Source organism: Pseudomonas sp. Eth.TT006, from assembly GCF_054456575.1.
The window spans coordinates 113121-169298 of the sequence record NZ_JBTJEN010000006.1 but is presented as its reverse complement, the minus strand read 5'-3'; the positions used below and the strand labels follow the sequence as shown (position 1 = coordinate 169298).

Below are 56178 nucleotides of genomic sequence, written 5' to 3'. Positions count from 1 at the left end.
ATTCGACGGCGGACGCTTCAATCTTGTCCAGGCGCGGCGCCTTGCCATTGCAACGACGCTGATCCTGACGCTGGGCCACTTCCTGCACCTCACGGCGAGTTACGAGGTCGGCCAAGCTGATACCGCTGAGAAATTCGTGAATCTGCAGGCTCAGGTCGCACCACAGGTGATGGGTCAGACAGGTGTCGCCGGAATGGCAGTCGCCCTGGCCCTGGCACTTGGTGGCGTCGACCGATTCGTTGACCGCATCGATCACCTGAGCCACCTGGATGCCCTGCATGTCGCGCGACAGCTGATAACCACCGCCTGGGCCGCGAACACTGGAAACCAGGTTGCTGCGGCGCAGCTTGGCGAAAAGCTGTTCGAGATAGGACAGGGAGATGCCTTGGCGCTCGGAGATATCGGCCAGGGACACCGGCCCGTGCTGCGCGTGCAACGCCAGGTCAAGCATGGCGGTCACGGCGTATCGGCCTTTTGTAGTCAGTCGCATGGACAGTTACCACGGAGTTCGGAATGGGCGGGAGTATGCAATTCCCGAGCATTTAAGTCAACTATTAGACCTAGTGCTTTAGTCGGGTTTACCCGCAAAAGAGCGCGCGAATGATAGCAGGGTCTGCGGCCTAATGGCACACCGGCTGCCAAGTGCCTTTTGTAGGAGCTGCCGCAGGCTGCGATCTTTTGATTTTGCTGTTTATAAGATCAAAAGATCGTCCGATCGCGGCCCGAGCCTGCGGCAGCTCCTACACAAAGCTTTAGCCGACTTTGGATTCGTCCTTGCCCTTCACGCAGGCAAAGTCTTCTTCGCGCAGTTCAGGCAAATCTTTCGCACAGTAGTTACTGCCCAGATCCTTCAGCGCGCCGCACATCCCTTCCAGCCGCCCGTCCACCGCCTGCAGGTGATCGAGCAATTGACCAATGGCGCGCGCCACCGGGTCCGGCATGTCTTCGCTGACGCCGTAGGCATCGAAACCGATCTTCTCGGCCATCGCCTTGCGCTTGGCGTCCTGTTCATCATCGGATTTGACGATGATTCGCCCCGGAATCCCCACCACCGTGGCGCCCGGCGGCACTTCTTTGGTCACCACCGCATTGGAGCCGACCTTGGCGCCCGCCCCCACAGTGAAAGGCCCAAGCACCTTGGCGCCAGCACCGACCACCACACCATCACCCAGTGTCGGATGGCGCTTGCCCTTGTTCCAGCTGGTGCCACCGAGGGTCACACCCTGGTAAATGGTCACGTCATCACCGATTTCAGCAGTCTCGCCAATGACGATGCCCATGCCGTGATCGATGAAGAAGCGTCGACCGACCTTGGCTCCCGGATGTATCTCGATCCCGGTCAGCCAGCGACCGAAGTTCGATACCAGCCGCGCCAGCCATTTCAGCTCGTTGCGCCACAGCATCCCGGCCAAGCGATGAATCCAGATCGCATGCATGCCGGGGTAGCAGGTCAGGACTTCAAAAGCGTTACGCGCCGCCGGGTCTCGATGGAATACGCTCTGGATATCTTCACGCAAACGCTCAAACATCATTTAGTCCTTCCGCTTAAGAAGCTCACCACGGGCCGCTTTCTGGGTTTCCGTGAGGATGCCACGCAAAATATTCATTTCCGCCCGGCTGACCGAGCTGCGTCCGTACAACCGACGCAGGCGCGCCATCAAGTGCCGTGGTTTTTCCGGATCGAGAAATTCGATCGCGACCAGCGTCTGCTCCAGATGCTCATAAAAGCGCTCCAGCTCATCCATGGTCGCCAGCTCGGCGCTTTTCACCGAAGCCACTTCTTCTTTCTCGATCTTGGTCGGCTGCCCTTGAGCGGCCAGCCAGGCCATGCGCACTTCATAGCTCAACACCTGCACCGCCGCGCCGAGGTTCAGCGAGCTGAACTCAGGGTCGGAGGGGATGTGCACGTGAAAGTGACATCGCTGCAGCTCCTCATTGGTCAGGCCGGAGTCTTCACGGCCGAACACCAAGGCGATCTGCGCACCCTGCCCGGCTTCCTCGACCATTTTGCTCCCGCATTCGCGTGGATCGAGCAGCGGCCAGGGGATGCGTCGGTCGCGGGCGCTGGTGCCCAGCACCAGATTGCAGCCGACCAGCGCATCTTCCAGAGTGGCGACGACTTCTGCGTTTTCAAGGATGTCCCCGGCACCGGAAGCACGGGCGTCGGCTTCGTGGTGCGGAAACAGGCGCGGTTCGACCAGCACCAGCCGCGACAGACCCATGTTTTTCATGGCGCGCGCGGCCCCGCCGATGTTGCCGGGGTGGCTGGTATTGACCAGGACGACACGAATGTTCTGCAGCAAGGGAGGCGCTCTCGGACACAGGAAAGGGGAGCAAATCTTACAGAACAGCCTACCGTTAAGCTATGAAAGCGAACAGCGTCCTTCACCTGAAGAAAAGTTCTGATAGAATGCGCGGCTTTCTTTAACAACCTTAGGTGACACATCCATGCAGCCCATGCTGAATATCGCGCTGCGCGCCGCCCGCAGCGCCAGTGAACTGATCTTCCGCTCCATCGAGCGCCTGGATACCATCAAGGTCGACGAAAAAGACGCCAAGGATTATGTATCCGAGGTGGATCGTGCCGCTGAACAGAAAATCATCGACGCCCTGCGCAAGGCTTACCCGAATCACTCGATCCAGGGTGAAGAGACCGGTATGCACGTCGGTAACGGCATCGAAGGCGAAGAGTACCTGTGGATCATCGATCCACTGGACGGCACCACCAACTTCCTGCGCGGCATTCCGCACTTCGCGGTCAGCATTGCCTGCAAATACCGTGGCCGCCTGGAACACGCTGTGGTTCTGGATCCGGTTCGCCAGGAAGAATTCACCGCCAGCCGTGGTCGCGGCGCTCAACTGAACGGTCGTCGTCTGCGCGTCAGCGGTCGCACCAGCCTCGAAGGCGCCCTGCTGGGTACCGGCTTCCCGTTCCGTGACGACCAGATGGACAACCTCGACAACTACCTGGGCATGTTCCGCGCTCTGGTTGGCCAGACCGCCGGTATCCGCCGCGCCGGTTCCGCCAGCCTCGACCTGGCCTACGTGGCTGCCGGTCGTTTCGACGCATTCTGGGAGTCGGGCCTGTCCGAGTGGGACATGGCCGCCGGCGCCCTGCTGATTCAGGAAGCAGGCGGCTTGGTCAGCGACTTCACCGGCGGTCACGACTTCCTTGAAAAAGGCCACATCGTTGCCGGTAATACCAAATGCTTCAAGGCAGTGCTGACGGCGATCCAGCCGCACCTGCCGGCTTCGCTGAAACGCTAAGCGTCGCGCGAAAAGAAAAAGCACCCTTCGGGGTGCTTTTTTTATGCCTGAAAATCAACACCATTCCTGTAGGAGCTGCCGAAGGCTGCGATCTTTTGACTTTGATTTTTAAAAGCAAGATCAAAAGATCGCAGCCTTCGGCAGCTCCTACAAGGAAAGTCGTCGTATCAGATGAATCAGTTAGAAAATAGGACAGGCACAAAAAAGCACCCCGCAGGGTGCTTCTTCTTAAAACGTTCGAGCTTTACTGACCTGGCTGATTCTGCGACAGGATCAGCTTGCCTTCCTTGTCGACCGGAATCTGGTTGCCCGGATCGCGATCCATCCGCACCTTGCCTTCCTTGCCATCGAGCGAGTAACGCACGTCGTAACCGACGACCTTGTCGCTGATGTCATTCACGGTGTTGCAGCGAGTCTGAGTGGTGGTGTAGGTGTCGCGATTCTGCATGCCTTCCTGCACCTTGTTACCGGCATAACCGCCACCGACCGCACCGGCGACCGTGGCAATCTTCTTGCCGGTGCCGCCGCCGATCTGGTTACCCAGCAAACCGCCGGCTACTGCACCAATCGCGGTACCGAGGATCTGGTGTTGATCCTTGACCGGTGCCTGACGGGTCACCGCTACGTCCTTGCATACTTCACGTGGGGTCTTGATCTGTGTTTTTACCGGTTCGACGGCCAACACTTGCGCATACTCAGGGCCGCTTTTTACCAGGCTGTAGGTGGCAACAGCACCCCCGGCAGTCACACCGACAGCACCCAATACCGCACCAACCAGCAACGACTTGTTCACATGAACCTCCTGACCATGACATACGGGACGCGCCCGCGCTTCTCCCAGCCTTGGAGCATAAAAAAAGGCGCGAGTTCAACTCGCGCCTTTTTCGGGCTGACAGCCGGAAAAGCGATGGCCGTTATGGACGGTCGTCGACTTCCTTCTCGGTGTTGGCCGGAGGAATCAGATCCTCGGAGCTCAGGTTCAGCCAGATCAGCACCACGTTCGCAATGTAGATCGACGAGTAAGTACCCGCCAACACACCGATGAACAGGGCGATGGAGAAGCCGAACAGGTTGTCGCCACCAAAGAACAGCAGCGCAGCAATCGCCAGCAAGGTGGAGATCGACGTCGCCATGGTCCGCAGCAGGGTCTGGGTGGTCGAGATGTTGATGTTCTCGATCAGCGAAGCCTTGCGCAGGACACGGAAGTTCTCACGAACCCGGTCGAACACGACGATGGTGTCGTTCAGCGAGTAGCCAATGATCGCCAGCACCGCCGCCAGTACCGTCAGGTCGAAGGTGATCTGGAAGAACGACAGGATACCGATGGTCACGATCACGTCGTGAATCAGCGAAACGATGGCGCCGACCGCGAATTTCCACTGAAAGCGGAAAGCCAGGTAGATCAGGATGCCGCCGAGCGCCAGCAGCATGCCGAGGCCGCCCTGGTCGCGCAGCTCTTCACCGACCTGCGGCCCGACGAACTCGACACGCTTGACGGTCGCCGGGTTGTCGCCGCCGACTTTCTGCAGAGCGTCCGCTACCTGGTGACCCAGTTGCGGGTCTTCACCCGGCATGCGCACCAGCAGGTCGGTGGTTGCACCGAAGTTCTGCACGATGGCTTCGTGATAACCGGACGTCGCCAGTTGCTCACGCACCTTGGTGACGTCAGCCGGACGTTCGTAGGTCAGCTCGATGAGCGTACCGCCGGTGAAGTCCAGGCCCCAGTTCATGCCCTTGTGGAACACGCTGAAAATAGCCAGCAACGTGAGAAACACTGTGACGCCGAACGCGAAGTTGCGAACGCCCATGAAGTTGATTGTACGTAACATGGCAGCCCCTTAAATCCACAACTTCTTGAAGTCACGTCCGCCGAAGATCAGGTTGACCATTGCGCGGGTCACCATGATGGCCGTGAACATCGAGGTAAAGATCCCGAGGGACATGGTCACTGCGAAACCCTTCACCGGGCCGGTGCCCATGGCGAAGAGGATGCCGCCGACCAGCAGAGTGGTCAGGTTGGCGTCGAGAATCGCGGTGAATGCCCGGCCGAAGCCTTCGTTGATTGCACGCTGCACGGTCATGCCGGCGGCGATCTCTTCACGGATCCGCGAGAAGATCAGTACGTTGGCGTCGACCGCCATACCCATGGTCAAGACGATACCGGCGATACCCGGCAGGGTCAGCGTTGCCCCCAGCAGCGACATCAGCGCCAGCAGCAGCACCATGTTCACCGCCAGCGCGACGGTGGCGATCACACCGAAGAAGCGGTAGATGGCGATGATGAACAGCGAGACGAACAGCATGCCCCACAGCGACGCATCGATACCCTTGGTGATGTTGTCAGCACCCAGGCTCGGACCGATTGTGCGCTCTTCAGCGAAGTACATCGGCGCGGCCAGACCACCGGCACGCAGCAGCAGCGCCAGCTCGGACGACTCGCCCTGGCCGTTCAGACCGGTGATACGGAACTGCGCACCCAGCGGCGACTGAATGGTCGCCAGGCTGATGATCTTCTTCTCTTCCTTGAAGGTCTGCACCGGCACGTCTTTCTCGACGCCGTCCACAACCTGCTTGGTGTAAGTGGTCACCGGACGCTGTTCGATGAAGATCACCGCCATGCTGCGGCCCACGTTCGAACGGGTCGCGCGACTCATCAGCTCGCCACCGTGACCATCCAGACGAATGTTCACTTCTGGAGTGCCATGCTCGCCGAAACCGGCCTTGGCGTCAGTCACCTGGTCACCAGTGATGATCAGGCCACGCTCGATTTGCGCAGGTGGACGCTTGCCTTCACGGAACTCGAAAGTCTCGGAAGTGGCTTTCGAAGCACCCGGCTCAGCCGCCAGACGGAACTCGAGGTTGGCCGTCTTGCCGAGGATACGCTTGGCTTCGGCGGTGTCCTGCACGCCCGGCAGCTCAACCACGATGCGGTTGGCGCCCTGACGCTGAACGATCGGCTCGGCAACACCCAGCTCGTTGACCCGGTTACGTACCGTGGTCAGGTTCTGCTTGATCGAGTATTCACGGATTTCCGCCAGCTTGGCCGGGGTCATCGCCAGACGCAGCACCGGTTGACCGTTGAGATCGGCCGGAACAATGTCGAAATCGTTGAAGTTCTTGCGGATCAGCGCACGGGCCTGTTCGCGGGAGTCAGCATCGCTGAAGCCCAGCTGAATGGCGCCATTGAGCTGCGGCAGGCTGCGATAGCGCAGCTTCTCTTTACGCAGCAGGCTCTTGACGTCGCCTTCGTAGACTTTCAGGCGTGCGTCGAGGGCTTTGTCCATGTCCACTTCCAGCAGGAAGTGCACACCACCGGACAAGTCCAGACCCAGCTTCATCGGGTGCGCGCCGAGGTTGCGCAGCCATTGCGGAGTGGTCTGTGCCAGGTTCAATGCAACGACGTAGTCATCACCCAATGCCTTGCGCACAACGTCTTTGGCCGGCAGCTGGTCTTCAGCCTTGGTCAGACGGATCAGCCCGCCCTTGCCGTTGGCCGCCAGGCTCGATGCCTTGACGTTGATTCCGGACTCACGCAGCGCGGTGCTGACGCGATCCAGATCGGCCTGATTGACCTGCAGCGCCGTGCTGGCACCACTGATCTGAATGGCCGGGTCATCGGGGTATAGATTCGGAGCGGAATAAATCAGACCGATCGCCAGCACCGCCAGGATCAGAATGTATTTCCACAGAGGATATTTGTTCAGCATCACGCCGCCCGTTATGAACGCGGGGCGCCTTGCGCGCCCCGTCGATTGAGTAGAAGTTGGAACCTTAGATCGCTTTCAGCGTGCCTTTTGGCAGCGTGGCGGCAATGGCGCCCTTCTGGAACTTCATTTCCACGGTGTCGGAAACTTCCAGAACCACGAAGTCATCGGCCACTTTGGTGATCTTGCCGGCGATGCCGCCGGTGGTGACCACTTCGTCACCCTTGGCGAGGCTGCTCAGCAGGTTCTTCTGCTCTTTGGCGCGCTTGGCCTGTGGACGCCAGATCATCAGGTAGAAGATGACCAGGAAGCCGACCAGGAAAATCCACTCGAAGCCGCCGCCCATAGGCGCTGCAGCCGGTGCGGCCGCGTCAGCCATGGCGTTAGAGATAAAAAAGCTCATTTAGCACTCCAGTTGCAAATGTTGAATCTTGGGGTCAGAAAACTCAGTCCAAAGGCGGAACGGGGAGCCCGCGTTTGGCGTAGAAGGCATCGACAAAGGCGGCCAATGTACCCTGTTGAATAGCCTCGCGCAAACCAGCCATCAGCACCTGATAATGGCGCAAGTTATGGATGGTATTGAGCATGCTGCCGAGCATTTCGCCGCACTTGTCCAGGTGATGCAGATAAGCGCGCGAGAAGTTCTGGCAGGTATAGCAATCGCAGGTCGGATCCAGCGGCGAATCATCATGGCGATGGAACGCGTTACGGATCTTCAGCACGCCGGTATCAATGAACAGATGCCCATTGCGGGCATTACGGGTTGGCATCACGCAATCGAACATGTCCACACCGCGGCGCACACCCTCAACCAGATCTTCCGGTTTGCCAACGCCCATAAGGTAACGAGGTTTGTCAGCCGGCATCATGCCCGGCAGATAATCCAGCACCTTGATCATCTCGTGCTTCGGCTCGCCCACCGACAGGCCGCCGATGGCCAGGCCATCGAAGCCGATCTTGTCGAGGCCTTCCAGCGAGCGCATGCGCAGGTCCTGGTGCATGCCGCCCTGAACGATGCCGAACAGCGCCGCGGTGTTGTCACCGTGGGCATTTTTCGAACGCTGAGCCCAGCGCAGCGACAGCTCCATCGACACCCGCGCGACATCTTCGTCAGCCGGGTACGGTGTGCATTCGTCGAAGATCATCACGATGTCGGAGCCGAGATCGCGCTGCACCTGCATCGATTCTTCCGGCCCCATGAACACTTTCGAGCCGTCGACTGGAGAAGCGAAGGTCACGCCCTCCTCCTTGATCTTGCGCATCGCGCCCAGGCTGAACACCTGGAAGCCGCCGGAGTCGGTGAGGATCGGGCCTTTCCACTGCATGAAATCGTGCAGGTCGCCGTGCTCCTTGATCACTTCGGTGCCCGGGCGCAGCCACAGGTGGAAGGTGTTGCCCAGAATGATTTCCGCGCCGGTGGCGACGATGTCACGCGGCAACATGCCCTTGACCGTGCCGTAGGTGCCCACCGGCATGAAGGCCGGGGTCTCGACGGTGCCACGCGGAAAAGTCAGCCGACCACGACGGGCCTTGCCATCAGTGGCCAGGAGTTCAAAGGACATGCGACATTCGCGACTCATTCTGTTTCCTCTGGGCCTGTGTGTTCAGGGGCAGTCGGGGCGGGATTACGGGTGATGAACATCGCATCACCGTAGCTGAAAAAGCGGTAGCCGTTGTCGACGGCGGCTTTATAGGCGGCCATGGTCTCGGGATAACCGGCGAACGCCGAAACCAGCATCAACAGCGTGGATTCGGGCAAATGGAAGTTGGTGACCAGGGCATCGACCACATGAAACGGCCGGCCCGGGTAGATAAAGATGTCGGTGTCACCACTGAACGGCTTGAGCACGCCATCACGCGCAGCCGTTTCCAGCGAACGCACGCTGGTGGTACCGACGGCAATCACCCGCCCGCCACGCTCACGGCAGGCGGCAACGGCATCAACCACATCCTGGCCGACTTCCAGCCACTCGCTGTGCATGTGGTGATCTTCGATCTTGTCGACACGCACTGGCTGGAACGTGCCCGCACCAACGTGCAGGGTCACGAATGCGGTCTCGACGCCCTTGGCGGCAATCGCCTCCATCAGCGGCTGATCGAAGTGCAACCCCGCGGTCGGTGCCGCCACCGCACCGAGACGCTGGGCGTACACGGTCTGATAGCGCTCGCGATCCGAGCCTTCGTCCGGGCGATCTATATAAGGAGGCAACGGCATGTGCCCGACGCGATCGAGCAGCGGCAGCACGTCCTGATCGAAGCCCAGCTCGAACAGCGCATCGTGACGCGCGAGCATCTCGGCTTCGCCACCGCCATCGATGAGGATCTTCGAACCGGGCTTGGGCGACTTGCTGGAACGCACATGGGCCAGCACGCGGTGCGAATCGAGCACCCGCTCAATGAGGATTTCCAGCTTGCCGCCCGAGGCCTTCTGCCCGAACAGCCGCGCCGGAATCACCCGGGTATTGTTGAACACCATCAGATCACCCGGGCGCAAATGCTCAAGCAAATCAGTGAATTGACGGTGTGCGAGGGCGCCGCTGACCCCGTCCAGGGTCAACAGGCGACTACCGCGACGCTCGGCCAAAGGGTGGCGGGCGATCAGCGAATCAGGAAGCTCGAAGGTAAAGTCAGCAACGCGCATGATGGGGTTCGTCTAGCAGGGCCGGAAAGTCTAGCGGAAATAACGAAAATTGACCATGAAACGTGATTGACCAACGGTAATCACCTCTCTATACTTCGCCGCCATTGAGCCCTGATGGCGGAATTGGTAGACGCGGCGGATTCAAAATCCGTTTTCGAAAGGAGTGGGAGTTCGAGTCTCCCTCGGGGCACCAAAATTAAGAAAGGTCTTGCTTTGCAAGGCCTTTTTTTTCGTCTGTCGGAAAGTAGCTGCTGCTGTAGGAGCTGCCGAAGGCTGCGATCTTTTGATCTGCATCTGCGTTACCAACAGGACATCTCAAAGGACTCACCGCATGGAAACATCACTCGAAACCGTCGCCCTGTTTTCCCTCAAACTCGCTTACGAGGAAGAAGGCCTGAGCCCGATTTTGCGGGATGACATGGTCATGGGGGATTATCAGAAAGACGTGTTCGAGTTGCTGGTGAAACGTGGCGATATCCAGACCATTCAGTTCAAGATGAACGAATGCCTGGGTTTGGCGATGGACGCGTTGGGTGGTGTCGAGAAGCCACTGGGGCGGGAGTTGCACAAGCTGTCAGCCGATTTCAGCCAGGCGCAGACGCTGGAGCAGCTCGATCAGCCGCTCCTTGCGCTCAAGGGTTATCTGAAAGACATTCTCTGAGCTGTTGCGCCATGCGCGCTCAGCCTTTCAGCGCCGAGCCTTCAACACCCGAATATCCGTCGGAAAGCCGTCCGCCCCGACAAGCTTCTTCCAGCCCACGTACTGAAACTCGCCCTTCTCATCAATGTAATCACCCTTCGCCACCGAACGCCCACCGACAATCGCCACGCGTTTTTCTTCACCACAGCCGCCATCCGACGGGCGAACGCTGTAGATCACGTAGGGTTTCACGTATTGCGTGGCACGGAAGTATTGGCCGCAGACTTCGTCGACGGTGATCAGCATGGTTTTCAGGCGGGCTTCGCCGGCGGTGTCTTCGTGCAGTTTGAGGAAGGAGATTTCGCCGACGTCGCTGTAGCCGAGTGAGCGAGCACGTTGGTATTGCGGGGATTTCTGGTGGGCAGCGCGACCTTGCTCGGCGGCCTGGTTCATTCTGGCGGCGAACTCGGCGTTGCCTTGGGCAATCATGGCTTCACCTTGCGCGGCGACGTTTTCGCATTGGGCGAATTCTTGCGAGTTGAGGTATTGCGGCGGCAGGTTTGAGCGGCGTTCGGCCATGATCCGCAGGCTGCTATCCAGGTCGCCTATCACCTCAACGGCGCCAGGCACGCGACCGCTCTGGACATCGGCGATTTTGCTCTGGATTCGCTGGCAGTTGCCGAGGTAGTACTTCCAGCTGTTTTCCGGGTGTTCTTGCCACGCGGCGAATGCCGGAGTGATGGCGGTGACGAGGATGATTGCACTGAGCAGGCGCAGCGCAGAAGCGACTTTTGGCATGAGTAGTCCATTACCGGAAGCAAGAAAGTGGCGCGACGCTACTATTTTGTTATCTTGCCGTCCACTTGGCGTGTCGAGGGCTGGCAACTCGACTGATTTCGAAGGATGGACACCATGGACGTTTTGTTTTTCTTTATGGCCTGGTCCGGCATGTGAAGGTCTTCGTGGCGTCAGATCTCAATTTTGCTATCTTGCCGCCCCATCGTTGGAGCGCATCATTCACGGTGTGCTGAATTCAGGTTTTTGCAGATTTAAGGAAGGAATCGAATGGCGTTTCTGAGTTTTCTGGCCTTCATCGCCGCTTGGGGTTTGATGTGGCGCTGGGTAGTGAAAAATCGCGGCAGCTGGAACCTGTTTTACGGCAACGTCGTTGGCGCGGCGGGTGGGTTTATCGTTGGCATGGTGGTGCTGTCGATCATGCTTTCGTTGTTCCCGTCGGCGCGTATACCGGAAAAGGCGCCAGCCGAAGATGTCATTACGCAGAGCGATGTGACCACCAGCCTGTTGCCGGAAGCCGAGTCGGATTCGACGTCCACCATGCTGGAAACCGCACCGGTCTTTGCCGCGATCGAACCGGACAATCAGCCTTCTGCGCAGGATTCCGCACTGCTGCCGAACTACGCCAGCCGCGCACCGACATCGATGTCGGAAAAAGCCGTTCTGGACCAGAGCGACGCGCAGGGGCGCAAGGCATTCACTGCGCTGCGCAACAAGCTTGGGCAGAGCGCCGACAGCGATAAATCGATGCTCGCCTACGTCATGTGCAGCCCGCTGGTCACCAGCACTCTGCGCTTCCCGGCGTCGGCGCGCTTTGCCGACAGCTCCGCGATTGTCACCAAGCGCTTCAAGGATCAGGTCTACACCCTGAGCAACAAGATCACCGCGCGCAACATGAACGGCGATGACGTCACTTATCGCTTCGACTGCTCGGTGCAAGAGCAACCCGCGTCTGCCGAATGGCGCCTGCTGGCGTTGAAGCTGCAGAAGGTTGACGCTTAAGCCTGGTTTAAGGGTTCAAGGCGTCGGCTGCGCTATCATCGCCAGCCCGTGCGCCTTGAGCCTTGCCGCCGAATGTCCCTGATTCCTGCTGATGTGAACCCGCTGCCTCCGGTGTTGGCCGGCCCGCTGCTGCGCCGACTGGAACCGACGCGAGTGGTGCTATGGCTGGTCGGCAGCCGCGAGCTATCGCTGACCTTGCGCTTGCAGGGTGTAGGAGACATTCCGCTTGATGCCGGGAAATGTACGGTCATTCCTGTCGGCACTCGAGCGTTTATCCATCTCATCGACGTGTGCCTCGAAAGCGCCCTGCCCTGCGACACCTTTATTGATTACGACCTGCTGATCGATGGCCAGACGCCTATCGCGGAATGGGCGCCGCATCTGTTGTATGGCAACGCCCAAAGTCCGAATCTGGTTGTGCGCTCGCGGATCGATCAGTTGCTGCACGGCTCCTGCCGCAAACCTCATCATCTAGCGGCCGACGGCCTGCTCTGTGTCGATCAACTGTTGTCCGGCGAAACCGATCCGCGACAACGTCCCGCCCTGCTGATGATGAGCGGCGATCAGATCTATGCCGACGATGTTGCCGGACCGATGCTGCGAGCCATTCATGGTTTGATCGAGCGTCTCGGCCTGTTCGACGAACACCTCGAAGGCGCCGTGGTCAGCGACAGCACGAAGCTCTACGAACACCCGGCCAGTTACTACCACCGTGCGGATTTATTACCGGCGCTGGAGAGCAACGAGACATTGCGCAAGCGATTTTTCGGCGGCGCGCGTAAGCCGATTTTCACCAGCAGCAGCGCAGACAATCACCTGGTGACGTTCGCCGAAGTCATGGCGATGTATCTGCTGGTGTGGTCGCCGGTTGCGTGGACGCTGATCAATCCGACAGCACCAGCACTGACGCCTGAACGCCTGCAGCGCTACACCCTCGAACAAACCCGCATCGATAGCTTCAAGGCCGGTCTGGGCAAGGTCGCGCGGGCGTTGGCGCACCTGCCGAGTCTGATGATTTTCGACGACCACGACATCACCGATGACTGGAATCTGTCCGCGCAATGGGAGGAAACCGCCTACGGTCATCCGTTCTCCAAACGCATCATCGGCAACGCCTTGATCGCCTACATGCTGTGCCAGGGCTGGGGCAATAATCCGGATGCGTTCAAGGATCTGCTGCAGAACACTGAACGCCTGAGCGCCATCGCTGAGGATCGCTACCTCGACAGCCCGCTGCAGGATGCGCTGATCGATGAGTTGCTGCGTTTTCAGCATTGGCACTTCGTGCTGCCGATCAGCCCGGCACTGGTGGTACTCGACACCCGTACCCGACGCTGGCGCAGTGAAATGACGCTCAAGCAACCGTCGGGACTTCTGGATTGGGAGGCGCTGAGCGAACTGCAGCAGGAACTGCTCGATCACCCGTCGGCGATCATCGTTTCACCGGCACCGATCTTCGGCGTGAAGCTGATCGAAACCGTGCAGAAGGTTTTCAGCTGGTGCGGTTATCCGCTGCTGGTCGATGCGGAAAACTGGATGGCCCACCGTGGCGCCGCGCAGGTGATCCTGAACATTTTCCGACACAAACGTACACCCGGAAACTACGTGGTGCTGTCCGGCGATGTGCATTATTCCTTCGTCTACGAAGTGCTTATCCGACACCGCAAGGCCGGGCCGCGGATCTGGCAGATCACCAGCAGCGGGATCAAGAACGAGTTTCCGAAAACCCTGCTGGAATGGTTCGACCGCCTCAACCGCTGGCTCTATTCGCCACGCTCGCCACTGAACTGGTTCACCAAACGCCGGCGCATGCGCATCGTGCCGTACGCCCCGGAGCATGCCGAAGCGGGTGAGCGGTTGTGGAATTCGGCAGGGATCGGGCAGGTGTTTTTCAATCAGCAGGGGCAGCCGAGCGAGATTATTCAGCACAATTCGAATGGGGCGGTGAAGACGCGGATGCTGGCGCCGGATTCGGCCGCTTATCCGGATTAAACCGATGCCGCGACTTGCTGTAGGAACAAGCCTGCCGCACCAGCGTTACGACAATGGCGGCGAACCTGTCGAAATTGAAGTCGTCTGACCCGACGCCTTCGCGAGCAAGCCCGCTCCCACAAGTATTGGCGTCTAACGCAGGTCCTGTTAACAACACCAACTCTGTGGGAGCGAGCTTGCTCGCGAAGGCGATTGATCACTCAGTATAAATATCGACTGACCCACCGCTATCGCGAGCAAGCTCGCTCCCACAAGTATTGGCGTCTGACGCAGGTCCTGTTAACAACACCAACACTGTGGGAGCGGGCTTGCTCGCGAAGGCGATTGATCACTCAATATAAATATCGACTGACCCACCGCTATCGCGAGCAAGCTCGCACCTACAGGATTAGCGGCGACCTGTTAGTGCGCGCTCACAGCAAGCGCAACTCCTCTGACAATCATCCCCACCTCCCGCTCATCAATCGTCAGCGGCGGCAGCAGCCGTATCGTCTTGCCGCGCGTGACGTTGATCAGCAACCCATGATCCCGCGCTGCAATCAGCGTCAGGTCGCGGATCGGCTGTTTCAACTCGATCCCGATCATCAAGCCCTGGCCGCGTACTTCCAGCACGTTGGGGTTGTCCGCCAGCTCGGCGCGCAGACGGTTTAACAAGCGTTCGCCCTGCACCCGGACGTTCTCCAGCAAGCCCTGTTCTTCGATGATCTCCAATACCGTGCAGCCGACCCGGCAAGCCAGCGGATTGCCGCCAAACGTGCTGCCATGACTGCCGGGGGTGAACAGATCTGCCGCCCGGCCCCGCGCCAGGCAGGCACCGATCGGCACGCCGTTGCCGAGGCCTTTGGCCAGGGTCATGACATCCGGGACGATGCCTTCGTGCTGGAACGCAAACCACTGGCCGGTGCGGCCGATGCCGGTCTGGATTTCGTCGAGCATCAGCAGCCAGACGTGCCGATTGCACAGTTCACGCAGGGACTTGAGGTAACCGGGCGGCGCCAGTTGCACGCCGCTTTCGCCTTGAATCGGCTCGACCAGAATCGCCACGATCCGCTCGCCATGCTTTTGCTGGATCTGGTCCAGCGCGACCAGATCACCAAAGGGCACTTTGACGAAATCCCCCGGCAGCTCATTGAAACCCAGGCGCACCGCCGGCCCATCGCTGGCCGACAAGGTGCCCAAAGTGCGCCCATGAAACGCGTTGGCCATGACCACCACCAGCGGCTGTTCGATGCCTTTGCGCCAGCCGAACAAACGCGCCAGTTTCAGCGCAGTTTCATTGGCCTCGGCGCCGGAGTTATTGAAGAACGCCCGCTCCATCCCCGACAGCCGGGTGAGTTTCTGCGCCAGCTGTTGCTGCCAGTCGATGCTGTACAGGTTGGAGGTGTGCAGCAGCATTCCGGCCTGCTCGCTGATGGCTGCAACGATACGCGGATGCGAGTGCCCGACATTGGTCACCGCGACGCCGGCAACGGCATCCAGGTATTCACGACCAGCCTGATCCCAGAGGCGCGTGCCCAGACCTCTGGTGAAACTCAGGGCCAGCGGTTGGTAAGTGTTCATCAGGGCGGCGGTCATGACTTCAAACTCCAGTGAGGGTCGGTGTGTTTGCAGTATGGTTAGCCACCAGAACTGGATAAACTCGGCGAAACTTCAATCATTTAACAGCAGAGCTTGATAATGGACCTGTTGCAGGCGATGAGTGTGTACGTGAAGGTCGTGGAAGCCGGAAGCATGACGGCGGCTGCGCTGCAGTGCGAAATGTCCACGACCATGGTCGGCAATCACCTGCGCGCGCTGGAGCAACGGCTCGGCGTACAGCTGCTGCAACGCACCACTCGCCGCCAGCGGCTGACCGAATTCGGCAGCGTTTACTACCAGCGCTGTCTGGACGTTCTGGGATTGGTGGCTGACTCCGAGCGCTTGGCCGAACAAGCCCTCGACGAGCCGCGCGGTCTGCTGCGCATCACTGCGCCGCTAACCTTCGGGGTCGAACGTCTGGCCCCGGCACTCAGCGAGTTCTCCCTGCAGTACCCGCAAGTGAAAATGGACGTGGTGCTCACCAACAGTCGCCCGGATCTGCTGGAAAGCGGCCTCGACGTGGCGTTCCGGCTGGGACATTTCGAGCAGTCGAACCTGATCGCCCGGCCGTTGATCGACTACACCCTGACCGTGTGCGCCTCTCCCGCCTACGTCGCCCGGCGCGGCATGCCGATCACCCCGCAAGACCTGCTGCAACACGACTGTCTGTCGTTCGCCTATCCCGCCGGTGATGACTGGCAATCAGTGGAAAAACGCTGGCGTCTCAGCGGCCCGGACGGTGAGATTCTGGTGGATGTCAGTGGCCCGATGCTGATGAACACCTCCGCCGGTCTGCACCAGGCAGCGCTCACCGGCATGGGCATTGTGATGCTGCCGGATGCGCTGGTGGAACAGGATTTGCGCGACGGCAAACTGGTCAAGGTGATCCCCGATTACCAGGCCCCGAGCCGGCCACTGCATCTGTTGTATGCGCCGGATCGTTATCGATTGCCTAAGCTGCGGCGATTTGTTGAATTTGCGATGCGGACATGGGGCCGGTCCTGAAGCATCAACCCGCTCTTCACCAACACCGGCTTCTCCTGATACCGCTGCGTAAACAACTGCTTCAACTGCGCGACCTTAGGCATGTCGTTGATGACGATGTACGGATAACTCGGATGCTCGGTCAGGAAGTCCTGGTGATAGTCCTCCGCCGGGTAAAAGCCGTTGAAGCTTTCCAGTTTCGTCACGATGGGTTGGCGGTAGGCATGCGCCGCGTCGAGCTGGGCGATATAGGCCTCGGCTACCTTCTGCTGTTCGGCGTTGACCGGGAACAGTGCCGAGCGGTATTGCGTGCCGCTGTCCGGACCCTGACGGTTGAGTTCGGTCGGATTGTGGGCGACCGAGAAGTAGATCTGCAGCAAGCTGCCGTAGCTGACTTGTGTCGGGTCGAAGGTGACTTGCACCGACTCGGCGTGCCCGGTGTCGCCTTCACTGACCCGCTCGTATTGCGCCGTGTTCGCTGCGCCGCCGGCGTAACCGGAGACGGCGTTCTGCACGCCTTTGACGTGCTGAAAAACCCCTTGCACGCCCCAGAAGCAACCACCGGCAAACACTGCGGTTTCGCTGTGCGCCTGAGTGGTTTCATCGAGGGTCGGTGGCGGAATGACCACGGCGTCTTCGGCGCCGAAAGAAAACGCCGAGCATTGACCGATCATGCCGGCCATGGCGATGGCCAATAATCCGCGTCGCCAGTTGTTTTGATTGTTCATGTTGCGAACTCCCGATCAGCCGAAGGTGAAGGCGTAGGCCGATACGCCTGGGTCAAGAAATTCGATGCTGAAGGTGCGATCCTTCACCGCATCGGTTTGCCGAACCAACTGGTACAGACGTTGTTCGGTCACGCGACCGCTGCCGTCGGCGGCGACATCCACGCCGTGATCAGCACCCGGCGCCTGGCCATCGATGGACACTTTGAACCGTACCGGCTTGCCATCCACACCCGGGCCCAGCACCAAGTGCAAATCACGGGCGTGGAAGCGGTAGACGATGCGACTGGCTGGCGCGTCGGCGGTGGCGCGCTCGGCGCCGACGGCCCACTGGCCGCCGAGACTCCAGTCATTCAGCGTCAGCTTGGCCGGTGGGTTGTAGGTCGCAACCTTGTCAGGCACCAGTCCGGTTTGCGCCACAAAATGCTCCGCGCGCTGGTAGCCGACATAGGTTTCCGGCGACAGCACCTGAGTCATGTCTGGTGCCTGCTGCACACCTTGGGCATCGGCATTGATCAAACCCTCGGCGACGGTTTTTGCCCCGGCCTCACGCAACAACTGCTGAATCACGCGTTCCGACTCGGCGTAGTCGCCTTCGCCAAAGTGGTGGTAACGAATGCGTCCCTGGGCGTCGGCAAAGTAATGCGCCGGCCAGTATTCGTTGTTGAAAGCACGCCAGATCTTGTAGTCGTTATCGATCGCCACCGGGTAGTTGATGCCCAGTTCCTTCATGGCTTTGCTGACATTTCCCACATCGCGCTCGAAGGCGAATTCCGGGGCGTGCACACCAATCACCACCAGCCCCTGATCGCGGTACTTTTCGGCCCAGGCTTTGACGTACGGCAACGTGCGCAGGCAGTTGATGCAGGAGTAGGTCCAGAAATCCACCAGCACCACTTTGCCCTTCAATGCCTGGGCGTCCAGCGGTGGCGAATTGAGCCATTGCACCGCGCCATTGAGCGGCGGCAACTGGCCTTCGACCAGCAATGTCGCCGAAGCCTGATCGGCGACTTTCATCGCACCGCCTGCGGCAGGAATTTGCGCCATCATCGTTCCGCTGGCAGGCGCTGACTTACCGGAGAGTTGGCCGACCAACGCTTGCTCCAGCCCACCAGTCGAGGCCGTCGACACCCGCGCCAGAATCCCGGTGTCGAGACCCAGCGCGATCGCTGCCACCCCGGCCAGCATCGCCGCCCCGAGCCCGCGCCGAATCCATTCACCGGTGCCAAGCGAGCGTTTCATCAGCGCAAAAACCTTACCGCCCAGCAGCAAAGCCGCCGCCAGCGAAGTCGCGGCGCCTGCCGCGTAGGCGAGCAACAACAGCGTGGTGGCGATGCTTGCCCCTTGCAGCGCGGCGCCGGTCAGAATCAAACCGAGAATAGGCCCGGCGCAGGGTGCCCAGAGCAGCCCCGTGGCGACGCCGAGCAGAAACGACGCGCCGGGACGCGGACGACTGTCCTGGCCGGCGGCCTCGGACAAGCGGCTGCCGGCCGACACCAACGGCCGGGTCAGGCGCTCGGCGAGGCGCGGCAGCAGCAGCGTCAGCCCGAACAGTGCAACGAACAGCAACGCGAGCCAGCGACCGTACTGATTGACTTGCACCACCCAACCGCCGCCCACCGCCGCCAGCGTGGCGACGAGGGCGAAGGTCAGCGCCATCCCGGCCAAGAGCGGCAAGCCACTCTTGATAAACGGCTGCGCGCTGCGAGCGAAGACAAAAGGCAGAACAGGCAGGATGCACGGACTTACGATTGTCAGCACACCGCCCAGATAAGCGAGAACCAAGAGCCACATGATGTCGTCCTGCAGAAAGTGAAAATCGAAAAAGGCCCATGGCTCACGCCGCCACGGGTTTGAAGGTCATTGCCAGGCCATTCATGCAATAGCGCAGACCGGTGGGTTTCGGGCCGTCGTCGAACACATGCCCAAGGTGCCCGCCGCAGCGCCGACAGTGGACTTCATTGCGGGCCATGCCGAACGAGTGGTCCTGCCGCGTCGCCACCGCGTGCTCCAGCGGCGCCCAGAAACTCGGCCAACCGGTGTGGCTGTCGAACTTGGTCGCCGATGCAAACAGCGCCAGTTCGCAGCCCGCACAAGCGAACGTGCCGTTGCGATGCTCTTCGTTGAGCGGGCTGGTATAGGCGCGCTCGGTGCCTTCTTCACGCAGGATCGCGTACTGCTCGTCGGTGAGCCGCGCACGCCATTCACTGTCGCTGTGGGTAACTTCAAAAGCCTCATCGGCTTGCGCCTGATCGATCAGCGCAGCGCCCGGCGACAATTTTGGCAATACACCCGCCACCAGGGCTGCAAGCCCCAGCCCGCCGCTCGCTACGAGAATCTGTCGCCGTGAAAACATGGCCGTCTCCAAAATTCCAGGTGTCTGTTCCGGAACACAGCCTAGGCTTGGGTTGATCGCCAAATCCTCACGGGAAGTTAACGAATTCGTGATAACTCGCCCTGAGGAAAACCCGCACAATGCGCTCACTGCGCCGAAGGATTGAGCTTGATGGAACCGACCAGACGCATCCTCGTGGTCGAGGATGACCAACACATCGCCGACTTGATTTGCCTGCACCTGCGCGATGAACATTACGACGTCGTGCACTGCGCCGACGGCGACGCAGGCATGCGTCTGCTGCAACAAGGCCAGTGGGATGCGCTGATCCTCGACCTGATGCTGCCGGGGGTCGATGGCCTGGAAATCTGCCGCCGCGCCCGGGCGATGGCGCGCTACACACCGATCGTCATCACCAGCGCGCGTTCCAGCGAACTGCACCGCATCCTCGGTCTGGAACTGGGCGCTGACGACTACCTGGCCAAACCGTTTTCGATGCTGGAACTGGTAGCGCGGGTCAAAGCCCTGCTGCGCCGGGTCGACGCCATGGCGCGCAATCTGAAGATGGACGCCGGTAGCCTGAGTCTCGATGGTTTGAACATCGACCCGATTACCCGCGACGTCACTCTCAATGGCGAGCGGCTGGATCTCACGCCGCGGGAATTCGACCTGCTGTATTTTTTCGCCCGGCAGCCGGGCAAGGTCTTCTCACGCATGGACCTGCTCAACGCAGTGTGGGGTTACAGCCACGAAGGTTACGAGCACACAGTCAACACCCACATCAATCGCTTGCGGGCGAAGATCGAAAGCGATCCGGCGCAACCGACGCGTATCCTCACCGTGTGGGGCCGGGGCTATAAATTCGGCGCGGAACAAGCATGAAACTGACCCTGTCGCAGCGCCTGTCGCTGGTGTTCGCCGTGTTGTTGCTGGTGTGCTGCGGCACCTCGGCATGGCTGCAGGTGCGTTCGAGCAAGATGCATGAGCTGGAAGTGGTGCAAGGCCTGTCGCGGGACCTGGCGCAGCACATCGCCCATGACACGGTGCTGATGGACAGCAATGGCCTGATGCCCGGTGCCGTGCGCGAGCTGTTCGGCAAGCTGATGCTGGTCAACCCGAGCGTCGAGGTGTACCTGCTCGACCCCGACGGGCGGATTGTCGGTAACGCTGCCCCGGAAGGGCATCTGCGCCGGGAGACCGTCGATCTGGCACCGATCCGCCGTCTGCTCAATGACCAGCCGCTGCCGATCCTCGGCGATGACCCGCGCAGTGCCGATGGACGCAAGGTGTTCAGTGCCGCGCCGTTGCGGGTCAATGGCAAGCCGGCCGGCTATCTGTACGTGGTGCTGCTCAGCGAAGAACACGATCGCTTCGCCGAACGCGGTGCCACCAGCGCCGCGCTGAACACCGCTTTGCTGTCGATCGCCCTGGTTGCCTTGTTGTGCCTGATTGCCGGTCTCACCGCGTTCAACCTGATCACTCGACCATTACGCCGGCTGACCGAAACCGTCAGCCGCTTCGATATCGACGGCACGCCGCAAGCGCTGGCGGCCCCGTCGAACGCGGTGGATAAAAGCGCTGATCCGGACGAAATCGCCGTGCTCGACGCCACCTTCCGGCAGATGCAGAACCGCCTTGGTGAACAGTGGCGCTCGCTGACCCGCCAGGATCAGGAACGCCGTGAGCTGGTGGCGAATATCTCCCATGACCTGCGCACGCCCCTCGCCTCGCTGCACGGTTATCTGGAAACCCTGTCACTCAAGGATGCCACCCTCACTGCCGAAGAACGTCGGCGCTATCTGGGCATCGCCCTGGATCAAAGCCGCAAGGTGGGTGGACTGGCGCAGTCGCTGCTGGAGCTGGTGCGCCTGGAGCACGGTTTCGTGCAACCGGTGCTGGAGCGCTTCTCGCTGATCGATCTGCTGCAGGACATCTTCCAGAAATTCGAACTGGCCGCCGAAGCCCGCCATGTCGAACTCAAGGCCAGTTTCGTGCCGAACCTGCCGACGGTCTACGCCGACCTCGGGCTGATCGAGCGGGTGCTGACCAACCTGGTGGACAACGCCTTGCGCCATACCCCGCAGGGTGGCGAGATCGTGCTGGACTTGCAGGCCCACGGCGCCGTTGTCGAGGTGACGGTCAGCGATACCGGCCCCGGCATCGCCCCCGAGCTGCGTGAAAGTCTGTTCCTGCGACCGTTCAATATCGGCGGCGCACGACGCGACGGCGGGCTGGGGCTGCGCATCGTGCATCGCATTCTGCAGTTACATGGGCGCGAGATTCGCCTGCTGGATGTCGCGGGGCGTGGCGCGACGTTTCGCTTCTCGCTGCCGACCGATCAGCAGACTGCTGAACAGTGGATGATGCGCTCGATGAATTCGGACACACCGGACAAATAATCCGCACCGTCGGCCTGTTGTTCCGTGACAACACCGCCCCGCTCCCCTAAATTAACCGGCCTGAAAAAGACCTCGCGCTTTCTCATCTCCACTCAAGTTAAAAAAGTAGTGAAATTTCAATGTCCGATTTCAACACCGCTGAATCCGTAGTCACCGAGTCATCCAAAGCGGAATACGAAAACTCCATCAATCTTTCACAACACCTTCCACAAGCCAAAATCATCAGCGAGATGGTGCTGGACGCGTTCCAGTCGACCCGCGAAAGCGACCAGATCCGCGAGCTGCGCGCCGCGATCCGTCAGGCTCACGACAGCTTCGATGACGACAAGGCTTACGAGCTGATGGGCGAACTCAAGCGTCTGAAGGATGCCGAAGCCGCCGACCTCGCCGCCCTCGAAGACCTGAGCAGCAAATTCTCGATCGGCCGTATCCTGTCCAGCTTCAAAGACGATCCGGCGTTTCAGGAAATCGTCTACGGCCTGGCCCTCAAAGTGCTGAACCATACCCATCAGGCGATCAGCAACCCGAGCGGCGGCAAGGGCAAGGCGGCCAAGAAGAAAGAACTGGAAATCTTCACCATCAGCAAGGACGGCGCCAGCGTGACCCTGCCCCTGCGCACGCCACGTTCGCGCTTGAACGTTGACCGTGAAGCGCTGGAGTTCCTCGGTTTCACCTTCGTCGGTGAAGGCGAAGAAGCCGAGCTGGACGGCGAAACCTTCGTCGACAACAACGGCACCGAACACGCAATCAACCGCAAGAACATCATCACCGCCCTGCAACAGCAGACCGCGTTCGATGGCTACAGCATCGCGGCGCAGTAAGCCCGCAGCTGCTGTACGAAAAAGCCCCGCGCTGAGGACTCAGGCGGGGCTTTTTGTTGGGCGGTGCCGGCGATCAGACTTCCGGCTGCACCGCGACGATCATGTCGACCTCGATCGCCGCGTTCTTCGGCAACTGATAGACACCAACCGTGGTGCGAGTATGCCGACCGGCATCGCCGAGCACATGACTGAATACATCCGACGCGCCGTTGGCCACTTCGCTCAGGTCAACGAAATCCGGTGTCGACTTCACATACACCGTGACCCGCAACAGCGCCTTGATCTTGTCCAGCGAACCCACTGCATCGACGATCAGCGCCAGACAACGCATGGCACTGATGCTCGCAGCGGCTTGCGCATCCTTGAGTGTCAAATCCTGCCCAACCCGGCCGGGATACTGAATCTTGCCGTGAGTGCGCGGCACCATGCCACTGATGTACAACTCATCGCGATGGCGGATCAGCGGCGCGTAATTGCCGCCGGCGGTGTTCTCGCCATAGATGTCGTACTTCAGCTCTTGCGCCAGGGCAATGAAGCGTTCATCGCAGGTCATCCTCTCGGTCATTTCGCCCAGCCTTTTGGTCAATGCAGGAATATCGCGGATTGGAACAGTTGAGCGCCAAAGGAGTGGCATGGCGCTATCACTGGAGTGGCCCGATCCAAATCTAGGGGGTTTGCAGCGATACCGCAACCTGTCGTCCTGAAAGAAAAACCCCGAGATTCTTTCGAATCGCGGGGTTTGAGAAGCCTTATCAATGGCGTCTAGACGGCGCCTAATCGCTCAACCATATCAGGAAATTTTTCTACCAAACGGATCAGCAATGCCGCCTGAGCATTAGGTTTGGACTTTTCCTGTTCCCAATTTCTCAATGTGCTCGGACTGGTCCGGATTCGCTTTGCGAATACCGCTTGTGACATATGCAATTTTTCACGCAGTGCAACGATTTCCTGTGCACCAACTTCGGGAACCGGCTTGTCTTCGACAACCGTATTGCGCAAGGTAATTTTACCTTCGCGCTGGGCAGCCATTTCTTCGACGCCCTGCATCAATTCCGCAAACAGGTCGCGCTTTTTCATTGGGTACCTCGTTTTTTCAACTCTGTTTCAATGGCTTTTTTGAGCGCCTTTTCTTTCTCGGCGGACAAATTCTCAAGCTCATCTTTGTCATAAATCGCAAACATCCAAAACTGGCAATCATTCATAAGCCAATAGTAGATGACCCGCAAGCCACCTCGTCGGCCTTTGCCACGCCGGGCATCAGACCAACGTAATTTCCGGAAGCCACCAGTCCGCGGCATTACGTCGCCTGCCACTGAATTGCACTGCAGATAATTCTGCAACTCCCGATACTCATCGTCCGTCAGATAACGACCAACGCTCGCGGTAAATATTGTAGTTTCAAAAAATACGGTTCGCATGGGCGAACTATAGGCAACCTGCCCATAGACAGACTATCAACAAATTCGGAGCCGGATAAACATCCGATCAACAAAAAACCCCGCACGTCTCTCAATGTGCGGGGTTTTTCTTGAAGCCATCCGGCCTTACGGCGCGTACGTCAGCAGCAGCTCGCTCGGCACCTTGAAGTCCAGGGACATCATGACGCTCAGGGCGGTGATGGTGAAGATCGAGAACACGAACAGCTTGCGTGCCCAGACCGTGTCATCCACCGCCTTGTAGCCGGTCCAGGCCATGTACAGCCAGTACATGCCCATGGCCGCGGCAACGGCGAGGTAGCTCATGCCGGCGTAACCGCTGAAGGTCAGCATCAAGGTCGCCACGAGGAACGCCAGGATGTAGAGCAGGATGTGCTTCTTCGCCACTTCGATTCCGCGCTTAACTGGCAACACCGGAATCGATGCGGCCAGGTAATCGTTGAAGCGGAAGATCGCGATGGCGTAGGAATGCGGCATCTGCCACAGGCTGAACATCACCAGCAGGGTCAGTGCGGCCATGTCGAAGCTGTTGGTTACGGCAACGTAACCGATCACTGGCGGCATGGCGCCCGACAGACTGCCCACCAGCGTGCCGTGAACCGACTTGCGCTTGAGGTACAGGCTATAGAAGCCGACGTAGATGATGAAGCCGATTACCGCGAACAGAGCGGCCAACGGGTTGGCCACTTTGTACAACAAGGCAACGCCGAGAACACCCAGGATGGTCGCGTAGACCAGGGCCAGTTTCAGGGAAATCCAACCCTGCACCAGCACCCGGTTTTTGGTGCGTTCCATCTTCAGGTCGATGTCGCGGTCGATACAGTTGTTGAACACGCAACCGGAGGCCACAACCAGGGAAGTGCCGATCATGGCGGCCAGGAACACCGCCAGATCCACATGCCCTTTCGAGGCCAGGAAGAACCCGCCTGCCACAGAAAGCACGTTACCGAAAATGATCCCCGGTTTGGTGATTTGGATAAAGTGCTTGAGCGACATCGGGTCTACCTCACTTCGCCATCATGTACGTGTGGATGCTGAACATGATCCACAGCGACAGGCCAACCAGCAGCAGGATCACGATGGCCGTAAAGACAAACGCGATCACGTTGTTACGTTGTGCAATCGAACGGTCCAGGTGCAGGAAGTAGTACAGGTGAACGATCACCTGGATTACCGCGAACAGCAGGACGATTGCCAGCGTGGTCGACTTCGGCAATGTTGGAAACATCACCAGGCCGAACGGGATGGCCGTCAGGATCACCGACAGGATGAAGCCAATGGCGTACGACTTTACGCTGCCGTGGCCAGCATCATGGCTGTCATGGGAGTGTGCATTAGCCATTACAGAGTCCCCATCAGGTAAACAACGGTGAATACGCAGATCCACACCACGTCCAGGAAGTGCCAGAACAGGCTCAGGCAGCTCAGACGGGTCTTGTTGGTCGCCGTCAGGCCGTGCTTGTTGACCTGGTACATCATGATGCCCATCCAGATCAGACCCGCGGACACGTGCAGACCGTGGGTACCGACCAGGGTGAAGAACGCCGACAGGAAGCCCGAACGGCTAGGACCGAAGCCCTCGGAGATCAGCAGGTGGAACTCGTTGATCTCCATGGCGATGAAGCCTGCGCCGAGCAGGAAGGTCAGGGCCAGCCAGCCCAGGACCTGCTGCTTCTTGCCTTTGAACAACGCCAGCATGGCGAAGCCGTAGGTGATCGAACTGAACAACAGCAGAGCGGTTTCGCCCAGCACGTATGGCAGTTCGAAGATGTCGTGGCCCGACGGGCCACCGGCGACGTTGTTTACCAGTACTGCGTACACCGCGAAGATCGACGCGAACAGAATGCAGTCGGTCATCAGGTAGAGCCAGAAACCGTATACGGTCATCTCGCCCGAGTCGTGGTGATGGTCATCGTGCCCATGGTCACCATGGGCGTGTCCAACATTGGTCACTAAGTTCGACATGGTTTAAGCCTGTTCCAACGAGGTTACACGGGTGGCATTGGCCGGGATTTTCCCTGCCGCGACCAGACGCTTGTGCTGCTCGGCTTCGATGCGTTCGATCGTTTCAACCGGAACCATATAGCCCTGGTCGTCACGTGCCGCGTGGATCACGAAGTAGATGACAGTGCCGGCCAGGCTGGCGATCGCCAACCACCAGATGTGCCAGATCATCGCGAAACCGAAGACGGTCAGCAGTGCGCCCATCACCACGCCAGTGGCGGTGTTGTTCGGCATGTGGATCGGCTCGTACTTGGCCGGAGCCTGGTACGCGGTACCGTTTTCCTTGGCTTCGGTGAACGGGTCGATGCAGTCAGCCTTAGGCAGCACAGCGAAGTTGTAGAACGGAGGTGGCGACGAAGTCGACCATTCCAGGGTGTGGCCATTCCACGGGTCACCGTGATCGCACACGTTTTCCGGCTTGTTGCGGTCGCGCACACTGACGTACAGCTGGATCAGTTGGCAGGCGATACCGACAGCGATCATCACCGCACCGAACATGGCAACGTACAGGTACGGTACCCACTCAGGGTTGGTGGTGGCGTTCAGACGACGGGTCATGCCCATGAAGCCCAGTGCATAGAGCGGCATGAACGCGACGAAGAAGCCCGAGATCCAGAACCAGAATGCTGCTTTACCCCAGCCTTCGTGCAGCTTGAAGCCGAACGCTTTCGGGAAGTAGAAGCCGAAACCGGCGATGTAACCGAATACCGCACCGCCGATGATCACGTTATGGAAGTGCGCGATCACGAACAGGCTGTTGTGCAGCACGAAGTCAGCACCCGGGATGGCCAGCAGTACGCCGGTCATGCCGCCGATGGCGAAGGTCACCATGAAGCCCAGAGTCCACATCACCTGGCTGGTGAAGCGCAGACGGCCCTGGTAGATGGTGAACAGCCAGTTGAACAGCTTCACACCCGTCGGGATGGAAATCAGCATCGTCGCCAGACCGAAGAAGGCGTTGACGCTGGCACCCGAACCCATGGTGAAGAAGTGGTGCAGCCAAACCATGAAGCCCAGTACCGAGATCGCGCCCGAAGCGTAGATCATCGAGTGGTGGCCGAACAGTTTCTTGCCGGTGAACGCCGAGATCACTTCCGAGAAGATGCCGAATGCCGGCAGGATCAGGATGTAAACCTCAGGGTGGCCCCAGGCCCAGAACAGGTTGACGTACATCATTGGATTGCCACCAAGTTCATTGGTGAAAATGTGGAAATCCATGTAACGGTCGAGGGTCAGCAGTGCCAGGGTAGCGGTCAGGATCGGGAACGAAGCCACGATCAGAACGTTAGCCCAGGTGCAGGTCCAGGTGAAGATCGGCATGTCCATCAGCTTCATGCCTGGGGTACGCATTTTCAGCACGGTGGCGAGGAAGTTGACCCCCGTCAGCGTCGTACCTAACCCGGATAGCTGTAGCGCCCAGATGTAGTAGTCCATACCCACGCCAGGGCTGTATTGCAGACCCGACAGTGGCGGATAGGCAACCCAACCGGTCTTGGCGAATTCGCCGACGCCCAGCGACAGGTTGATCAGCACAACGCCGGACACCAGCAGCCAGAAGCTCAGGGAGTTCAGGAACGGGAAGGCAACGTCACGCGCGCCGATCTGCAGCGGCACTGCAAGGTTCATCAGGCCGGTGAAGAATGGCATCGCCATGAAGATGATCATGATCACACCGTGAGCGGTGAAGATCTGGTCATAGTGTTCAGGTGGCAGGTAGCCAGGCGAACCTTCGGTGGCCATGGCCAGCTGGGTACGCATCATGATCGCGTCGGCAAAGCCGCGCAGCAGCATGACCATGGCAACGACGATGTACATCACGCCGATTTTCTTGTGGTCGACCGACGTCAGCCACTCGGTCCACAAGTAGGTCCACTTCTTGAAGTAGGTGATTGCAGCGAACAACGCCAGACCACCAAGCGCGATCATCGAGATGGTGACCATCACGATCGGCTCGTGGAAAGGGATCGCTTCCCAACTTAATTTACCAAACATCGTTTACTCCTCTGCCCCGGCAGCTGAATGCGAATTCGAGTCCATGTCCGTTGCCGCCACTTCTTTCTCTTTCTTCTCGTGCTTCAGCGGCTTGCCCGGTTTCATGCCTTCGTACTTGTCGACGATGGTCTGGAACAGGTTCGGCGTGACCGAGGAGTAGAGCTCGACTGGATTGTTCTGGCTTGGCTTGGCAAGGGCTGCGTATTCAGCTGGTTCAAGCTGTTTAGGTGCCTTTTTGACTTCACTTACCCAGGCGTCGAAATCTTCCTGAGAAGTTGCGATCGCTTTGAATTTCATACCGGTGAAACCAGCGCCGCTGTAGTTGGCGGAGATACCGTCCATTTCAGCGTTGCGGTCAGCGATCAGGTGCAGCTTGGTGGTCATGCCCGCCATCGCGTAGATCTGGCCGCCCAGGCCCGGGATGAAGAACGAGTTCATCACCGCGTCGGAGGTGATGCGGAAGTTCACCGGGGTGTGCGCCGGGAACACGATCTTGTTGACCGTGGCAATGCCTTGTTCCGGGTAGATGAACAGCCACTTCCAGTCCAGCGCAACGACTTCGATGGTCACCGGCTTGACGTCGGATTCGATCGGACGATACGGGTCCAGCTTGTGGGTCGAAATGTAGGTGATGTAACCCAGGGCAATGATGATCAGGACCGGAATGGTCCAGACCGCCACTTCGATTTTGGTCGAGTGCGACCATTTCGGGGTGTACACGGCGTCCTTGTTGGAAGCGCGGTACTTCCAGGCGAACAGGAAGGTCATGACGATAACCGGCACAACGACCAACAGCATCAGCAGTGTGGCGGTGATGATCAGGTTGCGCTGTTCCAGGCCGACCTGGCCCGTTGGATTGAGCAGGGTCATGTTGCAGCCTCCCAGCAACAACGTGCCGAGCAGCGGCACTAGGCCTAGTAATCTGGGGTACCTGTTTTTACTCATCTCACGACCTCTAAAGCAGCTTGCGCAATGCAGTTGGGTTTTGATCGCCAACACTTCACCCTGCCAAGGGTTGGCATTTTCTTTGGATTGAATAAGGGCCGCCCGTCGCACGTCAGACGCTCGACAAAACCTTGGGACAGCGGTCAGTTCTTATTCGAATTCGTGGTCAAAGGCCTTGTTACAGACCAATTCCATTTGGTGCGGAAAGTTGGAAAGGCACCGACACCTGGGTGGCTCACAAGCCTTCCGGCTGGCTCGACACCCGACTTCCTGCTCGGTTCCTGTAAAGGCCGAACAGCGCCGGGAATTCAGTGCGGGCGATTGTAGATAGGTAGCGCCCTATACACCATGTCTTATCCCGAAATAATTTTTATCGCTCAGAGCAACAATCCCTCACCGATTTTGCAAAAGTGACGCATGTTATCGAAATCCGTTCTCAACAAAAACAGTAAAAACTGTGGGTCTTTTCACCCAAGTTCAGACAGCTCCGAAGGCTTTTTCCCAGTGCTGAATCAGCGTAAGGCCCGATATTCCAAGGCCTTTGGCCATCCCACGGCGCCTGTTAAAACTGCCTGTTCTGGAACCTGCGTGCAAAACCAGAGAATTGCCGGAAGAGGCCAATCCTTTTTTGTAACATTACGCCAATCCGGGTCACGGCCATGCCCTGCGGCGCGGCGTGTGTGACAACATGTCGCACACCTGTCGCACCCTTCATTGCCGTTCGTCACGCTGATTTCACAAACACTCTGAAATGCAAAACGCCCCGTGCGGCTGATCCGCAAATCGGGGCGTTTTCTGTATCGGCCTGTGCGCCGAAAAATTGATTCAGCGCAGGGCTTTTCGGTTACGCGTGGTCAGCAGCGGCACCAGGATCACCACCAGCACGAAGGCCAGCAGTGCCCATTGCGCCAGCGAAAGACCGAGGATCGGCGGGTACGGCGTCGAGCAGAAACCGTCGACCTGGAAGCCCAGCGGGAAGATCTTCGCCAGCGGCAGGTCGTCGACTATCGGCTGCAACACATCGATGCCGCAGCTTACTGCCGGAAAGAACTGGGTGTAGACGTGGTGCCCGGCGACGCCAGCGCCAGCAATCGCGCAGATCACCACCAGCACTTCGAAAACAGTGATGCTGCGTCGTGTGCGCATCGCCGCGCCAATGAAGGCGAACAGCGCGATCAGCAGCAATGCATAACGCTGCAGAATGCACAGCGGGCATGGCGCCTCGCCTAGCACGACCTGCATGTACAGCGCGCCACCAATCAACGCCAGGCAGATAATGCCCAGCAGCACCAGAAAGCGCCGCTCACGTCCCAGTCGAATCGTTTCCTCGCTCATCGCGTTTCCCTTGTGTGTTCATGGTTCAGCTGGCCGGCGGCTGCGCTTGCAGTTGCGCCATCAGGCTGATGTTGTCTTCGATATGCCAATTGGCCGCAATGCGACCGTTGTCGATCTGATAGATATCGGTTGCCCGGAAGTCTACACGCTGGCCCTGTCCTTTAAGAGCCTTGAACGTGCCAGTGAAGTGGCCGCGAAAATGCAGATGCACCACCACGCGATCACCTGCGATGATCATTTGCTCGATCTCGCAACTCAGGTCCGGCACTGCCGTACGAAAGAATTTCGACGCCAGCAACGGCCCGCTCGGCCCCTGCACCCGACCTTCGGGCGGGGTCTTGTCGACAAACTGCGGCGACAAGGCTGCCGTGGCCAAAGCTTCTTCCCCACTGTTCCAGAAACTGCCGTAACGCCGTGCCGCCAACTCCATCGCCTCGCGCTGAGCCTTGGGCAGACTCTGATCGACGATCAGGCTCTGCGGTGCAATCAAGGCTGATTCGGCAGACACAAACGGACTGGCCAGCAACGCGGCTGACAGGCCGAGAGTTACCAGGCTCAAACGAGAGGAAAAGATACTGTGCGACATGGCGGCGATCCTGATCAGTTAAACGAACGAGCGCCTATCATCAGCATCGGGGAATAAACGATAAACCGGTTAAGAAACGATTAACCTTTAAACAGAATTTAATAATCAGAGCCGTATAACGGCTTTCGCGAGCAAGCCCGCTCCCACAGGTTCAGCGTCGTCCACGCTACAAATCCTGTGGGAGCGGGCTTGCTCGCGAATGAAGGCAACCCGGTTTCAGATCATTCCAAAGCCGCCGCTGGCCCGAAGAACTCATACCGACTCTGCTGCTCCGGCACCCCCAGCGCTTTCAGATGCCGCTTGATCGCGCCCATGAAACCCTTCGGCCCAAGGAAGTACGCATCGACATCCCGCTCCGCCGGCAGCCATTCACCCAGCAACTCCTGACTCAACATCCCGACCTTGTCCGCCGCCGGGCTAACGCCGTCGTCCTCGGCATAGCAATAGAAGCGCTTGAGCTGCGGGTGACGCGCCGCCAGGCCGTCGATCCAGTCGCGGAAGGCATGCACGCTGCCGTTGCGCGCGCAGTGGATAAAGTGCACCGGACGCTCGGTTTGCAGCGCCGCTTCGAGCATCGCCAGAGTCGGCGTGATGCCGACGCCGCCGCTGATCAGCACCAGCGGTTTGTCGCTGGCGCTCAGGGTGAATTCGCCCGATGGCGGGAACAGCTGAATGCTCGCGCCGACGTGCAACTGATCGTGCAAATGGTTGGACGCGCGGCCACCCGGTTCGCGTTTGACGCTGATGCGGTACTGACCTTTGTTGGCCAGCGCCGACAGCGAGTAGTTGCGGCGAATTTCTTCGCCCTCGAGGATCAGCCTCATGCCGATGTACTGGCCCGGCTCGGCGGCGAGAATCGGTCCCTTGTCCGCCGGTTCGAAGTAGAACGAGGTGATCTCCGCACTCTCCTCGACCTTGGCCGCCACGATGAACGTCCGCGCCCCGCGCCAGCCGCCGGGCGCTTGCTCCTTCTGGTCGTAGATCGCGGTTTCGGCGCCGATCAGGATTTCCGCCAGTTGCCCGTAAGCGGCGCCCCACGCGCTCATCACTTCAGGCGTGGCGATTTCCTCGCCGAGCACTTCGGAGATGGCGCGCAGCAGGCAGGTGCCGACAATCGGGTAATGCTCCGGCAAGATCTGCAGGGCCACATGCTTGTTGATGATTTTCGCCACCAGATCGCCCAACTGATCCAGTTGTTCGATGTGCCGGGCGTACATCAACACACCGTTGGCCAAGGCACGTGGCTGGTCGCCGCTTGCCTGGTGCGCCTGATTGAACAGCGGGCGGACCTCAGGGTATTCAGAGAGCATCATGCGGTAGAAATGCGTGATCAGCGCTTCACCGCCGCTTTCCAGCAGCGGTACGGTGGATTTGACGATGGCACGATCCTGAACGCTAAGCATAAGAGTGACTCCTGAGCTTTTTGAGAATTACCTTAGGCTTATCAGTTTTTGTGCCAAGTTTATTATTCATATAAATCAATAGCTTATATTTTTAATGGTCATTTCGACACGCATCGCTTTATAGTCGTATTGACCACATCGAGTCTGTTTGACTACACGCCCATGATCGCCAAATCCCTGCTCACCACATTACTGCCACTGGTTTCCGACCTGTCCCGCGAACTGCCAGAAGGCGAGCGCTACCGGCGCCTGCTTGAAGCCATGCGCGCCCTGCTGCCGTGCGACGCTGCCGCGTTGCTGCGCCTTGACGGCGAATGGCTGGTGCCGCTGGCGGTGGACGGCCTGAGCACCGACACCCTCGGCCGGCGCTTCAAGGTCAACGAACATCCACGTTTCGAGATCCTGCTGGCGGGCGCCGGGCCGACACGGTTCGCCGCCGACAGCGACTTGCCTGACCCCTACGACGGTCTGGTCGACGGCCTTGACGATCATCTCGAAGTGCACGACTGTCTCGGCTGCCCGCTGTTTGTCGATGAACAACTCTGGGGCCTGATCACCCTCGACGCCCTCGACCCGCAGCGTTTCGAACCGATCGAACTCGATGCCCTGCAAGCCTTCGCCAGCCTCGCATCGGCCACGGTCAACGCTGCCGAACGCATCGAACGCCTGGCGCTGCGCGCCGAGGACGAGCACCAGCGCGCCGAGGTCTACCGCCAGGCCAGTGGTCAGCAGCAGCGCGAGATGATCGGCCAGAGCAAGGCGCACAAACGCCTGGTGGAAGAAATCAATCTGGTCGGCGGCAGCGACCTGACCGTGCTGATCACCGGTGAAACCGGGGTCGGCAAGGAGCTGGTGGCGCAGGCGATCCACGCCGCCTCCCCGCGCGCCGGCAAACCGATCATCAGCCTCAACTGCGCCGCGCTGCCCGACACCCTGGTCGAGAGTGAACTGTTCGGCCACGTACGCGGCGCCTTTACCGGTGCCACCAGCGACCGTCGCGGCAAGTTCGAACTGGCCAATGGCGGCACGCTGTTTCTCGATGAAGTCGGCGAACTGTCGCTGACCGTGCAGGCCAAGTTGCTGCGCGTGCTGCAGAGCGGCCAGTTGCAGCGGCTCGGTTCGGACAAGGAGCATCAGGTCGATGTGCGCCTGATCGCCGCCACCAACCGCGATCTGGCCGAAGAAGTGCGCAGCGGCCGCTACCGCGCCGACTTCTATCACCGCTTGAGCGTGTACCCGTTGCGCGTCCCGGCGCTGCGCGATCGCGGCCGCGATGTGTTGCTGCTCAGCGGCTTCTTTCTCGAACAGAACCGCTCGCGCATGGGCCTCAACAGCCTGCGCCTGAGCAGCGACGCCCAGGAGGCGTTGCTCGCCTACACTTGGCCGGGCAACGTGCGCGAGCTGGAACACTTGATCGGGCGCAGTGCCTTGAAGGCGCTGGGCAACTGCAAGGTGCGGCCGAAGATTCTCAGCTTGAGCGCGGCGGATCTGGATTTGCCGCGTGAGGTTGTGGATAACTCGGTTGAGGCGGTTGCGCAGGTGAATGCCGCGCCGTTACCGACCGGCGATCTGCGCAGCGCCACCGAGGCCTATCAGCGACAGTTGATCAGCGCGGCGCTGGAGCGGAATCAGGATAACTGGGCGAGCGCGGCGCGGGAGCTGGGGCTGGATCGGGCGAATCTGGGGCGGATGGCCAAGCGTTTGGGCATGAAGAGCTAAAAGCGCACCCTCACCCTAGCCCTCTCCCAGAGGGAGAGGGGACCGATCCGGGGATGCTTCGGAAATACGCCGACCTGAAAGATCTTACTGAATCCATAATCGACTCGGTCATTCAGGTCGATGTAGCACACCAGACAGCTCGGTCGGCCCCCTCTCCCTCCGGGAGAGGGCTGGGGTGAGGGGCTTTGGCTTTGGCTTTTGATCTGTACCTAGCCCGACAACTGACCTAAAGCCCACCCCTTTAACGCCGATAACCCGGCATCAATGGTTTCTGGCGATATCCACCCTCGCCCATCACCTTTTTCCACAGAAGGTTTATATGTCTTCCACCAAAGCCCGCGCAGACTCACTTTCGCTTCTGCTGTTTACCTTGCGCAGCGGCAAGCTGATGGCGATCAACCTGCTGAAAGTCAGTGAAATCATCCCCTGCCCGCCGCTGACCAAACTGCCGGAGTCGCACCCGCACGTCAAAGGCATCGCCACTCTGCGCGGCGCCTCGCTATCGGTCATCGACCTCAGCCGCGCCATCGGCGAACGCCCGCTGGAAGACCCGAACGGCGGCTGCCTGATCGTCACCGATGTCAGCCGTTCGAAACAGGGTCTGCACGTGCAGGCCGTGAGCAAGATCGTCCATTGCCTGACCACCGACATCAAGCCGCCGCCGTTTGGTTCCGGCGGCTCGCGCGCCTACATCACTGGCGTGACCTCGGTCGATGGCACGCTGGTGCAGGTGCTGGACATCGAAAAAGTCATCCACAGCATCGCCCCGGCGCAGATCGAAATGGCCCCGACCGACCTGACCATGGAGGACGCCGAAGTCCTCGGCAATGCGCGGATTCTGGTGGTCGATGACAGTCAGGTGGCTCTGCAGCAATCGGTGCACACCCTGCGCAATCTCGGTCTGCAGTGCCATACCGCCCGCAGCGCCAAGGAAGCCATCGACTGCCTGCTCGACCTGCAAGGCACCGCGCAGCAGATCAACTTGATCGTCTCCGACATCGAAATGTCCGAGATGGATGGCTACGCGCTCACCCGCACCCTGCGCGAAACCCCGGACTTCGCCCACCTCTACGTGCTGCTGCACACCTCGCTCGACAGCGCGATGAACGCCGAAAAAGCCCGACTGGCCGGCGCGAACGGCGTGCTGACCAAATTCTCCTCGCCGGAGTTGACCCAGCGCCTGATCGAAGCGGCCAAACACGTCGCGGCCAACGGTCACTGAGTCTTGGCCGAGACCTATTGCTGGCTGATGCGCCGCGACCTGCGCCAGGACGTGCCGCCGATCCGCTGGCCGGAAGGTGTCGAGCTGAGCACCTACCGACCGGAACTGGCGTTGGCCGTGCATCAGTTGATGCAACTCGGCTACCGCGAAGGTGGCGGTCGGGTGCCCGCGCTTGATGAGTGGCAACGACGCTTTGAGAGCGACCCCGAATACAATCCCGAATTGTGCTTTATCGCCTGCGATGCCGAAGGCGTGGTTGGCGTGGCGCAGTGCTGGACCAGTGCGTATATCAAGAATCTGGTGGTGCATCCGCGCATGCAGGGCCGTGGCCTGGGCCGGGCGTTGCTGTTGAATGCGTTCAAGGTGTTTCAGCAACGGCGCGAAGGCTTTATTGATCTGAAGGTGCTGGAAGACAACCTGCGGGCGCAGCGTCTGTATGAAAGTGCCGGGATGTATGTAGTCCGCCGGGAATTGGTGCCGGACTGAACTACCGCTTTCGCGAGCAAGCCCGCTCCCACATTTTGGAATGCATTTCAAATTGTGGGAGCGGGCTTGCTCGCGAAGAGGCCGGCACCGGCAACTTCCCTCTCTGGGCAGACTCCAACCTTGGCCCCCACAATCAAGGACGCCAATCATGAAAGCCCTTACCCTCAGCCTCCTCTGCTTCACCGCCCTTGCCTCCCAGGCCCAAGCCTCCAGCCCCGACGCCTGGGCAGCCTACGACAAGACCGTGCTCGCCAGTTGCATCAAGGCCAGCGGCCTGAAGGACGCCAAACCCGTCGGCACACCCGCGCAATTCGATGACCGCGTCGGCTACACCGCCGTGTTGCTGCAAGGCCAATACCCGCAAAAACACATGAAAGGCCAACAAGGCAGCGAGCTGTGCCTGTACAACAAAAAATCGAAAACCGCGTTCGTCACCGAATGGGACTCGATCCGCCCAGGCGCCAAGGCGCAGTGAATGGCGCATAACTTGCTTCGATCCGGTTCTGCACGGCGGTTTTAAGTCGCCGTTTCGCCCCCGGATTGAAGAATGATCGCTCGATGAATACGACGTTTTCCTGCGTCGGTTGCGGCAAATGCTGCACCGACCACCATGTGCCCCTGACCCTCGCCGAAGCCCGCATGTGGGCGGCGGATGGCGGGCAGGTGATCGTGCTGGTGGAGGCTTTTCTCGGCAACGGCCTGGGCTTGCCGACGCAGCAGCGTGAACACGCCGAACGGCGTTCACTGGTCGTGCGCAGCGGTACGACGCAAGCCCACGTGGCAATCACCTTCGCCGCCTACAACGTCGGTCGTTGCCGGAATCTTGACGAAGACAACCTGTGCCGCATCTATGAGCGCCGGCCGCTGGTGTGCAGGATCTATCCCGCCGAAATCAACCCACACATTCCGCTCAACCCGGCCGCCAAGGATTGCCCGCCTGAGTCGTGGCAACAGGGGCCGCTGTTGATCGCCGGCGGCGAGCTGGTCGATCAGGACTTGCTCGAACTGATCCAGCGCTCACGCCAGGCCGATCGGGATGACATCCGCCTCAAAGAAGCGATCTGCGCCGCGCTGGGCATTCACACCACCGCTCTCAAGGGCGATGGGTTTACCGCGTATTTGCCGGAGATGGGCGCGTTTGCTGCGGTGATTGACCAGGTTTCAGCGCAGCCGCTGGGCGAGACGTCCAGTGAATGGCTGTTCCATTTGTCCGGTGATGACGTGGCCGGGCAGTTGCTGGCAGCCGGGGCGCAGGTGGTGACGGAGCCGGCGCGGACGTATGCGTTTATCTCTCTGCGGGCGGTTTGATCGTTTTTTTGTAGAGATCGAACTGGCCCCATCGCTGGCAAGCCAGCTCCCACAGGATTCTGTGTGGTGCACACATCATGTGAACACTCGAGAAACATGTGGGAGCTGGCTTGCCAGCGATGAGGTCGGCTCAGGCAACCTCACATTCCCGTCAACTCCGACGCCGTACAGGAAATGAGAAAGTTGCAATGAACGCCGTCACCGCGCCCGAAAAACGCAGCCAATATCCAAGAACAACCTGAAACTCAGCGCTTACCCATCGAACGACGCGTGCCCGGCGGCGCCATGCCCGGGGTCTTGGTGTGGCCGTTCTTGGCGCCGTTCTTGTACCACGGCTGATTCGAACCCTTGGCCGCGGCCAGTTCACCCGGTTTGAACGGGAACTTGAAAGCCGGGATCTCGGGTTTGGTTTCGCTGGCGTCAGTCAGTTCGGCCGGGACATCGCTCACGGCGTCGTCAACCGGCGGTTGGATCGGGGAAGTCATAAAAGCTCCGCAAAGCAAAAAATCGGGCCCGAACAGTGAGCCGCGAAGCGCGCAGTATACCTGCGCGCCTCTCGACAGCACCTGAAGATTTGCAGCGCACGCCGAACGGTTTGCAGGTAGGTGATGGTGACGATGTCCTTGTCGCTGAAAGCCTTCAATGCTTGATAGCTCATGGACAGCGGCAGCGCCTTATGGCTGCAGGCATTGCGATAGGTGTCCACATCGACGTCCACCCCTGGCATGATTTCAACGAGCAAGCTTGCTCTCACAGGTGGAACACCTTCCCCTTTAGACCTTCGCCTGCTCGCAATGAACGACGGCGCTATCCGACCGACTAGGTACGGGGATCAACCCGATCCAGGGCCCGGTTTACCGCCAGCTCGGCGAGCATGACAATCTGCTGGATGGCCAGCGCCGTGCTGCGTTGCGGACGACTGAGCTGATCGGCGAAGTCGCTGGCCATCACATTGGCCGAGGCCAGGGATTCACACGCATGGGCGAGCAAGCTTTCGGTGTCGATGTTCGGGTCGACCAGAAACATCGAACTGGAAAGGCGTGGTTTGACGGGATTGGGACTGAGGTAGAAATCGAGCGCGCGTTTGATGGCTTCGCGGTTTTTCGCGAGGTCCTCTGCGTGGATGGCTTCGGCGAGTGGGGAATTGGTTTCTATTGGGGGATCGGGAACGAGTTTAGACATTGGATTGATCTCTAATCATCTGATTAAGGCCATCCTCTGTCGTTTCTCACGCGACGAAGAGGTGGCAGCTATGTACGGAGTGAGAAACCGGTAAGAGATCAACCCGGCCGGACCGAAGTCCGCCCGCACACAGCCGCCATATAAAATCGCGCGCAGCCAATTAGCTGGCGGCGATTATGGTGCGGCTGACGCTTGATTAAAACCTCTTATCGGGCTCTCACACCCGATCACCGATTTGCGGTGACAACCAAAGCCTAGAGACCGGGCTTCCGACGGACAACCTGAAAACCTTGTGGGAAGGTTCTGGTTTTTTCACACACGCTTAAACACCAACGCCCCCCCCTGTAGGAGCTGCCGAAGGCTGCGATCTTTTGATCTTGTTTTTGATTTTGAAAAGCCAAAGTCAAAAGATCGCAGCCTTCGGCAGCTCCTACAGGGGATGTGTTCAACCTGAAGAAACAGGTCGGCTGTCAGGCCGCCTTCGCGAGCAAGCCCGCTCCCACAGAACAGCCAAAGCAGACCGCATCCGCTTCTTACCACTCAACAGGATGAGCGTTAGCTCGGCTGCAGCTCTTGATCTTGATCCACCGGCCCCGTCGGCAGGCTGAGTGGAGGGATACATCCGGGGGTGGGAGCGCAGCGACCGTGCGGCGCAGCCACACACATCGAGAGGAGGTGCAGCGAAGCAAACCGTAGGCGATGCCCCCGGATGAATCCCGGAGCGAAGGAACCCGAGCCACGGCGAGGGCCGAACGTTGGGGCACAGACCTTTGGTTACTTTGGGGCGTTTGCCAAAGTGACTCGCCGTAAGGGCGAAACCGCCAGCCGCAACACCCGAAGCAACGGATAAACACTCAAAACCCCAAGAACATGGTCGGCCCAAAGGCCGCCAAGTTCACCCGAAACTGACAGCGCTGACAGCCAGCCGTCACCCTCCTGACCCCCAAACCAGTTTATAAAGACCCAACCTGCCCAAACTCCAGACTTCCGGCGCCCACCCCGCATGCGAATCCAAAAAAACAAAGCCCTGCTAGCCCTAGTGATCCTGCTGGCCGCCGCAGGCATATGGTGGGCCACAAAACCCGCCCCGACCAAACTGACCACCCCGACCGCCATCCCGGTGCGCGTCATAGCGGTCAGCGAAAAAGACGTCCCACGCTACACCAGCGGCATCGGCTCGGTACTCTCATTGCACAGCGTCGTCGTACGCCCCCAGGTCGACGGCATCCTCACCAAAATCCTCGTCAAGGAAGGCCAGCTCGTCAAAGCAGGCGACCTGCTCGCCACCATCGACGACCGCTCGATCCGCGCCAGCCTCGACCAGGCCCGCGCGCAACTGGGCGAGAGCCAGGCGCAACTGCAAGTCGCCCTGGTCAATCTCAAACGCTACAAACTGCTCAGCGTCGACGACGGGGTTTCCAGACAGACCTACGACCAGCAACAGGCACTGGTCAATCAACTGAAAGCCACCGCCCAAGGCAACCAGGCCGCAATTGATGCGGCACAGGTGCAGCTTTCCTACACACAGATTCGCTCCCCGGTCACCGGCCGCGTCGGGATTCGTACTGTCGATGAAGGCAACTTCCTGCGCATGGCTGATGCCCAGGGTCTGTTCACCGTGACCCAGATCGATCCGATTGCCGTGGAATTCTCCCTGCCCCAGCAAATGCTGCCGACCCTGCAAGGCCTGATCAACGATCCGCAGCACGCGCAGGTCAAGGCCTACATCGGCGCCGACAGCGACGGCGAAACCGCCAACCTGCTTGGCGAAGGTCACCTGACCCTGATCGACAACCAGATCAACGCCAACACCGGCACCATCCGCGCCAAGGCCGAGTTCGACAACGCCAGCCAGAAACTCTGGCCCGGCCTGCTGGTGACGGTAAAAATTCAGACGGCGCTGGACAAGGATGCGCTGGTGGTACCGCCCACCGTCGTACAACGTGGCCTCGACCAACACTTTGTTTATCGGGTCAATGGCGACAAGGTCGAAGCCGTACAAGTACAGATGGTTTATCAGGGCAGTGGCCAGGACATCATCAAAGGCGTGAAGGCCGGTGACGTGCTGGTGACCGATGGCCAGTCGCGGCTCAAACCCGGCGCCACCGTGCAGGTCATGAGCGAGCCGCCGCAAGTGGTGCAAACGGAGCCGAAACCATGACGACGCACAAAGGCGTGTCCGCCTGGTGCATCGATCACCCGGTGGCGACGATTCTGCTGACGTTTGCGCTGGTACTGGTCGGCGCGATTGCCTTCCCGCGCTTGCCCATTGCCCCACTGCCGGAGGCGGAATTTCCGACAATTCAGGTGTCGGCACAGCTGCCCGGTGCCAGTCCCGACACCATGGCCTCGTCCGTGGCCACGCCGCTGGAGGTGCAATTCAGCGCCATCCCCGGCATGACCCAGATGACCTCCAGCAGTGCGCTCGGCTCGACCCTGCTGACCCTGCAATTTACCCTCGACAAGAGCATCGACACCGCCGCCCAGGAAGTCCAGGCGGCAATCAACACCGCCGCCGGCAAACTGCCCAAGGACATGCCGACCCTGCCGACCTGGAAGAAGGTCAATCCGGCCGACAGCCCAGTGCTGATCCTCAGCGTTAGCTCGACGCAGATGCCCGGCACCGAACTCAGCGACCTGGTGGAAACCCTGCTCTCACGTCAGATCAGTCAGATCGACGGTGTAGGCCAGATCAATATCACCGGTCAGCAACGTCCGGCGATCCGCGTGCAAGCCTCGGCCGACAAACTGGCGGCGATCGGCCTGACCCTGGCCGACATTCGTCTGGCGATCCAGCAGACCAGCCTCAACCTCGCCAAAGGTGCGCTATATGGCGAGTCGAGCATTTCCACGCTGTCGACCAACGACCAGCTGTTCCACCCCGAGGACTACAGCCAGCTCATCGTTTCCTACAAGGACGGCGCGCCGGTTCATCTGCGCGATGTCGCTAAAGTGGTCAACGGCTCGGAAGATGCCTACGTGCAAGCCTGGGCCGGTGACCGGCCCGGGGTGAACCTGGTGATCTCGCGCCAGCCCGGCGCGAACATCGTGGAAACCGTGGACCGCATTCAAGCCGCCCTGCCCGGCCTCGAAGCCATGTTGCCGGCGTCGGTGCAGGTGAAAACCCTGATTGACCGCACCCAGACCATCCGCGCCTCGCTGCATGAAGTCGAGATCACCCTGTTGATCGCGATTCTGCTGGTGGTGGCGGTGATGGCGCTGTTCCTGCGGCAGTTGTCGGCGACCATGATTGTCTCCGCGGTACTCGGCGTGTCGCTGACCGCCAGTTTCGCCCTGATGTACCTCCTGGGCTTCAGCCTGAACAACCTGACGCTGGTGGCGATTGTCGTGGCGGTGGGCTTTGTGGTCGACGATGCGATTGTGGTGGTGGAGAACATCCACCGGCATCTGGAGGCCGGCGACAGCATGCGCGACGCGGCGATCAAGGGTGCCGGCGAGATCGGTTTCACCGTGGTATCGATCAGTTTCTCACTGGTGGCGGCGTTCATTCCGCTGCTGTTCATGGGCGGCGTGGTCGGGCGGCTGTTCAAGGAGTTCGCCTTGACCGCGACCTCGACCATCATGATTTCCGTGGTGGTGTCGCTGACCTTGGCGCCGACGCTGGCCGCGCTGTTCATGCGCAAACCGGTGCACCACGCTCACGCCAAACCGGGCTTCAGCGAACGCCTGCTCGGCTGGTACGAAAAAGGCCTGCGCCGCGCCCTCGCCCATCAGAAACTGATGATCGGCGTGTTCGGCCTGTCGCTGGCCATGGCGATTGGCGGTTACATCTTTATCCCCAAGGGCTTCTTCCCGGTGCAGGACACCGGTTTTGTGCTCGGCACCACCGAAGCCGCTGCGGATATTTCCTACGGCGACATGGTGAAAAAGCATCTGGCGATGGCCGAAATTGTCGCCGCCGATCCGGCCGTGCAGGCGTTTTCTCACTCGGTGGGCGTGTCCGGCAGTAACCAGACTATCGCCAACGGACGCTTCTGGATCGCCCTGAAAAAACGCGGCGAGCGTGATGTCAGCGCCAGCCAGTTCATCGACCGGATTCGTCCCAAACTGATGAAAGTCCCAGGCATCGTTCTCTACCTGCGCGCCGGCCAGGACATCAACCTCAGCTCCGGCCCGAGCCGCGCGCAATACCAATACGTGCTCAAGAGTAACGACGGCCCAACCCTTGCCACCTGGACCCAGCGCCTCACGGAAAAGCTGCGCAGCAACCCGGCGTTCCGCGATATTTCCAACGACCTGCAACTGGGCGGCAGTATCACTCACATCAGTATCGACCGCAGCGCCGCCGCACGTTTCGGCCTGACCGCCAGCGATGTCGACGAGGCGTTGTACGACGCTTTCGGCCAACGCCAGATCAACGAATTCCAGACTCAGGTCAACCAATACAACGTGATTCTGGAGCTGGACACCAAACAGCGCGGCAAGGCCGAAAGCCTCAACTATTTCTACCTGCGCTCGCCGCTGAGTGGCGAGATGGTGCCGCTGTCAGCGCTGGCCAGATTCGATGCGCCAACCATCGGCCCGCTGTCGATTGCCCACGACGGCATGTTCCCCGCTGCCAACCTGTCCTTCAACCTCGCGCCCGGTGTGGCGTTGGGCGATGCAGTGATTCTGCTCAATCAGGCCAAGGCCGAGATCGGCATGCCGACCGCGATCAGCGGCAATTTCCAGGGCGCGGCGCAGGCATTTCAGAGTTCGCTGGCCAGTCAGCCGTGGCTGATTCTCGCGGCGCTGGTGGCGGTGTACATCATTCTCGGCGTGCTTTACGAGAGCTTCGTGCACCCGCTGACGATCATCTCAACGCTGCCGGCCGCCGGTCTCGGTGCGGTGATCATGCTGTGGATCTGCGGCCAGGACTTTTCGATCATGGCCTTGATCGGCCTGGTATTGCTGATCGGTATCGTCAAGAAAAACGGCATCCTGATGATCGACTTTGCCCTTGAGGCGCAACGCCATCGCGGGTTGCCGCCGCAGGACGCAATTTACGAGGCGTGCATCACCCGGTTCCGGCCGATCATCATGACCACCCTCGCCGCCCTGCTCGGCGCTCTGCCGCTGATGCTCGGTTATGGCACCGGCGCCGAACTGCGCCAGCCGCTGGGGATCGCGGTGGTGGGTGGTCTGCTGGTTAGCCAGATGCTGACGCTGTTCACCACGCCGGTCATATACTTGTGGCTGGAGCGGTTGTTCCATCGGCGCAAGCCAGAACCTTTGCCGGCACTGGCAACCACGGACTGAGGCAGGGTCATGCGCGTTCTGATTATCGAAGACGAAGAAAAAACCGCGGACTATCTGCACCGCGGTCTGACGGAACAGGGTTACACCGTGGATCTGGCCCGCGACGGCGTCGAAGGCTTGCACCTGGCGCTGGAAGGCGACTACGCGGTGATCGTCCTCGACGTGATGTTGCCGGGGCTGGATGGTTTCGGTGTGCTACGCGCTTTGCGTGCACGCAAGCAGACCCCGGTGATCATGCTCACCGCCCGCGAGCGGGTCGAAGACCGGATCAAGGGCCTGCGCGACGGCGCCGACGATTACCTCGGCAAACCGTTTTCCTTCCTCGAACTGGTGGCCCGTCTGCAAGCGCTGACCCGGCGCAGCGGCGGCCATGAACCGGTGCAAGTGAGCATCGCCGACCTGTGGATCGATCTGATCAGCCGCAAGGCGACCCGCGCCGGCACGCGGCTGGATCTGACCGCGAAAGAGTTTTCGCTGCTCAGCGTTCTGGCGCGGCGGCAGGGTGAAATCCTCTCGAAAACCGCGATTGCCGAGATGGTCTGGGACATCAATTTCGACAGTGACGCGAACGTCGTCGAAGTCGCGATCAAACGCCTGCGGGCCAAGCTCGACGGGCCGTTCGACGAGAAACTGCTGCACACCATTCGCGGCATGGGTTATGTGCTGGAGAGCCGTGGTGTCCAGTAACTCGATCGCGCTGCGCCTGAGCGGGATGTTTACGCTGGTGGCGCTGCTGGTGTTTCTGTTGATCGGCGGCGCGCTGTATCAACAGGTCGACAAGGGCCTGGGCCTGCTGCCGGAAGCCGAGCTGGATGCGCGTTACAGCGTGCTGGAATCGGCGCTCAATCGTTATGGCACCCCCGAGCATTGGGTGAAGATCAATGCCAAGCTCAAGCTGCTTGGCGAAGAAGACAAGCGCATTCATTTCTGGGTGGTCAGCGGGAATTCCGGTTACGAGTACGGCGAGCCGGACGCGCGGATCCGCGCCTTCGCCAACGGCCCGACGGGCATGCAAGACCTGCAGTTGCCCGAGCATCGCTACCCGCTGAAAGTGCTGCTGACCGAACTGCCGGCCAAGGATCAGCGCCCGCCGCTGCGCTTCATGATCGGCATCGACACCGAGACCTTCCACGAGACCCAGCACCACCTGCTGATCGCCTTGATCAGCCTGGCAATTATCGGGGTGCTGCTGGCGTCGGCATTGGGTTATTGGGTGGCGCGGATCGGCCTCAAGCCGCTGATCAAACTGTCCCACGAAGCCCAGCGTCTGGCCCCGCCGCTGCGCGCCGGACGCCTGCGGATGTCGCCGTTGCCGCCGGAGCTTGAGCAGTTTGTCGAGTCGTTCAACTCAACCCTGGAGCGCGTTGAACAGGCCTATTCACGCCTGGAGTCGTTCAACGCCGATGTCGCCCATGAACTGCGCTCACCGCTGACCAACCTGATCGGCCAGACCCAGGTCGCCTTGACTCGCGGACGCTCCGCCGAACACTATTTCGAAGTGCTGCAATCGAACCTCGAAGAGCTGGAGCGCTTGCGTTCGATCATCAACGACATGCTGTTTCTCGCCAGCGCCGACCAGGGCAGCAAGGCGACCAAACTCACCGAAACATCGCTGGCCGATGAAGTCGCGACCACGCTGGAATACCTGGATTTCATCCTCGAAGACGCGCAAGTGCAGGTGCATGTGAGTGGCGATGCGCAGGTGCGCATCGAGATCGCCCATCTGCGGCGGGCGTTGATCAATCTGCTGAGCAACGCGGTGCAGCACACTGAACCGGGCCAGGTGATCGAGGTGCACATCGAGGTCGAGGAGCATCAGGTCAGCATCGGCGTGGCCAACCCCGGATCGCCGATTGCCAGCGAGCACTTGCCGCGCCTGTTCGAACGCTTCTACCGGGTCGATGCCTCGCGCAGCAACAGTGGCAACAACCATGGGCTGGGGCTGGCGATCGTCAAGGCGATTGCGCTGATGCATGGCGGGGATGTGTTTGTGCGCAGTGATCGCGGGATGAATACGTTCGGGATTCATTTGCCGGTCTGAGAAGCCCCTCACCCTAACCCTCTCCCAAAGGGAGAGGGGACTGACCGAGGTGTTTTTTCGAAGTACGCCGACCTGAAATATCCAGTCGAACTCAGGCTTTGATAAGCATGAAGATCTGCTCCCTTTCCCCCTCTCCCCCCTAGGGGAGAGGGTTGGGGTGAGGGGGTGATTTTTGCTTGTGCTGTAACAGTCATTTATGAAAATCACGCTGTTTCCCGGTGCCCGGCAACCTTATCTTTGCCCGCACCAAACAGCACTTGCCAAGCAAGAAGGTTTTCCAGATGTCCAACAGTATGGGTATTGCCAGCGCTTTCGTTTTGTCCTCGTTGATCCTGTCGCCCATGGCGATGGCTGAAGAATCGCAGTCGTTCGTAGCGCAGAATGCCGCTCGCGCTCACGCGTTCGAACAGTCTCAGGCAGAAGTGATGGTCAAGTCGCAAGACGCCTCGCAAGCCCCACAGGCCGCCAACTCCCAGGCTCAAGCGAGCGAAAAAGACAGCTGAGTCGCGCACCGCGAAAAATTTCCCTCGACGCGGTTGTTTGGCTCTTCCCGTTCAACCGTCGTCATTCCAGGCCGCTGCTGTTCAGCGGCCTTTTTTCGTTGTGGTCTGAAAGCCGTCTGGTTCGTCTGTAACAACAAGAAATCTCCCACACCTCAAGACACTGAGGTGTCAGTTGACCCAAGGAGCTCCATCGCAAGTGCGTTACCCAGTCAGTTTCACCCCGCTGTTCATTGCAATCGCCGCAACGATTGCCCCCGCCGCCCATGCCGACGAAGCCGCCAAGGAAGGTTTCGTCGAAGGTTCGAGCCTTAATCTCAACGCGCGCAACTACTACATGAATCGCAACCGTCTGCAGCAGGCGGACGACAACATCGAGTGGGGCCAGGGTTTTCTCGGAATCTTCCAGTCGGGTTACACCGAAGGTACGGTCGGTTTCGGTATCGATGCCCACGCCATGCTCGGGCTGAAGCTCGACGGCGGTGGCGGTACCGATGGCTCCAGCATCCTGCCGGTCAGCGATGGCAACGGCAAGGCACCGGGTTCGTTCTCGACGACGGGCGGCACCCTGAAAATGCGGGCCTTTGATACCGAGCTGAAGGCCGGCGACCTGTTCCTCACCAACCCGGTGATTGCCGGCGGTGACAGCCGCATGCTGCCGCAGACCTTTCGCGGTGTCAGCCTGACCAATCACAGCTTCGACGGCTGGATGTTCGAAGGTGGCCAGGCCAGTTTCACCAAGCCTTACAACCAGAGCGGTCGCCAGCGCATCGGCACCTCGTACGGCCAGCTCGCTGACGGCGAGCAAAGCCGGCACCTGAACTGGGCCGGGGTTTCCTGGAGCGGCGTCGAAGGCCTGACCAGCAACCTGTACGCCGCCGAGCTGAAGGACATCTGGAACCAGTACTACTACGACCTGGATTACACCTGGCAGTTGAACGAGCTGGTCAGCCTCAACCCGGGCCTGCACTTCTACCATACGCAAGACACCGGCGACGCGCTGCTGGGCAACATCGACAACAACACCTACAGCGTGCATTTCACCGTCGGCATCGGCAGCCACAGCGTCACGGCCGCGTACCAGCGGGTCAACGGCAACACGCCGTTCGACTACATCAGCCAGGGCGACAGCGTTTACCTCGACAACTCCCAGCAGTACTCGGACTTCAACGGCCCGAACGAGCGCTCGTGGAAACTCAAGTACGCCTATGACTTTGTCGGCCTCGGCCTGCCCGGCCTGACCTCGGCGGTCGCCTATTCGCGTGGCACCGTGGACCTGACCAAGGTCGATCCGGCCAGCAAAGGCTACGCTTCGTGGTACAGCGCCGACGGTCGCAACGCCAAACACTGGGAGCGCGACATCGACCTGAAATACGTGGTGCAAAGCGGCCAGGCGAAAGATCTCGCGGTACGCCTGCAATGGGCGAGCAACTGTGGCGGTAACGGCTACGGCGCAATCGACACTGACACCGATGAATACCGCGTGATTGTCGACTACCCGATCAACGTCTTCTAAGATCACTGCGGCACCACGGTCTCGAGTAGAGTGATGTCCCCCTGTGGGAGCGGGCTTGCTCGCGAATGCGCCGTGTCAGTCGACATCGAAGTTGAATGACACTGCGCTTTCGCGAGCAAGCCCGCTCCCACAATGGAATTACCGTCACCGACTGCAGGCAACTAAGCTAATAAAACCTTCCCGACCGACAGCCCAACCATGATCGCCAGCCGTACCTCCCCTGCGAGCAAGACCGGACGTCCCGAATTGCTGCTGATCTGCGGCAGTTTGCTGACGGTGATCGCGATTGTGTGCATCGTCACGTTCCTGCTGATTCGCGAACACGCCAACGCTCGGGAAACGGCGACCCGCAGCGCGACCACCATCGCGCAACTGATCGACGCCGACGTACTGCGTACCGTCGAGTTGTACGACCTGACTCTGCAAGGTCTGATCGCTGCCGCGCAACGCGATGACTTGCGCGACGTCACTCCGCAAATCCGCCATCTGGCGCTGTTCGACCGGTCGACCACCGCGCGCTTCAAGGGCGATATCCTGCTGCTCGACAAACAGGGCAACGTGGTCGCCGACTCATCGCGCATCGAGCCCAAACCGGGCAATTTCGCCGACCGCGACTACTTCCTCGCCCACGCGCTCAACCGCGACATCGGCATGTTTATCAGCCGCCCGTTCAAGACCCGCTGCGATTGCGACGACGCCAACCAGTGGCGCATCAGCTTCAGTCGGCGGATCTCTTCGGACACCGGCGAATTTGCCGGCGTAGCCGTGGCGTCGATGAAACTCGACTACTTCGATCAGCTGTTCAATAGCCTCGACATCGGTAAAGACAGCACGCTGAACATCATCAACAACGACGGCGTATTGCTGGCGCAGAAGCCTTATCTGCAAAGCAACTCCATCGGCAAGAGTTTTGGCAGCCGGCCCAATGTGGTGCGGATTCTCGCCGACAAGGATGGCAATGGCAGTTTCACCAGCATCTCGAGCATGGATCATCAACAACGCCTCTACACCTATTCGCGGGTCGGCAATCTGCCGCTGACGGTGATGGTGGCGCTGTCCAGCGACGAGGTGTTTGGCACCTGGCGGCGTACCGCGATTTTGATCAGCAGCGCCACCGGCGTGCTCTGCGTCGGACTGTTGTGGCTGACGTGGCTGCTCGCCCGCGAACTGCGTTTACGCCAGCGCGCCGAACGCGAACTGGCGCAACTGGCCGCCACCGATGCGCTGACCGGTGTAGCCAACCGGCGCATGCTCGATCTGACCTTGCGCCACGAATGGTTTCGCGCGCAACGCTCGGGCTTGCCGTTGTCGGTGATGATGATCGACGCTGACCACTTCAAGGCTTTCAACGACCGTCACGGGCATCAGGCCGGGGATCTGGCGTTGCAGACGCTGGCCAGGGTCATCACGGAAAATGTGCGGCGACCGGCGGATCTGGTGGCGCGTTACGGCGGGGAGGAGTTTTCGGTAATTATCGCCGAGACCGACGGTCATGGCGCGCAACAGATTGCCGAGCACATTCGCCTGGCGGTGGAGCAGTTGCCGTTGGTCGACGGGGCTGAGCGGCCGATGACGGTGAGTATCGGCATCGCAACCTGGACGGCGGCGAGTGAGATGACGCTGGAGCAATTGCTGTTCGCGGCGGACAAGGCGTTGTATCAGGCCAAGGATAATGGGCGGAATCGGGTGGTGGTGGCTGCCTGATAAGTGTGTTGCCTGGACTGGCCCTATCGCTGGCAAGCCAGCTCCCACAGATTTCCGGTTATTTGCAGATATTCAATTCACCCCAAATCCCTGTGGGAGCTGGCTTGCCAGCGATGAGGCCGGATCAGGCACTAGAGAAACCACAGGCATAAAAAAAGGCCATCCAAGGATGGCCTTCAAAAAACTAGAGAGGTTTTTTACTTACACCGCCGCAACCGGGCGCATGTAAGAGATCGGTGCAGTGCTGGCGTCTTCGAACGTCACGACTTCCCACGCATCTGTCTGCTCAATCAACTTGCGCAGCAGCTGGTTGTTCAGTGCATGACCGGACTTGAAGCCTTTGAACTCACCAATCAGGCTGTTGCCCAGCAGGTACAGGTCGCCAATTGCATCGAGGATCTTGTGCTTCACGAATTCGTCTTCGTAGCGAAGGCCGTCTTCGTTCAGTACACCATCGGAATCCACCACGATCGCGTTTTCAACGCTGCCGCCGAGTGCGAGGTTGTGCTTGCGCAGGTACTCGATGTCACTCATGAAACCGAAAGTACGCGCGCGGCTGACTTCTTTTACGAACGAAGTGCTGGAAAAATCCACGCTTGCACTTTGGGTGCGGTCCCGGAAAACCGGGTGATCGAAGTCGATCTCGAAGCTCACCTTGAACCCTTCGAAAGGCACGAAAGTGGCGCGCTTGTCGCCGTCTTCCACTGTCACTTCACGCAGGATGCGGATGAATTTCTTGGCGGCGTCCTGTTCTTCCAGGCCTGCCGATTGAATCAGGAATACGAACGGTCCAGCGCTGCCATCCATGATCGGGACTTCGGACGCGGAGAGCTCGACGTAGGCGTTATCGATGCCCAGGCCAGCCATGGCCGAGAGCAAGTGCTCTACCGTGTCCACTTTGACGTCGCCGTTGATCAGCGTCGTCGACATAGTGGTTTCACCGACGTTTTCCGCGCGGGCAGGAATCTGCACCACGGGGTCGAGGTCAGCGCGACAAAACACAATGCCAGTGTCGACAGGCGCAGGCTTGAGGGTCAGGTAGACCTTCTCCCCGGAGTGCAGGCCTACACCTGTGGCACGGATAATATTTTTCAGTGTGCGTTGTTTAATCATGGCTTGGGCCGCTTCAGCGCAAATTGCGAACTGGTATCAACAAAGGCTGGCGATAATAGCAGACCGAGCCTTTGCTGAACACCAATCACCGTCATAGCCCTGATACATTCCATCAATCGGCCTGACGACGCAGGAATGCCGGGATGTCCAGGTAGTCCAGATCGTCCTGCGGGTTCATCTTCGCGGCAGTCGCAGCACCGGCCTGAGCCTGGTTGCGCATGACGGTCGGACGGTCGAGGTCACGGTAGTTCACTGCCGGAGCGTCCTGACGTGCAGGCGCCGGTTGTTGAACCTGAGCCGCTGCCATCGACGTGTGAACGGTGTTGTCGATGACCTTCACAGGCTTCTCGATTTTTGCGCCCAGACCGGTGGCAACCACGGTGACGTGCAACTCGTCGCGCATGTCCGGATCGATAACGGTACCGACCTTGACCATTGCGTGCTCGGAAGCGAAGGCTTCGATGATGCTACCCACGTCGGAGTACTCACCCAGGGACAGGTCAGGACCGGCGGTGATGTTCACCAGGATGCCGCGCGCACCTTGCAGGTTCACGTCTTCCAGCAGCGGGTTGCGGATGGCCGCTTCAGTGGCTTCACGTGCACGGTTCGGACCGCTGGCGCAGCCAGTGCCCATCATCGCCATGCCCATTTCGCTCATCACGGTACGCACGTCGGCGAAGTCAACGTTGATCATGCCCGGACGCTTGATGATGTCGGAGATACCGCGCACGGCACCAGCCAGTACATCGTCAGCCTTGGCGAATGCCGACAGCAGGCTTGCGTCTTTACCGAGGATGGTCAGCAGCTTTTCGTTGGGAATGGTGATCAACGAGTCGACGCTTTCGGAGAGCATGCGGATGCCTTCGTCGGCGATCTGCATACGCTTGCGGCCTTCGAACGGGAACGGACGGGTCACGACCGCAACGGTCAGGATGCCCATTTCCTTGGCCACTTCGGCGATGATCGGTGCAGCACCGGTACCGGTACCGCCGCCCATGCCAGTGGTGATGAACACCATGTTGGTGCCGGCCAGCACTTCAGCGATGCGCTCGCGATCTTCCAGCGCAGCCTGACGGCCGACTTCCGGGTTGGCGCCGGCGCCGAGGCCTTTGGTCACACCGGTGCCCAATTGCAGGATGGTACGCGCGCCGATGTTTTTCAGCGCTTGAGCATCCGTGTTGGCGCAGATGAACTCGACGCCTTCGATGTTGCTCTTGACCATGTGATTGACTGCGTTGCCGCCGCCACCGCCAACACCGATAACTTTGATTACCGGGCTTGCGGGGATGTTGTCTACGAGTTCGAACATTTTCCCTCTCCTTACATTCTCTAGTTTTTTCGCCTACTGCTGTTTGTTGCGGTGCATCTACTGCTACTGCTTGCCGCTTGAAGCTTGAAGCTCCGAGCTGCTTTTAAAAGTTGCCTTGAACCCACTTCTTCAATCGGTCCAGCAACGGCGCCTGTGGCTCTTCGTTGCTGTAGCTGTCGCGGCTGCCGATGCCCGAGAACGAGATCCCGTCGGACTGCTTTTGCAGGCCGTACATCAGCAAGCCAACGCCAGTGGAATAAATCGGGTTGCGCACCACGTCATCCAGGCCCTTGACGCCATGTGGCACGCCCAGGCGCACCGGCATGTGGAAGATTTCCTCGGCCAGTTCGGTGGCGCCTTCCATCTTCGAGGTACCGCCGGTCAGGACGATGCCCGCCGGGATCAGGTCTTCGTAGCCGCTGCGACGCAGCTCGGCCTGAATCAGGGTGAACAGCTCGTCGTAACGCGGCTCGACCACTTCGGCCAGGGCCTGACGCGACAGTTCGCGCGGTGGACGGTCGCCGACGCTTGGCACCTTGATGGTTTCGCCGGCACCGGCCAGTTTGGCCAGGGCGCAGGCGTAGCGGATCTTGATCTCTTCGGCGTACTGGGTCGGGGTGCGCAACGCCATGGCGATGTCGTTGGTCACCTGGTCACCGGCAATCGGGATCACCGCGGTGTGGCGGATCGCGCCTTCGGTGAAGATCGCTATGTCAGTGGTGCCGCCGCCGATGTCGACCAGGCACACGCCCAGTTCTTTTTCGTCGTCGGTCAGTACCGAGTAGGCCGAGGCCAGTTGCTCAAGAATGATGTCGTCGATTTCCAGACCGCAGCGGCGCACGCATTTTTCAATGTTCTGTGCGGCGTTGACGGCGCAGGTGACCACGTGAACCTTGGCTTCCAGACGGACGCCGGACATGCCCAGTGGCTCGCGCACGCCTTCCTGGTTATCGATCACGTAATCCTGCGGCAGGGTGTGCAACACGCGCTGGTCAGCCGGGATCGCCACGGCCTGGGCGGCGTCGAGCACGCGCTCGAGGTCGGCGGAGCTGACTTCACGATCACGAATCGCCACGATGCCGTGGGAGTTCAGGCTGCGGATGTGATTGCCGGCCACGCCGACGAACGCCGAGTGAATGCGGCAGCCCGCCATCAGTTGGGCTTCTTCGATCGCGCGCTGGATCGATTGCACGGTGGACTCGATGTTCACCACCACGCCCTTCTTCAGGCCGCGGGACGGGTGAGTACCGATACCGACGATATCCAGCGTGCCGTCGTCCGCAACCTCGCCTACCAGCGCCACCACCTTGGAGGTGCCGATATCCAGACCGACGATCATTTTGCCGCTTTGCACGTTTGCCATGGGTCCTGCCTCTTCTTAATTCTTTGCGACAGCGGGTTGGGCTGTCGTCGGCGCTACTGGTTCCCGCCAGCCAACAGCGAGGCCGTTGGCGTAGCGCAGATCGATGCGCGCAATGTTCGTAATCTGGTCTTTAAGCGTCTTGTCATAGATGGCGATGAAGCGGCGCATCTTTTCCACCAGGTTGCCGCGTCCCAGCAGCAACTCGATGCCGGGGCCGGAACTGCCGGCACCGGTGGTCAGGAACCAGCTGCCGCGTTCACGCAATTCCAGACGCGCGATCGAGAAGCCCAGCGGCCTGAGCATCTGGCTCAGCACCTGATATTGCTGCATCACTTGCTGCTGGGCCCGTTGTGGACCGAACAACTGTGGCAGGTGTTCGTAGTTCGCCAGCTCCTTTGGCGTGAACGCCTGGCCCTGGTTGTTCAGCAGCGACTCGTCACCCCAGCGGGCCACCGGCAGTTGCTCTTCGAGGCGGATCACCACCTGGTCCGGCCACACCCGGCGAACTTCGGCATGGGCGATCCACGGCATCTGCTCCAGCTCGGTGCGCATGCTGGCCAGGTCGATAGTGAAGAAGCTCGACGCCACATAAGGGGCGATTCGCTGCTGCACCGCCTGCTGACTGATGTAGCTGAGGTCGCCCTGCACCGCGATCTTGGTGATCGGCCGGTCGGCGTACGGCAGCAAACGCTGTGCGCCTTCGTAGGTACCGAACCCCAGCGCCACCAGCAGCACCGGCCAGAACAGGCTCTTCAGAAAGCCGAAATTGGCTTTCGGCAGGCGCGCGGACATCGGCTCTTTCGCCACCATTCGGCTGGCACCGCGCGGCACCGGCTTGCGGCCGGGTGCGGGAGGCTGATGTCGGAGATGAGCGCCTTGCATGGTCTTAACCTCGCGCCTCTGTATTGCCGGAACCTTCAACACTGGCGGCCAGAATGGCCAGAACCAGTTGCTGGAAGTCCAGACCGGCAGCACGGGCCGCCATCGGCACCAGGCTGTGATCGGTCATGCCCGGTGCGGTATTCACTTCGAGGAACCAGAACTGCCCGTCCGCGTCCTGCATCACGTCCGCCCGGCCCCAACCGGCAATACCCAGCGCCTCACAGGCCTTGGCCGTGAGATCCATGAGTTCCTGTTCCTTAACGGCATCCAGCCCGCACGGAATGCGGTACTGGGTATCGTTGGCGATGTACTTGGCGTCGTAGTCGTAGAACGTGTGCGGTGTACCCAGGGCGATAGGAGGCAACACCTGGTCACGCAGGGTGGCGATGGTGAACTCCGGACCTTGAATCCATTGCTCAACCAAGACTTGCGAATCGTAGGTACTGGCCGCTTTCCATGCGTCGATCAACTCGGACGCAGAACTCACTTTGGCCATACCGATACTTGAACCTTCATGCGCCGGTTTGACGATCAAAGGGAAGCCCAGTTCCGTCGCCGCGGAAATACAATCGGCTTCGCTGCACAGCACGGCATGACGCGGCGTCGGAATCCCGAGGCTGTGCCAGACCTGCTTGGTGCGCAGTTTGTCCATGGCCAGCGCCGAAGCCAGGATGCCGCTGCCGGTGTACGGAATGCCGGCCACTTCGAGCATGCCCTGCATCGAGCCGTCTTCACCGCCTCGACCGTGAAGAATGATGAACGCACGGTCGATCTTTTCATTCAGCAGACGCTGCAGGAAATCCTCGCCGACATCGATCCCGAACGCGTCCACGCCCGCGCTTTGCAGCGCGTCGAGCACGGCGTTGCCGGACTTCAGCGAAACCTCACGCTCGGCACTCATGCCACCGAACAGCACGGCGACGCGGCCGAAGTCTTTCGGGGCGATGGTGGAGAACAGCTTGGCGTAGGCAGCAGTCATTTCAACTTCCCCTCGACCGACGCCGCCACGGCGCCGGCGAACAATTCACTTTTCAACAGCTTTGGCGCAAGACCGCCGATATCACCGGCGCCCTGGCACAACAGGATGTCACCGGCACGCAGCAGCGGCTTGACCAGCGGCGCGAGGTCGACGCCGCGCTCGATGTAGATCGGGTCGAGCTGACCGCGCTGACGGATGCTGTTGCACAGCTTGCGGCTGTCGGCGCCCGGGATCGGCTCTTCGCCAGCCGGGTAGACTTCCATCAGCAGCAGCACGTTGGCGTCGGCCAGTACATTGACGAAATCGTCGTACAGGTCGCGGGTGCGGCTGTAACGGTGCGGCTGGTAGACCATCACCAGACGGCGCTCCGGCCAGCCACCGCGCACGGCTTTGATCACCGCAGCGACTTCGGTCGGGTGGTGACCGTAGTCGTCGACCAGCATCACATTGCCGCCGTCCACCGGCAGTTCGCCGTAGACCTGGAAGCGTCGGCCAACGCCCTGGAAGCCGGACAGGCCCTGAACGATGGCTTCGTCGCTGACGCCTTCGTCGGTGGCGATACAGATGGTCGCCAGCGAATTGAGCACGTTGTGGTTGCCCGGCATGTTTACCGACACGTCGAGCGGCTCGCGGTCCGGGCGCAGCACGGTGAAGAAGGTCTGCATGCCTTGCTGGCGCACATTGATCGCCCGTACGTCAGCGTCTTCGCTGAAGCCGTAGGTCACGGTCGGACGCTTGACCAGCGGCAGGATTTCCCGCACCACCGGATCGTCCAGGCACATCACCGCCAGACCGTAGAACGGCAGGTTGTGCAGGAACTCGACGAAAGTTTTCTTCAGTTTGTTGAAGTCGCCGTCGTAGGTCGCCATGTGATCGGCGTCGATGTTGGTCACCACCGCCACCAGTGGTTGCAGGTGCAGGAAGCTCGCATCGCTTTCGTCGGCTTCGGCGATCAGGTAACGACTGGTGCCGAGCTGGGCATTGGTGCCCGCGGCATTCAGACGGCCACCG

General features: G+C 60.0%; 54 protein-coding genes and 1 tRNA gene (2 of these 55 running past the window's edge). 21 read left to right on the top strand and 34 right to left on the bottom strand.

Features of this window, described 5'->3' with window-relative positions:
* The 3 genes from iscR to trmJ all read right to left on the bottom strand — a co-directional run.
* Positions 1-490, bottom strand: the 5' portion of a protein-coding gene (gene iscR / locus ACXR0M_RS12075; protein ID WP_007956690.1) for a Fe-S cluster assembly transcriptional regulator IscR. The gene continues 2 nt to the left of window position 1, outside the view; 490 of the gene's 492 nt are visible here — the first part of the coding sequence; it begins with the start codon at positions 488-490; its stop codon straddles the left edge of the window (only 1 of its three bases is visible, at position 1).
* 262 nt (positions 491-752) lie between these two features.
* Positions 753-1529, bottom strand: coding sequence for a serine O-acetyltransferase (cysE, locus tag ACXR0M_RS12070; RefSeq protein WP_458832087.1), 777 nt, complete (start codon positions 1527-1529; stop codon positions 753-755).
* Between the two features lie 3 nt (positions 1530-1532).
* Positions 1533-2303 (bottom strand): tRNA (cytosine(32)/uridine(32)-2'-O)-methyltransferase TrmJ, encoded by a 771-nt coding sequence (gene trmJ / locus ACXR0M_RS12065; protein WP_458832086.1) that lies wholly within the window; start codon positions 2301-2303, stop codon positions 1533-1535.
* A gap of 145 nt (positions 2304-2448) precedes the next feature.
* Between trmJ and suhB the strand changes: the two genes are divergently transcribed.
* Positions 2449-3267: a type III secretion system regulator SuhB gene (gene suhB, locus ACXR0M_RS12060; protein WP_007964419.1), complete on the top strand. Its 819-nt coding sequence runs from the start codon at positions 2449-2451 to the stop codon at positions 3265-3267.
* A 244-nt stretch (positions 3268-3511) separates the two neighbouring features.
* On the opposite strand, the gene ACXR0M_RS12055 is transcribed toward suhB, so the two are convergent.
* The 6 genes from ACXR0M_RS12055 to queA all read right to left on the bottom strand — a co-directional run bounded on the left by ACXR0M_RS12055 (position 3512) and on the right by queA (position 9612).
* Entirely contained in the window at positions 3512-4060 is a 549-nt protein-coding gene (locus tag ACXR0M_RS12055; protein ID WP_041071808.1) for a glycine zipper 2TM domain-containing protein, read from the bottom strand.
* Between the two features lie 121 nt (positions 4061-4181).
* Positions 4182-5096: a protein translocase subunit SecF gene (gene secF / locus ACXR0M_RS12050; RefSeq protein ID WP_458832085.1), complete on the bottom strand. Its 915-nt coding sequence runs from the start codon at positions 5094-5096 to the stop codon at positions 4182-4184.
* Positions 5097-5105: 9 nt separating this feature from the next.
* A complete protein-coding gene (secD, locus tag ACXR0M_RS12045) occupies positions 5106-6974 on the bottom strand; it encodes a protein translocase subunit SecD (RefSeq protein WP_458832084.1) in 1869 nt (622 codons plus the stop codon).
* Positions 6975-7038: 64 nt separating this feature from the next.
* Positions 7039-7374, bottom strand: coding sequence for a preprotein translocase subunit YajC (gene yajC / locus ACXR0M_RS12040; protein WP_041071802.1), 336 nt, complete (start codon positions 7372-7374; stop codon positions 7039-7041).
* Positions 7375-7417: 43 nt separating this feature from the next.
* Complete coding sequence (tgt, locus tag ACXR0M_RS12035; RefSeq protein ID WP_161794909.1) at positions 7418-8533, bottom strand: tRNA guanosine(34) transglycosylase Tgt; 1116 nt, start codon at positions 8531-8533, stop codon at positions 7418-7420.
* Between the two features lie 14 nt (positions 8534-8547).
* Positions 8548-9612: a tRNA preQ1(34) S-adenosylmethionine ribosyltransferase-isomerase QueA gene (gene queA, locus ACXR0M_RS12030; protein WP_458832083.1), complete on the bottom strand. Its 1065-nt coding sequence runs from the start codon at positions 9610-9612 to the stop codon at positions 8548-8550.
* A 108-nt stretch (positions 9613-9720) separates the two neighbouring features.
* On the opposite strand from queA, the gene ACXR0M_RS12025 reads away from it, so the two are divergent.
* Both ACXR0M_RS12025 and ACXR0M_RS12020 read left to right on the top strand, forming a co-directional pair.
* Positions 9721-9805 (top strand) — tRNA-Leu (locus ACXR0M_RS12025).
* A 138-nt stretch (positions 9806-9943) separates the two neighbouring features.
* Positions 9944-10273 carry a hypothetical protein gene (locus tag ACXR0M_RS12020; protein ID WP_458832082.1) on the top strand — a complete coding sequence of 110 codons (330 nt, stop codon included), beginning with the start codon at positions 9944-9946 and terminating at the stop codon, positions 10271-10273.
* A gap of 27 nt (positions 10274-10300) precedes the next feature.
* Here ACXR0M_RS12020 and ACXR0M_RS12015 read toward each other — a convergent pair whose 3' ends face one another.
* The gene (locus tag ACXR0M_RS12015; RefSeq protein ID WP_458832081.1) at positions 10301-11050 is read right to left on the bottom strand and encodes a hypothetical protein; all 750 of its coding nucleotides are present in this window, start codon (positions 11048-11050) and stop codon (positions 10301-10303) included.
* A gap of 267 nt (positions 11051-11317) precedes the next feature.
* Here ACXR0M_RS12015 and ACXR0M_RS12010 point away from each other — a divergent pair, with 267 nt between their 5' ends.
* Positions 11318-12049: a hypothetical protein gene (locus ACXR0M_RS12010; protein ID WP_458832080.1), complete on the top strand. Its 732-nt coding sequence runs from the start codon at positions 11318-11320 to the stop codon at positions 12047-12049.
* Between the two features lie 72 nt (positions 12050-12121).
* Positions 12122-14041 (top strand): alkaline phosphatase D family protein, encoded by a 1920-nt coding sequence (locus ACXR0M_RS12005; protein ID WP_458832079.1) that lies wholly within the window; start codon positions 12122-12124, stop codon positions 14039-14041.
* Positions 14042-14443: 402 nt separating this feature from the next.
* On the opposite strand, the gene ACXR0M_RS12000 is transcribed toward ACXR0M_RS12005, so the two are convergent.
* Positions 14444-15616 carry an acetylornithine/succinylornithine family transaminase gene (locus ACXR0M_RS12000; RefSeq protein WP_458832078.1) on the bottom strand — a complete coding sequence of 391 codons (1173 nt, stop codon included), beginning with the start codon at positions 15614-15616 and terminating at the stop codon, positions 14444-14446.
* 102 nt (positions 15617-15718) lie between these two features.
* On the opposite strand from ACXR0M_RS12000, the gene ACXR0M_RS11995 reads away from it, so the two are divergent.
* Positions 15719-16624, top strand: a complete 906-nt coding sequence (locus ACXR0M_RS11995; protein ID WP_458832077.1) for a LysR family transcriptional regulator — start codon at positions 15719-15721, stop codon at positions 16622-16624.
* On the opposite strand, the gene msrA is transcribed toward ACXR0M_RS11995, so the two are convergent.
* From msrA to msrB, 3 genes are read right to left on the bottom strand one after another with little or no spacing between them, the layout of a single operon-like run.
* On the bottom strand, positions 16561-17331 hold the full coding sequence (gene msrA / locus ACXR0M_RS11990; protein ID WP_458832076.1) for a peptide-methionine (S)-S-oxide reductase MsrA: 771 nt from the start codon (positions 17329-17331) through the stop codon (positions 16561-16563). The two genes, ACXR0M_RS11995 and msrA, sit on opposite strands and share 64 nt — an antisense overlap.
* A 15-nt stretch (positions 17332-17346) precedes the next feature.
* On the bottom strand, positions 17347-19122 hold the full coding sequence (locus ACXR0M_RS11985; RefSeq protein WP_458832075.1) for a cytochrome c biogenesis protein DipZ: 1776 nt from the start codon (positions 19120-19122) through the stop codon (positions 17347-17349).
* A gap of 43 nt (positions 19123-19165) precedes the next feature.
* A complete protein-coding gene (msrB, locus tag ACXR0M_RS11980) occupies positions 19166-19684 on the bottom strand; it encodes a peptide-methionine (R)-S-oxide reductase MsrB (protein ID WP_458832074.1) in 519 nt (172 codons plus the stop codon).
* A gap of 150 nt (positions 19685-19834) precedes the next feature.
* On the opposite strand from msrB, the gene ACXR0M_RS11975 reads away from it, so the two are divergent.
* The 3 genes from ACXR0M_RS11975 to ACXR0M_RS11965 all read left to right on the top strand — a co-directional run bounded on the left by ACXR0M_RS11975 (position 19835) and on the right by ACXR0M_RS11965 (position 22883).
* Complete coding sequence (locus ACXR0M_RS11975; RefSeq protein ID WP_458832073.1) at positions 19835-20545, top strand: response regulator transcription factor; 711 nt, start codon at positions 19835-19837, stop codon at positions 20543-20545.
* Complete coding sequence (locus tag ACXR0M_RS11970) at positions 20542-22062, top strand: sensor histidine kinase (protein ID WP_458832072.1); 1521 nt, start codon at positions 20542-20544, stop codon at positions 22060-22062. Before ACXR0M_RS11975 ends, ACXR0M_RS11970 begins: the two co-directional genes overlap by 4 nt.
* A 119-nt stretch (positions 22063-22181) precedes the next feature.
* The gene (locus ACXR0M_RS11965; RefSeq protein ID WP_458832071.1) at positions 22182-22883 is read left to right on the top strand and encodes a hypothetical protein; all 702 of its coding nucleotides are present in this window, start codon (positions 22182-22184) and stop codon (positions 22881-22883) included.
* 73 nt (positions 22884-22956) lie between these two features.
* Here ACXR0M_RS11965 and ACXR0M_RS11960 read toward each other — a convergent pair whose 3' ends face one another.
* From ACXR0M_RS11960 to hmpA, 11 genes are all read right to left on the bottom strand, one after another.
* Positions 22957-23448 carry a RidA family protein gene (locus tag ACXR0M_RS11960; RefSeq protein WP_458832070.1) on the bottom strand — a complete coding sequence of 164 codons (492 nt, stop codon included), beginning with the start codon at positions 23446-23448 and terminating at the stop codon, positions 22957-22959.
* A gap of 197 nt (positions 23449-23645) precedes the next feature.
* Positions 23646-23960, bottom strand: a complete 315-nt coding sequence (locus ACXR0M_RS11955; protein WP_458832069.1) for a helix-turn-helix domain-containing protein — start codon at positions 23958-23960, stop codon at positions 23646-23648.
* Positions 23957-24301, bottom strand: a complete 345-nt coding sequence (locus ACXR0M_RS11950) for a toxin (protein WP_458832068.1) — start codon at positions 24299-24301, stop codon at positions 23957-23959. Before ACXR0M_RS11950 ends, ACXR0M_RS11955 begins: the two co-directional genes overlap by 4 nt.
* Positions 24302-24427: 126 nt before the next feature.
* Entirely contained in the window at positions 24428-25315 is an 888-nt protein-coding gene (gene cyoE / locus ACXR0M_RS11945; RefSeq protein WP_458832067.1) for a heme o synthase, read from the bottom strand.
* A 10-nt stretch (positions 25316-25325) separates the two neighbouring features.
* Positions 25326-25661, bottom strand: a complete 336-nt coding sequence (gene cyoD / locus ACXR0M_RS11940; RefSeq protein WP_003227981.1) for a cytochrome o ubiquinol oxidase subunit IV — start codon at positions 25659-25661, stop codon at positions 25326-25328.
* Positions 25661-26284, bottom strand: coding sequence for a cytochrome o ubiquinol oxidase subunit III (cyoC, locus tag ACXR0M_RS11935; protein ID WP_458832066.1), 624 nt, complete (start codon positions 26282-26284; stop codon positions 25661-25663). Before cyoC ends, cyoD begins: the two co-directional genes overlap by 1 nt.
* 3 nt (positions 26285-26287) lie before the next feature.
* Positions 26288-28315 (bottom strand): cytochrome o ubiquinol oxidase subunit I, encoded by a 2028-nt coding sequence (gene cyoB / locus ACXR0M_RS11930; RefSeq protein WP_458832065.1) that lies wholly within the window; start codon positions 28313-28315, stop codon positions 26288-26290.
* Positions 28316-28318: 3 nt separating this feature from the next.
* Positions 28319-29260 (bottom strand): ubiquinol oxidase subunit II, encoded by a 942-nt coding sequence (cyoA, locus tag ACXR0M_RS11925; RefSeq protein ID WP_207847883.1) that lies wholly within the window; start codon positions 29258-29260, stop codon positions 28319-28321.
* Between the two features lie 825 nt (positions 29261-30085).
* Positions 30086-30595, bottom strand: a complete 510-nt coding sequence (locus ACXR0M_RS11920) for a disulfide bond formation protein B (protein WP_458832064.1) — start codon at positions 30593-30595, stop codon at positions 30086-30088.
* Between the two features lie 25 nt (positions 30596-30620).
* Positions 30621-31181 carry an ester cyclase gene (locus ACXR0M_RS11915; RefSeq protein WP_458832063.1) on the bottom strand — a complete coding sequence of 187 codons (561 nt, stop codon included), beginning with the start codon at positions 31179-31181 and terminating at the stop codon, positions 30621-30623.
* A gap of 221 nt (positions 31182-31402) precedes the next feature.
* Entirely contained in the window at positions 31403-32584 is a 1182-nt protein-coding gene (hmpA, locus tag ACXR0M_RS11910) for an NO-inducible flavohemoprotein (RefSeq protein ID WP_458832062.1), read from the bottom strand.
* A gap of 162 nt (positions 32585-32746) precedes the next feature.
* On the opposite strand from hmpA, the gene norR reads away from it, so the two are divergent.
* From norR to ACXR0M_RS11885, 5 genes are all read left to right on the top strand, one after another.
* Positions 32747-34303, top strand: a complete 1557-nt coding sequence (norR, locus tag ACXR0M_RS11905) for a nitric oxide reductase transcriptional regulator NorR (RefSeq protein ID WP_458832061.1) — start codon at positions 32747-32749, stop codon at positions 34301-34303.
* A gap of 319 nt (positions 34304-34622) precedes the next feature.
* A complete protein-coding gene (locus tag ACXR0M_RS11900; protein WP_458832060.1) occupies positions 34623-35525 on the top strand; it encodes a chemotaxis protein CheW in 903 nt (300 codons plus the stop codon).
* A 27-nt stretch (positions 35526-35552) separates the two neighbouring features.
* Positions 35553-36011: a GNAT family N-acetyltransferase gene (locus ACXR0M_RS11895; RefSeq protein ID WP_458832206.1), complete on the top strand. Its 459-nt coding sequence runs from the start codon at positions 35553-35555 to the stop codon at positions 36009-36011.
* Between the two features lie 148 nt (positions 36012-36159).
* Positions 36160-36486, top strand: a complete 327-nt coding sequence (locus tag ACXR0M_RS11890; RefSeq protein ID WP_458832059.1) for a hypothetical protein — start codon at positions 36160-36162, stop codon at positions 36484-36486.
* 83 nt (positions 36487-36569) lie between these two features.
* Entirely contained in the window at positions 36570-37319 is a 750-nt protein-coding gene (locus tag ACXR0M_RS11885) for a YkgJ family cysteine cluster protein (protein WP_458832058.1), read from the top strand.
* A gap of 245 nt (positions 37320-37564) precedes the next feature.
* Here the strand turns inward: ACXR0M_RS11885 and ACXR0M_RS11880 are convergent, their stop codons facing one another.
* The 3 genes from ACXR0M_RS11880 to ACXR0M_RS11870 form a co-directional block, all read right to left on the bottom strand.
* Positions 37565-37804 (bottom strand): hypothetical protein, encoded by a 240-nt coding sequence (locus ACXR0M_RS11880; protein ID WP_047296393.1) that lies wholly within the window; start codon positions 37802-37804, stop codon positions 37565-37567.
* Entirely contained in the window at positions 37801-38061 is a 261-nt protein-coding gene (locus tag ACXR0M_RS11875) for a hypothetical protein (RefSeq protein ID WP_458832057.1), read from the bottom strand. Before ACXR0M_RS11875 ends, ACXR0M_RS11880 begins: the two co-directional genes overlap by 4 nt.
* 77 nt (positions 38062-38138) lie before the next feature.
* Positions 38139-38501 (bottom strand): DUF6124 family protein, encoded by a 363-nt coding sequence (locus tag ACXR0M_RS11870; protein ID WP_458832056.1) that lies wholly within the window; start codon positions 38499-38501, stop codon positions 38139-38141.
* Between the two features lie 1003 nt (positions 38502-39504).
* Here ACXR0M_RS11870 and ACXR0M_RS11865 point away from each other — a divergent pair.
* The 7 genes from ACXR0M_RS11865 to ACXR0M_RS11835 all read left to right on the top strand — a co-directional run bounded on the left by ACXR0M_RS11865 (position 39505) and on the right by ACXR0M_RS11835 (position 49521).
* Entirely contained in the window at positions 39505-40662 is a 1158-nt protein-coding gene (locus ACXR0M_RS11865) for an efflux RND transporter periplasmic adaptor subunit (protein ID WP_458832055.1), read from the top strand.
* A complete protein-coding gene (locus tag ACXR0M_RS11860; protein WP_458832054.1) occupies positions 40659-43760 on the top strand; it encodes a multidrug efflux RND transporter permease subunit in 3102 nt (1033 codons plus the stop codon). The genes ACXR0M_RS11865 and ACXR0M_RS11860 overlap by 4 nt, the downstream gene beginning before the upstream one ends.
* A 9-nt stretch (positions 43761-43769) precedes the next feature.
* Complete coding sequence (locus ACXR0M_RS11855) at positions 43770-44447, top strand: heavy metal response regulator transcription factor (protein WP_025109277.1); 678 nt, start codon at positions 43770-43772, stop codon at positions 44445-44447.
* A complete protein-coding gene (locus ACXR0M_RS11850) occupies positions 44437-45801 on the top strand; it encodes a heavy metal sensor histidine kinase (protein ID WP_458832053.1) in 1365 nt (454 codons plus the stop codon). The genes ACXR0M_RS11855 and ACXR0M_RS11850 overlap by 11 nt, the downstream gene beginning before the upstream one ends.
* A 281-nt stretch (positions 45802-46082) precedes the next feature.
* The gene (locus ACXR0M_RS11845) at positions 46083-46304 is read left to right on the top strand and encodes a hypothetical protein (protein WP_458832052.1); all 222 of its coding nucleotides are present in this window, start codon (positions 46083-46085) and stop codon (positions 46302-46304) included.
* A 196-nt stretch (positions 46305-46500) separates the two neighbouring features.
* Entirely contained in the window at positions 46501-47817 is a 1317-nt protein-coding gene (locus ACXR0M_RS11840; protein ID WP_458832051.1) for an OprD family porin, read from the top strand.
* Positions 47818-48015: 198 nt separating this feature from the next.
* Positions 48016-49521 (top strand): sensor domain-containing diguanylate cyclase, encoded by a 1506-nt coding sequence (locus ACXR0M_RS11835; protein WP_458832050.1) that lies wholly within the window; start codon positions 48016-48018, stop codon positions 49519-49521.
* Positions 49522-49722: 201 nt separating this feature from the next.
* On the opposite strand, the gene lpxC is transcribed toward ACXR0M_RS11835, so the two are convergent.
* The 6 genes from lpxC to murC all read right to left on the bottom strand — a co-directional run.
* Positions 49723-50634, bottom strand: coding sequence for a UDP-3-O-acyl-N-acetylglucosamine deacetylase (gene lpxC, locus ACXR0M_RS11830; protein ID WP_007961638.1), 912 nt, complete (start codon positions 50632-50634; stop codon positions 49723-49725).
* 112 nt (positions 50635-50746) lie between these two features.
* Entirely contained in the window at positions 50747-51943 is a 1197-nt protein-coding gene (gene ftsZ, locus ACXR0M_RS11825; RefSeq protein ID WP_458832049.1) for a cell division protein FtsZ, read from the bottom strand.
* A 103-nt stretch (positions 51944-52046) separates the two neighbouring features.
* Positions 52047-53306, bottom strand: a complete 1260-nt coding sequence (ftsA, locus tag ACXR0M_RS11820) for a cell division protein FtsA (protein WP_458832048.1) — start codon at positions 53304-53306, stop codon at positions 52047-52049.
* A 15-nt stretch (positions 53307-53321) separates the two neighbouring features.
* Complete coding sequence (locus ACXR0M_RS11815) at positions 53322-54188, bottom strand: cell division protein FtsQ/DivIB (protein WP_007961636.1); 867 nt, start codon at positions 54186-54188, stop codon at positions 53322-53324.
* A 4-nt stretch (positions 54189-54192) separates the two neighbouring features.
* Positions 54193-55167, bottom strand: a complete 975-nt coding sequence (locus tag ACXR0M_RS11810; RefSeq protein ID WP_458832047.1) for a D-alanine--D-alanine ligase — start codon at positions 55165-55167, stop codon at positions 54193-54195.
* On the bottom strand, positions 55164-56178 hold the 3' portion of the coding sequence (murC, locus tag ACXR0M_RS11805; RefSeq protein WP_102356595.1) for a UDP-N-acetylmuramate--L-alanine ligase. It continues 446 nt past the right edge of the window; only the last 1015 of its 1461 coding nucleotides appear in the window; its start codon lies beyond the right edge, outside the window; its stop codon occupies positions 55164-55166. Before murC ends, ACXR0M_RS11810 begins: the two co-directional genes overlap by 4 nt.

Bases quoted from the DNA above. Each gene is read 5' to 3' on its own strand.
- ftsA (WP_458832048.1), bottom strand. From the start codon at position 53,306: ATGGCAAACGTGCAAAGCGGCAAAATGATCGTCGGTCTGGATATCGGC.
- ACXR0M_RS11985 (WP_458832075.1), bottom strand. From the start codon at position 19,122: ATGTGGCTCTTGGTTCTCGCTTATCTGGGCGGTGTGCTGACAATCGTA.
- ftsZ (WP_458832049.1), bottom strand. From the start codon at position 51,943: ATGTTCGAACTCGTAGACAACATCCCCGCAAGCCCGGTAATCAAAGTT.
- ACXR0M_RS11995 (WP_458832077.1), top strand. From the start codon at position 15,719: ATGGACCTGTTGCAGGCGATGAGTGTGTACGTGAAGGTCGTGGAAGCC.
- ACXR0M_RS12005 (WP_458832079.1), top strand. From the start codon at position 12,122: ATGTCCCTGATTCCTGCTGATGTGAACCCGCTGCCTCCGGTGTTGGCC.
- ACXR0M_RS11845 (WP_458832052.1), top strand. From the start codon at position 46,083: ATGTCCAACAGTATGGGTATTGCCAGCGCTTTCGTTTTGTCCTCGTTG.
- ACXR0M_RS11895 (WP_458832206.1), top strand. From the start codon at position 35,553: ATGCGCCGCGACCTGCGCCAGGACGTGCCGCCGATCCGCTGGCCGGAA.
- ACXR0M_RS12015 (WP_458832081.1), bottom strand. From the start codon at position 11,050: ATGCCAAAAGTCGCTTCTGCGCTGCGCCTGCTCAGTGCAATCATCCTC.
- cyoA (WP_207847883.1), bottom strand. From the start codon at position 29,260: ATGAGTAAAAACAGGTACCCCAGATTACTAGGCCTAGTGCCGCTGCTC.
- ACXR0M_RS11915 (WP_458832063.1), bottom strand. From the start codon at position 31,181: ATGTCGCACAGTATCTTTTCCTCTCGTTTGAGCCTGGTAACTCTCGGC.
- yajC (WP_041071802.1), bottom strand. From the start codon at position 7,374: ATGAGCTTTTTTATCTCTAACGCCATGGCTGACGCGGCCGCACCGGCT.
- ACXR0M_RS11965 (WP_458832071.1), top strand. From the start codon at position 22,182: ATGTCCGATTTCAACACCGCTGAATCCGTAGTCACCGAGTCATCCAAA.
- ACXR0M_RS11900 (WP_458832060.1), top strand. From the start codon at position 34,623: ATGTCTTCCACCAAAGCCCGCGCAGACTCACTTTCGCTTCTGCTGTTT.
- ACXR0M_RS11950 (WP_458832068.1), bottom strand. From the start codon at position 24,301: ATGCGAACCGTATTTTTTGAAACTACAATATTTACCGCGAGCGTTGGT.
- cysE (WP_458832087.1), bottom strand. From the start codon at position 1,529: ATGTTTGAGCGTTTGCGTGAAGATATCCAGAGCGTATTCCATCGAGAC.
- tgt (WP_161794909.1), bottom strand. From the start codon at position 8,533: ATGTCCTTTGAACTCCTGGCCACTGATGGCAAGGCCCGTCGTGGTCGG.
- ACXR0M_RS11865 (WP_458832055.1), top strand. From the start codon at position 39,505: ATGCGAATCCAAAAAAACAAAGCCCTGCTAGCCCTAGTGATCCTGCTG.
- msrB (WP_458832074.1), bottom strand. From the start codon at position 19,684: ATGTTTTCACGGCGACAGATTCTCGTAGCGAGCGGCGGGCTGGGGCTT.
- ACXR0M_RS11970 (WP_458832072.1), top strand. From the start codon at position 20,542: ATGAAACTGACCCTGTCGCAGCGCCTGTCGCTGGTGTTCGCCGTGTTG.
- secD (WP_458832084.1), bottom strand. From the start codon at position 6,974: ATGCTGAACAAATATCCTCTGTGGAAATACATTCTGATCCTGGCGGTG.
- ACXR0M_RS11870 (WP_458832056.1), bottom strand. From the start codon at position 38,501: ATGTCTAAACTCGTTCCCGATCCCCCAATAGAAACCAATTCCCCACTC.
- cyoB (WP_458832065.1), bottom strand. From the start codon at position 28,315: ATGTTTGGTAAATTAAGTTGGGAAGCGATCCCTTTCCACGAGCCGATC.
- ACXR0M_RS12000 (WP_458832078.1), bottom strand. From the start codon at position 15,616: ATGACCGCCGCCCTGATGAACACTTACCAACCGCTGGCCCTGAGTTTC.
- ACXR0M_RS11890 (WP_458832059.1), top strand. From the start codon at position 36,160: ATGAAAGCCCTTACCCTCAGCCTCCTCTGCTTCACCGCCCTTGCCTCC.
- ACXR0M_RS11975 (WP_458832073.1), top strand. From the start codon at position 19,835: ATGGAACCGACCAGACGCATCCTCGTGGTCGAGGATGACCAACACATC.
- hmpA (WP_458832062.1), bottom strand. From the start codon at position 32,584: ATGCTTAGCGTTCAGGATCGTGCCATCGTCAAATCCACCGTACCGCTG.
- ACXR0M_RS11920 (WP_458832064.1), bottom strand. From the start codon at position 30,595: ATGAGCGAGGAAACGATTCGACTGGGACGTGAGCGGCGCTTTCTGGTG.
- ACXR0M_RS11810 (WP_458832047.1), bottom strand. From the start codon at position 55,167: ATGACTGCTGCCTACGCCAAGCTGTTCTCCACCATCGCCCCGAAAGAC.
- ACXR0M_RS11955 (WP_458832069.1), bottom strand. From the start codon at position 23,960: ATGAAAAAGCGCGACCTGTTTGCGGAATTGATGCAGGGCGTCGAAGAA.
- lpxC (WP_007961638.1), bottom strand. From the start codon at position 50,634: ATGATTAAACAACGCACACTGAAAAATATTATCCGTGCCACAGGTGTA.
- ACXR0M_RS11855 (WP_025109277.1), top strand. From the start codon at position 43,770: ATGCGCGTTCTGATTATCGAAGACGAAGAAAAAACCGCGGACTATCTG.
- cyoE (WP_458832067.1), bottom strand. From the start codon at position 25,315: ATGTCGCTCAAGCACTTTATCCAAATCACCAAACCGGGGATCATTTTC.
- ACXR0M_RS11835 (WP_458832050.1), top strand. From the start codon at position 48,016: ATGATCGCCAGCCGTACCTCCCCTGCGAGCAAGACCGGACGTCCCGAA.
- msrA (WP_458832076.1), bottom strand. From the start codon at position 17,331: ATGAACAATCAAAACAACTGGCGACGCGGATTATTGGCCATCGCCATG.
- queA (WP_458832083.1), bottom strand. From the start codon at position 9,612: ATGCGCGTTGCTGACTTTACCTTCGAGCTTCCTGATTCGCTGATCGCC.
- secF (WP_458832085.1), bottom strand. From the start codon at position 5,096: ATGTTACGTACAATCAACTTCATGGGCGTTCGCAACTTCGCGTTCGGC.
- ACXR0M_RS11885 (WP_458832058.1), top strand. From the start codon at position 36,570: ATGAATACGACGTTTTCCTGCGTCGGTTGCGGCAAATGCTGCACCGAC.
- ACXR0M_RS11815 (WP_007961636.1), bottom strand. From the start codon at position 54,188: ATGCAAGGCGCTCATCTCCGACATCAGCCTCCCGCACCCGGCCGCAAG.
- ACXR0M_RS11960 (WP_458832070.1), bottom strand. From the start codon at position 23,448: ATGACCGAGAGGATGACCTGCGATGAACGCTTCATTGCCCTGGCGCAA.
- norR (WP_458832061.1), top strand. From the start codon at position 32,747: ATGATCGCCAAATCCCTGCTCACCACATTACTGCCACTGGTTTCCGAC.
- suhB (WP_007964419.1), top strand. From the start codon at position 2,449: ATGCAGCCCATGCTGAATATCGCGCTGCGCGCCGCCCGCAGCGCCAGT.
- ACXR0M_RS11860 (WP_458832054.1), top strand. From the start codon at position 40,659: ATGACGACGCACAAAGGCGTGTCCGCCTGGTGCATCGATCACCCGGTG.
- cyoC (WP_458832066.1), bottom strand. From the start codon at position 26,284: ATGTCGAACTTAGTGACCAATGTTGGACACGCCCATGGTGACCATGGG.
- ACXR0M_RS12010 (WP_458832080.1), top strand. From the start codon at position 11,318: ATGGCGTTTCTGAGTTTTCTGGCCTTCATCGCCGCTTGGGGTTTGATG.
- ACXR0M_RS12020 (WP_458832082.1), top strand. From the start codon at position 9,944: ATGGAAACATCACTCGAAACCGTCGCCCTGTTTTCCCTCAAACTCGCT.
- ACXR0M_RS11880 (WP_047296393.1), bottom strand. From the start codon at position 37,804: ATGACTTCCCCGATCCAACCGCCGGTTGACGACGCCGTGAGCGATGTC.
- cyoD (WP_003227981.1), bottom strand. From the start codon at position 25,661: ATGGCTAATGCACACTCCCATGACAGCCATGATGCTGGCCACGGCAGC.